At 67.3% G+C, this 57,361-nt stretch carries 47 protein-coding genes and 2 tRNA genes (1 of these 49 cut by a window edge); 25 read left to right on the top strand and 24 right to left on the bottom strand.

Annotated elements, in window-relative coordinates; genetic code table 11:
- A partial coding sequence (locus tag PIGHUM_RS20395; RefSeq protein ID WP_124081567.1) for an ATP-binding protein occupies window positions 1-2,227 on the bottom strand: 2,227 nt, incomplete at its 3' end.
- A gap of 188 nt (window positions 2,228-2,415) precedes the next feature.
- Between PIGHUM_RS20395 and PIGHUM_RS20400 the strand changes: the two genes are divergently transcribed.
- Window positions 2,416-3,204: a class II glutamine amidotransferase gene (locus tag PIGHUM_RS20400; RefSeq protein WP_124081568.1), complete on the top strand. Its 789-nt coding sequence runs from the start codon at window positions 2,416-2,418 to the stop codon at window positions 3,202-3,204.
- A 9-nt stretch (window positions 3,205-3,213) separates the two neighbouring features.
- On the opposite strand, the gene PIGHUM_RS20405 is transcribed toward PIGHUM_RS20400, so the two are convergent.
- The 6 genes from PIGHUM_RS20405 to PIGHUM_RS20430 form a co-directional block, all read right to left on the bottom strand.
- Window positions 3,214-5,127 (bottom strand): ABC-F family ATP-binding cassette domain-containing protein, encoded by a 1,914-nt coding sequence (locus PIGHUM_RS20405; protein ID WP_124081569.1) that lies wholly within the window; start codon window positions 5,125-5,127, stop codon window positions 3,214-3,216.
- A complete protein-coding gene (prmB, locus tag PIGHUM_RS20410) occupies window positions 5,124-6,023 on the bottom strand; it encodes a 50S ribosomal protein L3 N(5)-glutamine methyltransferase (RefSeq protein ID WP_124081570.1) in 900 nt (299 codons plus the stop codon). Before prmB ends, PIGHUM_RS20405 begins: the two co-directional genes overlap by 4 nt.
- 75 nt (window positions 6,024-6,098) lie before the next feature.
- Window positions 6,099-7,244, bottom strand: coding sequence for a succinyl-diaminopimelate desuccinylase (gene dapE, locus PIGHUM_RS20415; RefSeq protein WP_124081571.1), 1,146 nt, complete (start codon window positions 7,242-7,244; stop codon window positions 6,099-6,101).
- Window positions 7,245-7,266: 22 nt separating this feature from the next.
- Entirely contained in the window at window positions 7,267-8,097 is an 831-nt protein-coding gene (dapD, locus tag PIGHUM_RS20420; RefSeq protein WP_124081572.1) for a 2,3,4,5-tetrahydropyridine-2,6-dicarboxylate N-succinyltransferase, read from the bottom strand.
- 116 nt (window positions 8,098-8,213) lie between these two features.
- Window positions 8,214-9,422, bottom strand: coding sequence for a succinyldiaminopimelate transaminase (gene dapC, locus PIGHUM_RS20425; protein WP_124081573.1), 1,209 nt, complete (start codon window positions 9,420-9,422; stop codon window positions 8,214-8,216).
- Window positions 9,423-9,500: 78 nt separating this feature from the next.
- Complete coding sequence (locus PIGHUM_RS20430; RefSeq protein WP_124081574.1) at window positions 9,501-10,184, bottom strand: helix-turn-helix domain-containing protein; 684 nt, start codon at window positions 10,182-10,184, stop codon at window positions 9,501-9,503.
- A gap of 304 nt (window positions 10,185-10,488) precedes the next feature.
- Between PIGHUM_RS20430 and PIGHUM_RS20435 the strand changes: the two genes are divergently transcribed.
- The 9 genes from PIGHUM_RS20435 (at window position 10,489) to PIGHUM_RS20475 (ending at window position 21,145) form a co-directional block, all read left to right on the top strand.
- Window positions 10,489-10,575, top strand: a tRNA-Leu gene (locus PIGHUM_RS20435).
- Between the two features lie 192 nt (window positions 10,576-10,767).
- Window positions 10,768-12,078 carry a trigger factor gene (tig, locus tag PIGHUM_RS20440; RefSeq protein WP_124081575.1) on the top strand — a complete coding sequence of 437 codons (1,311 nt, stop codon included), beginning with the start codon at window positions 10,768-10,770 and terminating at the stop codon, window positions 12,076-12,078.
- Window positions 12,078-12,734: an ATP-dependent Clp endopeptidase proteolytic subunit ClpP gene (clpP, locus tag PIGHUM_RS20445; RefSeq protein ID WP_124081576.1), complete on the top strand. Its 657-nt coding sequence runs from the start codon at window positions 12,078-12,080 to the stop codon at window positions 12,732-12,734. Before tig ends, clpP begins: the two co-directional genes overlap by 1 nt.
- Before the next feature lie 2 nt (window positions 12,735-12,736).
- Window positions 12,737-14,002, top strand: a complete 1,266-nt coding sequence (clpX, locus tag PIGHUM_RS20450) for an ATP-dependent Clp protease ATP-binding subunit ClpX (protein WP_124081577.1) — start codon at window positions 12,737-12,739, stop codon at window positions 14,000-14,002.
- Window positions 14,003-14,445: 443 nt separating this feature from the next.
- The gene (gene lon / locus PIGHUM_RS20455; protein WP_124081578.1) at window positions 14,446-16,875 is read left to right on the top strand and encodes an endopeptidase La; all 2,430 of its coding nucleotides are present in this window, start codon (window positions 14,446-14,448) and stop codon (window positions 16,873-16,875) included.
- A 371-nt stretch (window positions 16,876-17,246) separates the two neighbouring features.
- Complete coding sequence (locus tag PIGHUM_RS20460) at window positions 17,247-17,519, top strand: HU family DNA-binding protein (protein WP_124081579.1); 273 nt, start codon at window positions 17,247-17,249, stop codon at window positions 17,517-17,519.
- 107 nt (window positions 17,520-17,626) lie between these two features.
- Window positions 17,627-17,702 (top strand) — tRNA-Val (locus PIGHUM_RS20465).
- 206 nt (window positions 17,703-17,908) lie between these two features.
- Window positions 17,909-19,048 carry a quinolinate synthase NadA gene (gene nadA / locus PIGHUM_RS20470; protein ID WP_124081580.1) on the top strand — a complete coding sequence of 380 codons (1,140 nt, stop codon included), beginning with the start codon at window positions 17,909-17,911 and terminating at the stop codon, window positions 19,046-19,048.
- A 186-nt stretch (window positions 19,049-19,234) separates the two neighbouring features.
- Entirely contained in the window at window positions 19,235-21,145 is a 1,911-nt protein-coding gene (locus PIGHUM_RS20475; RefSeq protein ID WP_124081581.1) for a SurA N-terminal domain-containing protein, read from the top strand.
- Between the two features lie 24 nt (window positions 21,146-21,169).
- Here PIGHUM_RS20475 and PIGHUM_RS20480 read toward each other — a convergent pair whose 3' ends face one another.
- A complete protein-coding gene (locus tag PIGHUM_RS20480) occupies window positions 21,170-21,889 on the bottom strand; it encodes an arylesterase (RefSeq protein ID WP_124081582.1) in 720 nt (239 codons plus the stop codon).
- 28 nt (window positions 21,890-21,917) lie between these two features.
- Between PIGHUM_RS20480 and PIGHUM_RS20485 the strand changes: the two genes are divergently transcribed.
- On the top strand, window positions 21,918-22,655 hold the full coding sequence (locus PIGHUM_RS20485) for an ABC transporter ATP-binding protein (RefSeq protein ID WP_124081583.1): 738 nt from the start codon (window positions 21,918-21,920) through the stop codon (window positions 22,653-22,655).
- Window positions 22,656-22,699: 44 nt separating this feature from the next.
- Here PIGHUM_RS20485 and PIGHUM_RS20490 read toward each other — a convergent pair whose 3' ends face one another.
- Both PIGHUM_RS20490 and PIGHUM_RS20495 read right to left on the bottom strand, forming a co-directional pair.
- Complete coding sequence (locus PIGHUM_RS20490) at window positions 22,700-24,250, bottom strand: NAD(P)H-hydrate dehydratase (protein ID WP_246013378.1); 1,551 nt, start codon at window positions 24,248-24,250, stop codon at window positions 22,700-22,702.
- A gap of 57 nt (window positions 24,251-24,307) precedes the next feature.
- Window positions 24,308-25,585: an FAD-dependent oxidoreductase gene (locus PIGHUM_RS20495; RefSeq protein ID WP_124081584.1), complete on the bottom strand. Its 1,278-nt coding sequence runs from the start codon at window positions 25,583-25,585 to the stop codon at window positions 24,308-24,310.
- A gap of 348 nt (window positions 25,586-25,933) precedes the next feature.
- Here PIGHUM_RS20495 and purL point away from each other — a divergent pair, with 348 nt between their 5' ends.
- On the top strand, window positions 25,934-29,959 hold the full coding sequence (purL, locus tag PIGHUM_RS20500; protein ID WP_124081585.1) for a phosphoribosylformylglycinamidine synthase: 4,026 nt from the start codon (window positions 25,934-25,936) through the stop codon (window positions 29,957-29,959).
- 124 nt (window positions 29,960-30,083) lie between these two features.
- On the top strand, window positions 30,084-31,052 hold the full coding sequence (locus tag PIGHUM_RS20505) for an Rpn family recombination-promoting nuclease/putative transposase (protein WP_124081586.1): 969 nt from the start codon (window positions 30,084-30,086) through the stop codon (window positions 31,050-31,052).
- Window positions 31,053-31,199: 147 nt separating this feature from the next.
- On the opposite strand, the gene PIGHUM_RS20510 is transcribed toward PIGHUM_RS20505, so the two are convergent.
- The 7 genes from PIGHUM_RS20510 to PIGHUM_RS20540 form a co-directional block, all read right to left on the bottom strand.
- Entirely contained in the window at window positions 31,200-32,261 is a 1,062-nt protein-coding gene (locus tag PIGHUM_RS20510; RefSeq protein ID WP_124081587.1) for a porin, read from the bottom strand.
- 348 nt (window positions 32,262-32,609) lie between these two features.
- Window positions 32,610-33,701 (bottom strand): porin, encoded by a 1,092-nt coding sequence (locus PIGHUM_RS20515; protein ID WP_124081588.1) that lies wholly within the window; start codon window positions 33,699-33,701, stop codon window positions 32,610-32,612.
- A 421-nt stretch (window positions 33,702-34,122) separates the two neighbouring features.
- Window positions 34,123-34,890, bottom strand: coding sequence for a peptidylprolyl isomerase (locus tag PIGHUM_RS20520; protein WP_124081589.1), 768 nt, complete (start codon window positions 34,888-34,890; stop codon window positions 34,123-34,125).
- 55 nt (window positions 34,891-34,945) lie between these two features.
- The gene (locus PIGHUM_RS20525; protein ID WP_124081590.1) at window positions 34,946-35,230 is read right to left on the bottom strand and encodes a BolA family protein; all 285 of its coding nucleotides are present in this window, start codon (window positions 35,228-35,230) and stop codon (window positions 34,946-34,948) included.
- Complete coding sequence (locus PIGHUM_RS20530; protein WP_124081591.1) at window positions 35,227-35,817, bottom strand: septation protein A; 591 nt, start codon at window positions 35,815-35,817, stop codon at window positions 35,227-35,229. Before PIGHUM_RS20530 ends, PIGHUM_RS20525 begins: the two co-directional genes overlap by 4 nt.
- A 51-nt stretch (window positions 35,818-35,868) precedes the next feature.
- On the bottom strand, window positions 35,869-36,270 hold the full coding sequence (gene msrB, locus PIGHUM_RS20535) for a peptide-methionine (R)-S-oxide reductase MsrB (RefSeq protein ID WP_124081592.1): 402 nt from the start codon (window positions 36,268-36,270) through the stop codon (window positions 35,869-35,871).
- 11 nt (window positions 36,271-36,281) lie between these two features.
- Window positions 36,282-37,829, bottom strand: coding sequence for a protein adenylyltransferase SelO (locus PIGHUM_RS20540; protein WP_124081593.1), 1,548 nt, complete (start codon window positions 37,827-37,829; stop codon window positions 36,282-36,284).
- A 275-nt stretch (window positions 37,830-38,104) separates the two neighbouring features.
- Between PIGHUM_RS20540 and PIGHUM_RS20545 the strand changes: the two genes are divergently transcribed.
- The 4 genes from PIGHUM_RS20545 to PIGHUM_RS20560 are packed head-to-tail and all read left to right on the top strand — an operon-like array spanning window position 38,105 to window position 41,774.
- Complete coding sequence (locus PIGHUM_RS20545) at window positions 38,105-39,070, top strand: branched-chain amino acid ABC transporter permease (RefSeq protein WP_124081594.1); 966 nt, start codon at window positions 38,105-38,107, stop codon at window positions 39,068-39,070.
- Window positions 39,067-40,326 (top strand): branched-chain amino acid ABC transporter permease, encoded by a 1,260-nt coding sequence (locus PIGHUM_RS20550; RefSeq protein WP_160142379.1) that lies wholly within the window; start codon window positions 39,067-39,069, stop codon window positions 40,324-40,326. Before PIGHUM_RS20545 ends, PIGHUM_RS20550 begins: the two co-directional genes overlap by 4 nt.
- The gene (locus PIGHUM_RS20555; RefSeq protein ID WP_124081596.1) at window positions 40,313-41,077 is read left to right on the top strand and encodes an ABC transporter ATP-binding protein; all 765 of its coding nucleotides are present in this window, start codon (window positions 40,313-40,315) and stop codon (window positions 41,075-41,077) included. Before PIGHUM_RS20550 ends, PIGHUM_RS20555 begins: the two co-directional genes overlap by 14 nt.
- A complete protein-coding gene (locus PIGHUM_RS20560; RefSeq protein WP_246013380.1) occupies window positions 41,070-41,774 on the top strand; it encodes an ABC transporter ATP-binding protein in 705 nt (234 codons plus the stop codon). The genes PIGHUM_RS20555 and PIGHUM_RS20560 overlap by 8 nt, the downstream gene beginning before the upstream one ends.
- Before the next feature lie 31 nt (window positions 41,775-41,805).
- On the opposite strand, the gene PIGHUM_RS20565 is transcribed toward PIGHUM_RS20560, so the two are convergent.
- The 4 genes from PIGHUM_RS20565 to PIGHUM_RS20580 form a co-directional block, all read right to left on the bottom strand.
- Window positions 41,806-43,215 (bottom strand): CoA transferase, encoded by a 1,410-nt coding sequence (locus PIGHUM_RS20565; RefSeq protein WP_124081597.1) that lies wholly within the window; start codon window positions 43,213-43,215, stop codon window positions 41,806-41,808.
- 31 nt (window positions 43,216-43,246) lie between these two features.
- Complete coding sequence (locus PIGHUM_RS20570; RefSeq protein WP_124081598.1) at window positions 43,247-44,989, bottom strand: PhoH family protein; 1,743 nt, start codon at window positions 44,987-44,989, stop codon at window positions 43,247-43,249.
- Between the two features lie 91 nt (window positions 44,990-45,080).
- Window positions 45,081-45,545, bottom strand: coding sequence for a peroxiredoxin (locus tag PIGHUM_RS20575; protein ID WP_124081599.1), 465 nt, complete (start codon window positions 45,543-45,545; stop codon window positions 45,081-45,083).
- A gap of 50 nt (window positions 45,546-45,595) precedes the next feature.
- A complete protein-coding gene (locus PIGHUM_RS20580) occupies window positions 45,596-45,979 on the bottom strand; it encodes an Mth938-like domain-containing protein (protein ID WP_124081600.1) in 384 nt (127 codons plus the stop codon).
- Between the two features lie 192 nt (window positions 45,980-46,171).
- On the opposite strand from PIGHUM_RS20580, the gene alaC reads away from it, so the two are divergent.
- The 6 genes from alaC (at window position 46,172) to moaE (ending at window position 52,247) form a co-directional block, all read left to right on the top strand.
- Entirely contained in the window at window positions 46,172-47,371 is a 1,200-nt protein-coding gene (alaC, locus tag PIGHUM_RS20585) for an alanine transaminase (RefSeq protein WP_124081601.1), read from the top strand.
- Window positions 47,372-47,523: 152 nt separating this feature from the next.
- Window positions 47,524-48,831 (top strand): homoserine dehydrogenase, encoded by a 1,308-nt coding sequence (locus tag PIGHUM_RS20590; protein WP_124081602.1) that lies wholly within the window; start codon window positions 47,524-47,526, stop codon window positions 48,829-48,831.
- A gap of 3 nt (window positions 48,832-48,834) precedes the next feature.
- On the top strand, window positions 48,835-50,250 hold the full coding sequence (thrC, locus tag PIGHUM_RS20595) for a threonine synthase (protein WP_124081603.1): 1,416 nt from the start codon (window positions 48,835-48,837) through the stop codon (window positions 50,248-50,250).
- A gap of 17 nt (window positions 50,251-50,267) precedes the next feature.
- Window positions 50,268-51,497 (top strand): molybdopterin molybdotransferase MoeA, encoded by a 1,230-nt coding sequence (locus PIGHUM_RS20600; RefSeq protein WP_124081604.1) that lies wholly within the window; start codon window positions 50,268-50,270, stop codon window positions 51,495-51,497.
- A 10-nt stretch (window positions 51,498-51,507) separates the two neighbouring features.
- Window positions 51,508-51,765, top strand: a complete 258-nt coding sequence (moaD, locus tag PIGHUM_RS20605) for a molybdopterin converting factor subunit 1 (RefSeq protein ID WP_124081605.1) — start codon at window positions 51,508-51,510, stop codon at window positions 51,763-51,765.
- Between the two features lie 14 nt (window positions 51,766-51,779).
- Window positions 51,780-52,247 carry a molybdopterin synthase catalytic subunit MoaE gene (gene moaE / locus PIGHUM_RS20610; RefSeq protein ID WP_124081606.1) on the top strand — a complete coding sequence of 156 codons (468 nt, stop codon included), beginning with the start codon at window positions 51,780-51,782 and terminating at the stop codon, window positions 52,245-52,247.
- A gap of 18 nt (window positions 52,248-52,265) precedes the next feature.
- Here the strand turns inward: moaE and hpnE are convergent, their stop codons facing one another.
- Genes hpnE through hpnC form a run of 3 tightly spaced genes read right to left on the bottom strand, consistent with a single transcriptional unit; the run spans window position 52,266 to window position 55,356 of the window.
- The gene (hpnE, locus tag PIGHUM_RS20615) at window positions 52,266-53,630 is read right to left on the bottom strand and encodes a hydroxysqualene dehydroxylase HpnE (RefSeq protein ID WP_246013382.1); all 1,365 of its coding nucleotides are present in this window, start codon (window positions 53,628-53,630) and stop codon (window positions 52,266-52,268) included.
- Window positions 53,609-54,472, bottom strand: coding sequence for a presqualene diphosphate synthase HpnD (gene hpnD, locus PIGHUM_RS20620; RefSeq protein WP_124081607.1), 864 nt, complete (start codon window positions 54,470-54,472; stop codon window positions 53,609-53,611). The genes hpnE and hpnD overlap by 22 nt, the downstream gene beginning before the upstream one ends.
- On the bottom strand, window positions 54,469-55,356 hold the full coding sequence (hpnC, locus tag PIGHUM_RS20625; RefSeq protein ID WP_124081641.1) for a squalene synthase HpnC: 888 nt from the start codon (window positions 55,354-55,356) through the stop codon (window positions 54,469-54,471). The genes hpnD and hpnC overlap by 4 nt, the downstream gene beginning before the upstream one ends.
- Window positions 55,357-55,560: 204 nt before the next feature.
- Here hpnC and alr point away from each other — a divergent pair, with 204 nt between their 5' ends.
- Both alr and radA read left to right on the top strand, forming a co-directional pair.
- Entirely contained in the window at window positions 55,561-56,664 is a 1,104-nt protein-coding gene (gene alr / locus PIGHUM_RS20630) for an alanine racemase (RefSeq protein WP_124081608.1), read from the top strand.
- Between the two features lie 2 nt (window positions 56,665-56,666).
- Window positions 56,667-57,361, top strand: the 5' portion of a protein-coding gene (radA, locus tag PIGHUM_RS20635; RefSeq protein WP_124081609.1) for a DNA repair protein RadA. It continues 673 nt past the right edge of the window; the window shows 695 of its 1,368 coding nt (coding positions 1-695); the start codon lies at window positions 56,667-56,669; the stop codon falls past the right edge of the window.

Here is a 57,361-nt window from a genome sequence, read left to right on the forward strand (position 1 = left end):
CTGGCGCGGCAGAGGGGGGCGGTGGGCCGGGCAGATATAGATAGAACGCGGCGCCCTGGCCGGGCGCGCCTTCGGCCCAGACTCGGCCGCCATGGCGCTCGACGATACGGCGCACGTTGGCCAGTCCGATGCCGGTGCCTTCGAATTCTTCCATGCGATGCAGGCGCTGGAACACGCCGAACAGCTTGCCGACATATTTCATGTCGAAACCTACGCCGTTGTCGCGTACATGCACCACATGCCCGCCGTCGCGCGGTTCGGCGCCGATCTCGATGATGGCGGGATCGCGCCCACGCGTGTATTTCACGGCGTTGGACAGCAGGTTGCGCATGGCCAGGTGGATGTAGGCGGCATCGGCGAAGACCGCGGGCAGATCGGGCGATATCACCCATTGGATCTTGCGTTCCTGCAGGTCGGGCGCCAGTTCGTGGCGAACCTGCGCGACCGCGTCTCCCAGGTCGATCCGGGAAGGCCGCAGCGCCGAGCGTCCCATTTGCGAGAACGTCAGCAGCGCATCGACCAGGTTGCCGGCAAAGCGCGCCGAGTCGCTGATGTTCCCGAGGTAGCGCGAGCCCCGTTCGGATAATTGAGCACCTTCGTATTCCCGCAGCAAGTCGGCGTAGCCGGCAATGTGGCGCAGCGGCGCGCGCAAATCGTGTGAGACGCTGTACGAGAAGGCTTCGAGCTCCTGGTTGGTGCGGCCCAGTTCGGCGGCGAGTTCAGCCAGCTCCTCGGCCTTGCGCAGGACCACGCTGCCGATGGCGGTGCGCAGTTCCCCGGCGCTGTCCAGTTCCCAATGCTCCCACGGCGTGGATTGCCCGCGGACGACTTCCTGCCAGACCGCGAAGTTGCGATGCGCGCCGCTGAGCGGCCCGGCCGAGGTTGAAGAGGGCGGGCCGCCCGCCCATTGGATGTTGCGTACCTGTTCGGGCCGGAACCACATGATGTAGTTGGGATGGAGCTCGGAAATCGGCACCGCGAGCAGGCCGCTGGCGCTGTTGCGGACAGCGTCGAATTCCGGCCAATGCTGGGCGAGGCTGCGGGTGTGGAAGACGCCCGGGTCGGCCTCGCCGGCCAGGCGCGCCCGCAGTGCCAGCACGGCGCCCGTAGGCGGCGCCTGGCCGATGGTGACGCAGTCGTCCCCCTGGACGACCGCCACCCCGCTGGCCCGTACGAAATCCAGCAGCGGCCCGGGAACGCTGGCCAGGCCATTGGCCAGACTGTCGTGCTCGACCATGGCAGCCAGCAGCGCACCGAGCAATTGCTGCAGCTTTTGCCGGCGCTCGGCCTCGCCCTGCGCCAGCCGGGCTTCGATCTGCAACGAGACGATCTGCGCCAGCAGATTGCATTGCATCCTGGCGGCAAACGGCACGGGCCGGGGCTGCAGGTGATGGCAGGCGATCATGCCCCATAGGCGGTTGCCCGCGACCAGCGACAGCGACATCGATGCCTGCATGCCCATGTCCCGCATGTAGCGCACGTGCATGGGCGACACGCTGCGCAGCCCCGCAAAGCTGAGATCGGTGGGCTCGCCCGTCAGCGGATTGTCGAGCGGCAGCAGCGGCGACGGCTCGTAGCCGGTATCGGGAATGCAGCGCAGGCGGTTGGATACATACAAGCGGCGAGCCTGGGCGGGAACGTCGCCGGCCGGGAAATGTAGGTTCAGGAAAGAGGGATAGGCCGCCTCGCGCCATTCACCATTGACCCTGCCATGGCCATCCGTATCGAATTCATAGGAAACCACGCGGCCGTAGCCCGTCAGGCGATGGATCTCGCCCACCGCGAGCTCGCACAGCGCGTCTATCGACGCGCATTGCTGGGTACGGCCGACGAAATCCCCCAGGTCGGCAAGCTGCGCGGCCGGCGTGGCCGGTTCGAATTCCGCCAGCACCGTGTCGGCCACGCGGTGGACGACGATATCGAAGGCGCCGGGGTGGCCGGCAAAAGCGGCCGGCCCGATATGGTAGGGGGCGCGCTCCGCATGCGTACACGCTTGCAGCCGGGCGTCGAAACCGGGATCGTCCAGCAGGTCGGCCAGGCGCCGGCCCAGCAGCGCATCGGGGGCCATGCCCAGGTGCCGCTGCGCCGATGCGCTGGATTGGACGACCCGGCCCGAGCGCCGGTCGAGCGCGAACAGGAACCCGTGGGGCTGGATGCTGCCCGGAATGTGGATGGGTTCGCTGGCGCAGACGTCTGCGGGATTGAGGCCGGAGGGGGCGTTGCTCAAAGGAAGCTATATCTTGGTTGGGGGCGAATGTGCTTCGATAGTAGGCGATCTTCCCGCTCTTTGCCCAAGGTCTTGCAACTATGTAGCGATAGTTACAGCGCGTCTTGGATGGCACGGACGCGCTGGACCGGCCGGAGCGGGGCACGGCGTTTGTTAAACTCGCTTCCCGCGCTGCGAAGGTCTCCGCCATGTGCCAATTGCTCGGCATGAACTGCAACACGCCTACGGACATCGTCTTCAGTTTCACCGGCTTCGCCACGCGCGCCGGGCGCACCGGCGAGCATGTGGACGGCTGGGGCATCGCTTTCTTCGAGGGAGCGGGCGTGCGCCATTTCGTCGATCACGAGCCGGCGCTGGTGTCGCCGGTGGCCGATCTGATCCGGCGCTATCCGATCAAGTCCAAGAACGTGATCGCGCATATCCGCAAGGCTACCGTGGGATCGGTCGCGCTGGAGAACTGCCACCCCTTCATACGCGAACTCTGGGGGCAGTATTGGGTGTTCGCCCACAACGGCGACCTGCGCGACTACCATCCGCGACTGGGCGGACGCTACCGGCCCGTGGGCGGCACCGACAGTGAGCGCGCTTTCTGCTGGATCCTCGATCACCTCGCGCAGCGCTACGACACCCATCCGGGCGCGCACGCCATCGCCGACGTGCTGGCGGAACTGGCGCCTGCGATCGCCGCACACGGCACCTTCAATTTCATGCTGTCCGACGGCGTTGCGCTGTATGCGCATTGCTCCACCCGCCTGCACTACCTGGTGCGCCAGCATCCGTTTGCGACCGCGAGCCTGTCCGACGACGAAGTCAGCGTCGATTTCTCGCAGGTCACCACCCAGGACGACCGGGTCGCGGTCATCGTGACCGAGCCTTTGACCGCCAACGAGACATGGAACGGCTTCAAGCCGGGCGAGTTGATGATGTTCGTCGACGGCGCGCCTGCCCTGGTGCGGCAAGTCGGCGGCCGGGCCTGAGCTGCGCGCTCAGGCCTGGATCGCCTCCAGTTCTTCCTGCACGCCGAGCCAGATTTCCTCGGTATCGCCCAGCCGTTTCTGCACCTCGCCATGTTCGGCCAGGACGCGGCGGCATTCCTCGCGGCGCGCGTCCTCGTACAGGCCTGGATCGCCGATCAGCGCATCCAGCTCCCGTTTGCGCGTCTCCAGCTTCTGCATCTCGGCCTCGAGTTTCCTGAGCCTGGCTTCGAGCGGCTTGCGCAGCGCGGAGACGCGTTGCCGGGCCTCGGCTTCGAGCCGCTTCTGGGCCTTGCGATCGACGGCGGCCTCGGCGTTCGATGCGCCTGCCGCCGATGCCGCAGCCGATTCGGCGCTGCGGCGTTCATTGAGCCAGTCGCGGTAGTCTTCGAGATCGCCGTCGAATTCGCGCACGCCGCCGCCTGCGACGATCCAGAAGCTGTCCACGGTGGTGCGCAGCAGGTGGCGGTCGTGCGAGACCAGCAGCATGGTGCCTTCGAACTCGGCCAGCGCCTCGGTCAGGGCTTCGCGGGTATCGACGTCCAGGTGGTTGCTCGGTTCGTCGAGCAGCAGCAGGTTGGGCTTCTTCCAAACCACCAGGGCCAGTGCCAGCCTGGCTTTCTCGCCGCCCGACATGGGCCCCACCTTGGCCAGCGCGAAGTCGCCGGAGAAACCGAAGCCGCCCAGGTAATTGCGCAGCTCCTGTTCGCGCGCCTCGGGGGCCAGCCGCGCCAGGTGTTGCAGCGGCGTTGCCTCGGCGTCGAGGATGTCGAGCTGGTGCTGGGCGAAATAGCCGACTTCCAGGCCCCGCGCGGCCTTGCGCTCGCCCGCCAGCGGCTGCAGCTCGCTCGCCAGGGTCTTGACCAGCGTACTCTTGCCGGCGCCGTTGGCGCCCAGGATGCCGATGCGGGCGCCGGCCCGCACCGACAGCTTGACGCCGTTCAGGATGGGCGCCTGCGCATAGCCGGCCTGCACGCCTTCCAGCGACAGTAGCGGATCGGGCATGTGGTCGGGCGACGGAATGCGGATGTCTATGCCGGCAGCGGCGCGCACCGGCGCGAGCGCCTGCATGCGCGACAAGGCTTTGACCCGGCTCTGCGCCTGCTTGGCCTTGCTGGCCTTGGCCTTGAAGCGGTCGATGAAGCTTTGCAGGTGGGCCGCCTCGCGCTGCTGCTTGTCGTAGGCGATCTGGCTCTGGCGCAGTCGCTCGGCGCGCTGCGTCAGGAAATCTTCGTAGCCGCCCTTATAGCGCACCAGCTTGCCCTGGTCGAAGTGCAGGATGGTGCGGGCCACCGCATCGAGGAATTCGGTGTCGTGCGAAATGACCAGCACGGTGCCGGGGTAGGACGCCAGCCAGCGCTCCAGCCACAGCATGGCGTCGAGATCCAGGTGGTTGGTGGGTTCGTCCAGCAGCAACAGGTCGGACGGCGCCATCAGCGCGCGCGCCAGGTTCAGGCGCATGCGCCAGCCGCCGGAAAAGCTCGCTACGGGTTGGCGGAACTCGTTCTCGGCAAAGCCCAGGCCCACCAGCAATTGCTCGGCGCGCGCCTGGGCCGTGAAGGCATCGGCGTCGGCCAGCTCGGCTTCCAGTTCCGCCAGCCGCAGGCCTTCGCGATCGGCGTCGACCGCCGAGCGTTCGGCCTGCAGGCGCCGCAACCGGGTGTCGCCGTCGATGACGAACTCCAGGGCTTCGCGGTCGGTATCGTGGATTTCCTGCGCGATCGAGGCAATGCGCCAGCTGGCGGGCAGGTCCACCGTGCCGGCATCCGGATCCAGCTGGCCGTTGAGCAGCGCGAACAGCGTGGACTTGCCGGCGCCGTTGGGGCCGACGATGCCCACGCGCTCGCCCGGATGGACCACGAAGTCCGCGCCGTCCAGCAGTACCTTGATGCCGCGTCTGAGGGTAAGGCCGCTTGCTCTGATCACGAGGCCGCCAACTGGTCCTGGCGCAACAGCAAGACCTTGTCGTCGCCGCCCGATGTGCTCAGCCAGACCGGCTCGAGATGGGGGAAGGCCTGCTCGAAATAGGCCTGTTCGTGGCCCAGTTCCAACACCAGGATACCCCCGGGCTGCAGGAACTCGCCGGCCTGCGCCAGCAGCGGCCGGATCAGGTCCATGCCGTCGTCGCCGCCGGCCAGCGCGAGCCGGGGCTCGTGCCGATATTCGGGCGGCAGCGCGTCCATGGATGCCGAGTTGACGTAGGGCGGGTTGCACAGGATCAGGTCGTAGCGAGCCGGCGGCAGGCTTGCGAACAGATTGGACTGGTGCAGCGCCACGCGCTCCTGCAAGCCGTAGTCGTCGACGTTGATGCGCGCGACCGCCAGCGCGTCGGCGGACAGGTCCACGGCATCGACCTGGGCATGCGGGAATGTCTCGGCGGCGAGGATGGCCAGGCAGCCGGAGCCGGTGCACATGTCCAGCGCCCACTCGACGGCGTAAGGGTCGGCGATCCACGGCTCGAGGCCTTCGTCGAGCAGCTCCGCGATGTAGGAGCGGGGCACGATCACGCGTTCGTCCACGGTGAAGCGCCGGCCGCGCAGCCAGGCTTCGCCGGTCAGGTAGGGCGCGGGCAGCCGTTCGGCGATGCGCCGCTCGACAATGGCCAATACCGCCTGGCGCTCATGATCGAGCACGGCGGCATCGATGAAGGGCTCGAGCCGGTCGATGGGCAGGTGCAGCGTATGCAGGACGAGATAGACCGCCTCGTCGTAAACATCGAGCGTGCCGTGGCCCAGCGCGATGCCGGCGGCGTTGAAGCGGCTCACGGCATAGCGGATCAGGTCGCGCAGAGTGCGCAAGGCAGAGAAATCGGCAGCGAACATATCAATATCCAAATTCCAGGAAACCGCGGATCCGGCCTCGCCGGTCCGCCAGTTTCGCCCCCTGGGGCGCGCGTGTCAGGGCGCAGGGGGGAGGCTCAACAATGCGTGCAGGGTGCGGCGGTAGATGTTTTTGAGCGGCACCAGGCTGTCCACCGCGATGTGTTCGTTGACCTGGTGGATGGTCGCGTTCACCGGCCCGAATTCGACCACCTGCGGGCAGATCCGGGCGATGAAGCGGCCGTCGGAGGTGCCGCCGGTGGTGGATAGTTCGGCCTCGATGCCCATCTCGGCCGCGATGGCCTCGCCGAGCGCGCTGCACAGCGTGCCGCGCGGCGTCAGGAAGGGCAGGCCGGAGAGCGACCAGCTCAGCGCGTACTCCAGGCCGTGGCGGTCGAGGATCTCCTGCACGCGGCTTTTGAGCGTGTCTACCGTGCTGGCGGTGGAGAAACGGAAGTTGAAATCGACCACCGCTTCTCCGGGCACCACGTTGCTGGCGCCGGTGCCGCTGTGGAAGTTGGAGATCTGGAAGGTGGTGGGCGGGAAATATTCGTTGCCCCGGTCCCATTCGGCTGCTGCCATTTCGGCCAGCACCGGCGCGGCCTGGTGGATGGGATTGCGCGCTTTCTCGGGATAGGCGACGTGGCCCTGGATGCCCTTGACGACCAGGCGGCCGGACAGCGAGCCGCGCCGGCCGTTCTTGATGGTGTCGCCCAATTGCGCGGTCGAGGTCGGCTCGCCGACGATGCAATAGTCGAGCTTTTCGCCGCGCGCGACGAGTTGCTCGCAGACCTTGACCGTGCCATGGACCGCGGGACCTTCTTCATCGGAAGTGATCAGCAGGCCGATCGAACCGCGGTGGTCGGGGTTGTGGGCGATGAACTCCTCGGCCGCCACCACGAAAGCGGCGATCGAGCTTTTCATGTCGGCCGCGCCCCGGCCATACAGCCTGCCATCGACGATGGTGGGCACGAACGGGTCGGTGTTCCAGTGCTCGCGCGGGCCGGTGGGGACCACGTCGGTATGGCCGGCGAAGACCACCAGCGGGCCGTCGTTGCCGCGGCGCGCCCAGAGATTGACCACGCCGCCCTCGGCGAGGGTCTCGCACGTGAAACCCAGCGCGCCCAGGCGCTCGATCAGCAGCGCCTGGCACCCCTCGTCCTCGGGGGTGACCGACGGGCGGCGGATCAGTTCTTCGGCCAGGGAGAGGACGGTATCGGTCATGGCTATGGGCAAGGTGGAAGGGTCAGGCGCGCAGCAGGTCGTTGATGCTGGTTTTGGCGCGGGTCTGCGCATCGACGCGCTTGACGATCACGGCGCAGTACAGGCTGCATTTGCCGTCGGCCGAGGGCAGGCTGCCGGGCACCACCACCGAGCCCGAGGGCACGCGGCCGTAAAGGACCTCGCCGGTTTCGCGGTTGTAGATCTTGGTGCTCTGGCCGATGAAGACGCCCATGGACAGCACCGAGTTCTCTTCGACGATCACACCCTCCACGACTTCCGAACGCGCGCCGATGAAGCAGTTGTCTTCGATGATGGTGGGGTTGGCCTGCAGCGGTTCGAGCACGCCGCCGATGCCTACGCCGCCCGACAGGTGGACGTTCTTGCCGATCTGCGCGCACGAACCGACGGTGGCCCAGGTGTCGACCATGGTGCCTTCATCGACATAGGCGCCGATATTGACGTAGGAGGGCATCAGCACGGCATTCTTGCCGATGAACGAGCCGCGGCGGGCGACGGCGGGCGGCACCACGCGAAAGCCGCCGGCCTTGAAGTCTTCGGCGGAATAGCCGGTGAACTTGCTGGGCACCTTGTCGTAGAACTGCAGCGCGCTGTCGGGGCCGGTGCCCATGACGACGTTGTCTTCCAGTCGGAAGGACAGCAGCACCGCCTTCTTGATCCACTGGTGCACGGTCCAGTCGCCGTTCTGTTTTTCGGCCACGCGCAGCTCGCCCTTGTCGAGGGCGGAGAGCACGTGGTCGACGGCTTCGCGCACGGCGGCGGGGGCGGCAGCGGGCGACAGCGAGGCGCGGTCTTCCCAGGCTTGTTCGATGACGGTCTTGAGTGCTTGGCTCATGGTCGGGTTCCTAGAGGTTGGGCCCCCCCTACGCGCTGACGCGCGCCCCCCGAGGGGGCGGCACTGGCGGACCGGCTAAGCCGGATCCGCTGTACCCTGGGTGGGGCAGAGGATGCTCATGCTTTGTGAGTAGTTGGCAGCGTGCGGGCGTAACGGGCGACGCGGTGGGCGGCTTCCACGCATTCGTCCAGCGGGGCCACCAGCGCCAGGCGCAGCCGGTTGGCGCCCGGGTTGCCCGCGGGCGTCTCGCGCGCGAGGTAGCTGCCGGGCAGCGTGGAGACATTCTGCTGCGCCAGCAGGCCGCGCGCGAAGTCGGTGTCGGCGATCGGGGTGCGCGGCCACAGGTAGAACGAGGCCTGCGGGCGTTCGACTTCCAGGACTTCCCGCAGGATGGGCAGTACCGCATCGAATTTCTCGCGGTACATGCGGCGGTTTTCGCGCACGTGCTCTTCATCGTTCCAGGCGGCGATGCTGGCTGCCGCGACCACGCCGCTCATGGCGCCGCCATGATAGGTGCGATAGAGCAGGAATTCCGCCAGCAGCCTGGCGTCGCCGGCCACGAAGCCCGAGCGCATGCCGGGCACGTTGGAGCGCTTGGACAGGCTGGAGAACACCACGATGTTGCGGAAATCCGAGCGGCCCAGTCGGTGCGCGGCCTGCAGCGCGCCCAGCGGCGGCTCGGCTTCGTCCATGTAGATTTCGGAGTAGCACTCGTCCGAGGCGATCACGAAACCGTATTTGTCGGCTTGGGCGAACAGGTATTTCCATTCGTCGAGGTCCATGACGTTGCCGGCTGGGTTGCCCGGCGAACAGACGTAGACCAGCCGGGTCTCGTTCCACTGTTCCGGCGCGATCGATGTCCAGTCGCAGCCGAAGTTGCGCGCCGGATCGGCATTGACGAAAGTGGGCCGGGCGCCGGCAAGCAGCGCGGCCCCTTCATAGATCTGGTAGAACGGATTGGGGCACAGTACGCGGGGGTTGTCCGCGCTGTCGAGCACGGTCTGCGCGAACGCGAACAGCGCCTCGCGCGAGCCCAGCACTGGCAGCACCTGGGTGTCCGGGTCGATGGCGGGCAGGCCGTAGCGCCGCTCCAGCCATCCGGCGATCGCGCCGCGCAGGGCCGCCGACCCTTTGGTGGCGGGATAGCCGGACAGGCCGCCCAGGTTGTTCCGTATGGCCTCCTCGATGAAGGCGGGCGTGGCGTGCTTGGGCTCGCCGATCGACAGGCTGACGGGACGAAGGCCGGCAGGCGCGGCAACAGAAGCGTACAGCGCGCGCAACTTGGTGAAGGGATAGGGCTGCAGGAGCCCGAGGCGAGGATTCATGGGCGCGATTGTACCCTTGGGGCCGGCATTTTTTCGCTGTGGGGCCGGAGCCCTGCGCTCCGGTGTCTCGCGCAGGCCTCAATCGTGCCCGGAGCCCGTCTGCCGGCAAGGCTGGGTGAAGACGTAGCCGGTGCTGCGTATCGCTTCCAGGGGCAGGGTGATCCGGTACTGCTGCGCCTTGCGGCGCAGCCGGCTCACGAGTACCGCGACATTGTGCAGGCTGCCGACGGCGCCGCCGCGCGAGCCGGCCTGCCACTGCGCGTAGCCCAGGGTCTGGCCGGGTGCGGCGAACAGGTGGCTCAGGAATTGCCACTCGGTCAGCGCCAGCGGCATTTGCGCGCCATCGGGACTGGTCAGCACGCGCGGCGGCGTGGATAGCCGCCAGGACGTGACTTGCGGGATAGGAGGAGGGGGCGGGCGATGCGTGGCGGACAGATGGCGCCGCATGGTGTCCAGGATCGTATGGAGCTGTTCGGTGCCGTCGGAGCCCGCCACGCGTACCTGGACATCGCCCGGACTGCCGTGGGTCGGAGGGCGGGCATACACCAGGCGCGTCAGCGCCGTGTGCTGGAACGCGGCGGATTGCGGTTCCTCGGACAACAGGATGGGAGTCTTCCCGGCGCGGAGCAAGGCATGGACTTCCTGGGCGCTGCTACAAACATAGACTACGCATCCGCTACGCATCAGATCGTTGGCGATTTCATAGTCGCGGCCGGTTTCGCCGAGGAGGATCGCGATTTCGGGGGAGCGGGAGGCATTCATCGTGGCGTGACCCCGCAGAGCGGGCCCTGCGGCCCGGGAGAGCGGCAGCGCGGGCAGAGGCCCGGCCGTGGGCCGGGCGAAGACGCCGGGGTGCGGGGCCGGTGCAAACGTCGATGCGGGAGTCGGGTTCTGGATCACGGCTGCAATCTATCCCAACCTTTCTGCAAGGAAGATCAATAAAGGTAAACGGGCAAACGGTGCAGGCCGCGCCCGGGGCGCCCGCTGCGGCAAAGCGTGTAGGCAGGATTCGACGCCCCCGGACCAGCCCTTTGCGCGAGTCGGGTTACAATCCGATTTCTGAAGTGCGACCGTGGCGAAATTGGTAGACGCAACAGGTTTAGGTCCTGTCGGGAGAAATCCTGTGGAGGTTCGATTCCTCTCGGTCGCACCACCAGTTTGAACAACCCTGGCAGTGCCAGGCCTCGGCCCGGGCAGGCCGGCCCAGCGGGCCGGCTGCCGCTCGGCGTCGTCCGGGGGTATGGCACAATTCGCGAATGCCCGAATCGATCCCTGGTTGCGGTGCCTCTCGCGGCGCGGGTAACTCCGATTCTGTCGATTACACATACTCAATATAGGTTTTTGCATGCAGCCTGTGGTTGAAACCCTGTCGGGTCTTGAGCGGCGCGTTGATCTCTCCGTGCCGGTGGCCGACATCGAAAAAGAAGTCGAAACGCGCTTGAAGCGCCTGGCCCGCACCGCCAAGATGCCGGGATTCCGCCCCGGCAAGGTTCCGCTGCCCATGTTGGCGCGCACCTACGGCCCCGAGGTCCGCATGGAAGTGCTGAACGCCAAGATCGGCGACGTGCTCGAGAAGGTCGTGGCCGATTCCAAGCTGCGTCTGGCCGGCACCCCGTCGGTCGAGCCCAAGACCGAAGGCGTGACCGATGACGTCGTCGCCTTCACCGCCACCTTCGAGGTCTATCCCGAGGTGGCCGTCCCCGACCTGTCGGCGCTGGAAATCTCCAAGGCCAACAGCGAAGTCGGCGATGCCGAGGTCGACCGCACGATCGACATCCTGCGCAAGCAGCGCGTCGCCTTCGAAGAACGCGAAGGCCGCACGGCCGCTGACGACGACCGCGTGACGCTGGACTTCGCCGGCACCATCGACGGCGTGGCGTTCGAGGGCGGCACCGCCCAGGACTTCCCGTTCGTGCTGGGCCAGGGCCGCATGCTGCCCGAGTTCGAGGAAGCCGCCCGCGGCCTGAAGGCCGGCGAGACCAAGGTGTTCCCGCTGAGCTTCCCGGCCGACTACGGTTCGGCCGACGTCGCCGGCAAGACCGCCGAATTCACGATCACCGTCAAGAAGGTCGAAGAGGGCGTGATGCCCGCGGTCGATGCCGAGTTCGCCAAACAGCTCGGCCAGGCCGAGGGCGACGTCGAGAAACTGCGCGCCGACATCCGCGCCAATCTCGAGCGCGAAGTCAAGAACCGCACGCTGGCCCGCACCAAGGCCAGCGTCATGGACGCCCTGGCCAAGGCCGCGACCTTCGACATTCCCAAGGCGCTGGTCGAGGACGACACGCAGCAGCGCATTGCCGCCGCGCGCGAAGACCTCAAGCAGCGCGGCGTGCCCAATGCCGATCAGTTGCCGATCCCGGCCGAAGCCTTCGCCTCCGAGTCCGAGCGCCGTGTGCGCCTGGGCCTGCTGGTGTCCGAACTGGTCAAGGCCGAAAGCCTGAAGGCCAAGCCCGATCAGATCCGCGCCCGCATCGAAGACTTCGCGCAAAGCTACGAAAAGCCCGAGGAAGTGGTGCGCTACTACCTGACGGACAAGGCGCGCCTGGCCGAGATCGAAGCCATCGTGCTGGAAGACAATGTCGTGCAACACGTGCTGTCCAAGGCCCAGGTCAAGGACGAGCAAGTCTCCTTCGACGAATTGATGGGAACCGCCTGATGCAACGATTTGTAGATTTCTACGCATCGATGTACGGGGCCGAGTCGCTCGGTCCCAAATCCCTCGGCTATGTGCCGATGGTGATCGAACAGTCCGGCCGGGGTGAGCGTGCGTACGACATCTACTCGCGTTTGCTGAGGGAGCGGATCATCTTCCTCGTCGGGCCGGTGGCGGAAGCCTCGGCCAACCTGATCGTGGCGCAGCTCCTGTTCCTGGAGTCGGAGAACCCCGAGAAGGACATCTCGCTGTACATCAACTCGCCGGGCGGATCGGTGTACGCGGGCATGGCCATCTACGACACGATGCAGTTCGTCCGGCCCGATGTCGCCACGTTGTGCACCGGACTGGCCGCCAGCATGGGCGCGTTCCTGCTGGCCGCGGGCAAGAAGGGCAAGCGCGTGTCGCTGCCCAATTCGCGCATCATGATCCACCAGCCGTCGGGCGGCGCCCAGGGCCAGGCCACGGACATCGAGATCCATGCGCGCGAGATCCTCTACCTGCGCGAGCGCCTGAACGGCATCCTGGCCGAGAACACCGGCCAGCCGGTCGAGCGCATCGCCGTGGACACCGAGCGCGACAATTTCATGTCGGCAGCCGATGCGCTATCGTATGGCTTGATCGACAAAGTTTTGAGCAGTCGCACTGAACAGGGTTGAGCATGTCGGAAAAGAAAGGGTCGAACGAAAAGCTGCTCTATTGCTCGTTTTGCGGCAAGAGTCAGCATGAGGTTCGCAAGCTGATCGCCGGGCCGTCGGTGTTCATCTGCGATGAATGCATCGACCTGTGCAACGACATCATCCGCGACGAAGTGGCCACCGACGTGAAAACGGGCGCCAAGTCCGAGTTGCCCACGCCGGCCGAGATCAAGGAGATCCTCGACCAGTACGTGATCGGCCAGGTGCGCGCCAAGCGTATCCTCTCGGTGGCGGTGTACAACCACTACAAGCGGATCCGCCATGCCGGCGGCAAGGCCGACGACGTCGAGCTTTCCAAGAGCAACATCCTGCTGATCGGGCCCACCGGCTCGGGCAAGACACTGCTGGCGCAGACGCTGGCGCGGCTCTTGAATGTGCCCTTCGTGATCGCCGACGCCACCACGCTGACCGAAGCCGGCTACGTGGGCGAGGATGTCGAGAACATCATCCAGAAGCTGCTGCAGAACTGCAACTACGACGTTGAAAAGGCACAGCGCGGCATCGTCTACATCGACGAGATCGACAAGATTTCGCGCAAGGCCGACAACCCCTCCATCACCCGCGACGTCTCGGGCGAGGGGGTGCAGCAGGCCTTGCTGAAGCTGATCGAAGGCACGGTCGCCTCGGTGCCTCCGCAAGGCGGCCGCAAGCATCCGAACCAGGACTTCGTGCAGATCGACACGACCAACATCCTGTTCGTCTGCGGCGGCGCCTTCGACGGCCTGGAGAAGGTCATCCGCGGCCGCACCGAGAAATCGGGCATCGGCTTCGGCGCTTCGGTCAAGGCCGATTCCGAGCGCTCGGTCAGCGAGCTGTTCGGCGAGGTCGAGCCGGAGGACCTGATCAAGTTCGGCCTCATCCCCGAGCTGGTCGGCCGCCTCCCGGTGGTGGCCACGCTGGACGAGCTGAACGAAGATGCCCTGATCCAGATCCTGATCGAGCCCAAGAACGCGCTGATCAAGCAGTTCCAAAAGCTGCTGGCCATGGAGGGCGCGGAACTGGACGTGCGTCCCCAGGCGCTCTCGGCCATCGCTCAGAAGGCCATCAAGCGCAAGACCGGCGCCCGAGGCCTGCGCTCCATCATCGAGGCGGCGCTGCTCGACACCATGTACGAACTGCCCACCCAGGGCAACGTGACCAAGGTCGTGCTGGACGAAAACGCCGTCAATGGCGAAGGCGTCCCGCTGCTGATCTACGGCGACAAGCCGAAAGTCGCCAGTAGTAGTTAGGCCCCCCTACGCCCTTACGGGCGCCCCCCAGGGGGCGGCACTGGCGGACCGGCGGAGCCGGATCCGCTGTGCCCTGGGTCAAAACATCCGCTTGCCTGAAGCAAGGCAAAAGAACGGATCACTGCATACCAAGATTCCCTCCCTCGATCCAGGATGCGGTGGATCCGGCTTTGCCGGTCCACGCGTGTCGCCCCCCTTGAGGGGGCGCCCGGAGGGCTTAGGGGGACTTTTCTCATGCTAAAGTGTCTGATCAAGGCGTGTAATCATGGCCGTTTACGGGCGAATGATGAGTCTGCGCCTATTGAGGGGTCATGGGTTTTTTTCGGCTGAGCAGCCGGAAAAAATGCATGAGCCCGGTCGTTGCAGAGTAATCGTTGCCCGCCGACGCTTGAATTTCACGTTTACGCCCTCATCCTGATCTTATTCAAATTCGAGGACGAATCATGTCTGCGAGCCAGATACTCCCTCCTGAACCGATCGAGTTGCCGCTGCTGCCGCTGCGCGACGTGGTCGTTTTCCCGCACATGGTCATCCCGCTGTTCGTGGGCCGGCCCAAGTCCATCAAGGCGCTGGAAGCCGCGATGGAGGCTGGCAAGAACATCATGCTGGTGGCCCAGAAGTCGGCCGCCAAGGACGAGCCGTCCGCCGACGACATCTACGAGATCGGCTGCCTGGCCAGCATCCTGCAGATGCTCAAGCTGCCCGACGGCACCGTTAAGGTGCTGGTCGAGGGGGCGCAGCGCGCGCGCATTACGCGTATCGACGACGTGGGCGCGCATTTCTCGTGCGAGCTGGTGCCCATCGACCCCGACCGCGGCCAGGGCTCCGAAACCGAGGCCCTGCGGCGCGCGATCGTGTCGCAGTTCGACCAGTACGTCAAACTCAACAAGAAGATCCCGCCGGAGATCCTGACCTCGCTGTCGGGCATCGACGAGCCCGGCCGCCTGGCCGACACCATCGCCGCGCACCTGCCGCTCAAGCTCGAGCAAAAGCAGAAGATGCTCGAGGTGTTCTCCACCGCCGAGCGCCTGGAGGCGCTGCTGGCTCAGCTCGAGACCGAGATCGACATTCTCCAGGTGGAGAAGCGCATCCGCGGCCGCGTCAAGAAGCAGATGGAGAAGAGCCAGCGCGAGTACTACCTGAACGAGCAGGTCAAGGCCATCCAGAAAGAGTTGGGCGAGGGCGAGGACGGCGCCGATTTCGAAGAGCTCGAAAAGAAGATCATCGCCGCCCACATGCCCAAGGAGGCCAAGAAGAAGGCCGATGCCGAGTTCAAGAAGCTCAAGCTGATGTCGCCCATGTCGGCCGAGGCCACCGTGGTGCGCAACTATATCGACACGCTGGTGGGCCTGCCCTGGAAGAAGAAGAGCAAGGTCAACAACTCGCTGCCGCATGCCGAGGAAGTGCTCAACGACGACCACTACGGGCTCGAAAAGGTCAAGGAACGCATCCTCGAGTACCTGGCTGTGCAGCAGCGCGTCGACAAGGTCAAGGCGCCCATCCTGTGCCTGGTCGGACCTCCGGGGGTGGGCAAGACTTCGCTCGGCCAGTCCATCGCCAAGGCGACCAACCGCAAGTTCGTGCGGATGGCGCTGGGCGGCGTGCGCGACGAATCCGAGATCCGCGGCCACCGCCGTACCTACATCGGTTCGATGCCGGGCAAGATCCTGCAGAACCTGTCCAAGGTCGGTGCACGCAATCCGCTCTTCCTGCTCGACGAAGTCGACAAGATGGGCATGGATTTCCGTGGCGATCCCGCCTCGGCTCTGCTGGAGGTGCTGGATCCCGAACAGAACCACACCTTCCAGGACCACTACGTCGAGGTCGATTTCGACCTGTCGGACGTGATGTTCGTGGCTACCAGCAATACGCTCAATATTCCGCCGGCGCTGCTTGACCGGATGGAAGTGATCCGCCTGTCCGGCTATACCGAGGACGAAAAGGTTCACATCGGGATGCAGCACCTGCTGCCCAAGCAGATGAAGAACAACGGCCTGAAGCCCGACGAGCTCAAGATCGAAGAGTCCGCCCTGCAAGATATCGTGCGCTACTACACTCGCGAGGCCGGGGTGCGCGCGCTCGAACGCGAAGTCAGCAAGATCTGCCGCAAGGTCGTCAAGGGCTTGCTGCTCAAGGGCAGCAAGGAACAGGTCGTCGTTACGGCCGAGAACCTGAACGATTACCTGGGTGTGCGCCGCTATACCTTCGGCGTGGCCGAGAAGGAAAACCAGATCGGCCAGGTGACGGGTCTGGCGTGGACCGAGGTCGGCGGCGATCTGTTGACCATCGAGGTGGCGGTCATGCCGGGCAAAGGCGCGATCCAGCGCACCGGATCGCTGGGCGACGTCATGAAGGAGTCGGTCGAAGCGGCACGCTCGGTGGTGCGTTCGCGTGCGCGCCGCCTGGGCATCGACCACACCGTGCTCGAGAAGAAGGATATGCACGTGCACGTGCCGGAAGGCGCCACGCCGAAGGACGGTCCATCCGCCGGTGCGGCGATCACGACGGCCATCGTGTCGGCGCTGAGCGGTATTCCGGTGCGCGCCGACGTGGCGATGACCGGAGAGATCACGCTGCGCGGCGAGGTGCTGCCGATCGGCGGCCTGAAGGAAAAGCTGCTGGCCGCGCATCGCGGCGGTATCAAGACGGTGCTGATCCCGGAAGAAAACGCCAAGGACTTGGCGGAGATTCCTGACACTGTCAAGAACCATCTCGAGATCGTACCGGTGCGCTGGATCGACCGTGTGCTGGAACTGGCGCTCGAGCGCCTGCCGGAGCCGTTGCCGGAAGAAGAGGCCGCCAAGCCGGAAGGCAAGGTCGAGGCTCGCGTGGCGGCCGAAGGCACGGCAGCCGACCCGGTCATGAAGCACTAAGCACGGAAGGTTCCATCCCCCTCCGCGAGCGGCCGCCGGTCGCTCGCCCAAGGGCGGCACGCCGGCCAGCCGCATCGTATCTACGGTCGGGCTGCATGGCGTCGCCGCCTTTTCTTTTGCCTCCGGACCGGTGCGCGCCGCATCGCGGAGCGGCGCCCGCCGCGCATTGAGATCATTGTAAGCATCAGGTTTGGCGCGGCTTTCCCGAGTGTTTTCCCTTGACACGGGTTTCCGCACGAGGCTTAAATAGCCCTCTGCGTCGCGTGGGCCCAGCCTGTTCCGGGGTCGCGCCGCTTTCCGGGGGTGCCCTTGCAGCAACCACGCATCGGGACCAAATACTTTTTCCACAGATAGACCTTGTGAGGGGCCTAATGAACAAGACCGAGCTCATCGACCACATCGCCAAGCAAGCCGATATTTCCAAGGCGGCGGCAGGCCGTTCGCTGGACGCGCTGGTGGGTGCTGTGAAAACGACGCTCAAGAAAGGCGGCACCGTGACGTTGGTCGGTTTCGGCACTTTCGCGGTGACGGCTCGCGCTGCGCGTACGGGTCGCAACCCGCGCACCGGCGAAGCGATCAAGATCAAGAAGGCCAAGGTGCCGAAGTTCCGTCCCGGCAAGGCGCTCAAAGACGCCGTCAACTGATCGCCGGATCGCATTGCCGGCCTGCCACGAGAAGCACGGGGCGGCCGCCTGCAGGCAGCGCAGCAATCCGCTACAATACGCGCCGTACACAAGGCTTGCATGCCAGAGGGTGCTTAGCTCAGTTGGTAGAGCGGCGCCCTTACAAGGCGTAGGTCACAGGTTCGACCCCTGTAGCACCCACCACTCTGCTGCGGCAGGCATGTGTCAGGAATCAAGGGCTTGGAGCAATCCAGGCCCTTTTCTTTTTACCGACGGGCATTGGCGTCATGGGTGTTGACTTCATTTATGCTCATGTCTAGCATAAGCACCTGTGCCAAGAAACCGGATCGTCCGGTTCTTTTTTATCCAAATAATGCTCACTGTGAGCATAAACATCCGAGGATGACGCCATGAATGCCGCCATGTTTCGTTCCCTGGAGTTCGATGCTCCTGCTTTCATCGGGCAAGCGTGCGCCGTCGGGCGGGCCTGGGCGCGAGTTCCGCAAGCGCTGGACGCGGAGCGCAAGCGTGCGTTGATCGCGCATATCGAGTCGCTGCTCGTGCGCGAGAATGCCGTGCTGGTCGCGCACTACTACGTCGACGCCGAACTGCAGGAACTGGCCGAAGCCACCGGTGGCTGCGTGGCCGATTCGCTGGAGATGGCGCGGTTCGGGCGGGACCACGCGGCGCAGACTCTGGTGGTGGCGGGCGTACGCTTCATGGGCGAGACCGCGAAGATACTGAGCCCGAGCAAGCGTGTGCTGATGCCGGATCTGGATGCGACGTGTTCGCTGGATCTGGGGTGCCCGGCAGATGCGTTCTCGGCATTCTGCGACCAGCACCCGGACCGCACCGTGGTCGTCTATGCCAATACCAGCGCCGCAGTGAAGGCGCGCGCGGATTGGACGGTAACTTCCGCAATCGGCCTGGATATCGTTGCGCATCTGCATGCGCGCGGGCAGAAAATCCTGTGGGCGCCGGACCGCCACCTGGGTGCCTACATCCAGCGCGAGACCGGCGCCGACATGCTGATGTGGCAGGGGTCGTGCCTGGTGCACGACGAATTCAAGGGAGTGGAGCTCGAGCTGCTGCGACAGGAACATCCCGATGCCAAGGTGCTGGTGCATCCCGAGTCGCCGCCGTCCGTGGTCGCCCAGGCCGATGTGGTCGGCTCGACCTCGCAGCTGCTCAAGGCGGCGCAGGAGCTGGATGCCTCATGCTTTATCGTCGCTACCGACATGGGGCTGTTGTACAAGCTGCGCCAGGCCGCGCCCGCCAAGACCTTCCTGGCCGCGCCGACAGCGGGCGATAGCGCGAGCTGCAAGAGCTGTGCGCACTGTCCCTGGATGGCGATGAACGGGCTGGAAGGGCTGGCCGTCGCGCTCGAGCATGGCAGCGGCGAGATCGTGCTGGACGAGGCGCTGGCGGCGCGGGCGCGCGTGCCCATCGCCCGCATGCTGGACTTCGCCGCGAGCAACAAGCGGAGAGTTCAGGCCAGCGGCGATCTGGCGCGCGACGAAGTCTTGTTCGCCTCGGTCGGACCGGCCTGAGGTCGACGCCGTTTTCCGGGGCCGGCATGCGCCGTGCGCCCAGGGCCGCATGCTAGAATCGCCGATGCCTTTCGGGGCGCCATGCCGCTGCGCCCTCCAGGTCCTTGATGCCCATCGGGCCTGCGTCCGTGGGCATTTTGCTTGTATGGCCGTCTTGCCGCTGGCATCCGACCGGAGTATTCGTGCATGTTTGACCTCATCCGTAATCATCGCCGCTGGTTGCAGTTCATCCTGCTGCTGTTGATCCTGCCGTCCTTCGTTTTCGTCGGCATCCAGGGCTATTCCAGCTTCATGGAGGGCGACAAGGCCCTGGCGACCGTCGCGGGGGAACCCGTCTCGCAGCAGGAGTTCGATGCCGCTGTGCGCAGCCGCCTGGACCAGTTGCGCGCCATGATGGGCTCGCAGTTCGATTCGCAGGCTTTCGATACGCCTGCCATGCGCCAAGCGGTACTGGACGAACTGATCAATACGCGTCTGATCGCCGCCGAGGCTTCCCAGAAGCATTTTTCCGCGTCGGATGAGCAATTGCGCGCCACGATCCAGGCTATTCCTGCCGTTCAGGAAAACGGCCGTTTCAGCAACGCGCGCTATCGCGATGCGCTGGCTGCGCAGGGCATGACGCCGGTCATGTTCGAGGCCCAGCTGCGGCGCGACCTGGCACTGCAGCAGGTGCTGGGACCGGTCGCCGCGTCCGCCGCCGTGCCCGAGGCCGTGATGTCCCGGCTGGTGGCTGCCGCCACCGAGCGGCGCCAGCTCCAGACGCTGCGTATCGCGGCGGCGGATTACCGGGCCAAGGTCAGCGTGTCCGACGACGACGTGAAAGCCTATTACGAGGCCAACCGCACCCGCTTTGCCGTGCCCGAGCAGGTCGATGCGCAGTACGTGGTGCTGGACCAGGGCGCCGCCACGTCCGGCATCGCCGTGTCGGACGAAGACGTCAAGAGCTATTACGAACAGAACCAGGCGCGTTATCGCCAGGACGAGCAGCGCCGCGCCAGCCACATCCTCATCACGGCCGACAAGGACGCCAGCGACGCCGCGCGCGAGGAGGCGCGCGCCAAGGCGCAGGCGCTTGCGGAGCAGGCCAAGGCGCCCGGCGCGGATTTCGCCAAGCTGGCGCGGGACAACTCGCAGGATCCGGGGTCGGCGGCCAGCGGCGGCGATCTCGACTGGTTCGGCCGCGGCATGATGGCCAAGCCTTTCGAAGATGCCGTCTTCTCGCTCCAGCAGGGCGAGGTGTCTGCGGTGGTGCCCACCGACTACGGCTTCCACGTCATCAAGCTGACAGGCGTGCGTCCGGCCGTGGTCAAGCCGCTGGCCGAGGTGCGCAGCCAGATCGTCGAGGAAATCCGGCAGCAGCAGGCCGCGCGCCGCTTTGCCGAAGCCGCCGAGCAGTTCACCAATCTGGTGTACGAGCAGAGCGACACGCTGGATCCGGCCGCTCAGAAATTCAATCTCAAGGTGCAGGACGCCAGCGGCATTACCCGCAGCGGGCTGGCCGGCAATGAAGTCTTCGGCAATCCGAAGGTGGTGCAGGCGCTGTTCTCGGAAGACGTGCTGCGCGAGAAGCGCAACTCCGGCGCGATCGAGCTGGAGCCGAACCGCCTGGTCGCGGTGAGGGCAGCCAAGGTGACGCCGGCTTCCGTGCAGCCGCTCGCCGACGTTGCCGACGGGGTGCGCAAGCAGTTGGTGGAAGACAAGGCGCTGGCCCTGGCGCGTGCGGACGGAGAGGCCAGGCTCAAGGCGCTGCAGGCGCAGGACTCGACGCAAGGGTTCGGCGCGCCGGTCACGGTGGCGCGCAACGCGCCGCAGGGCCTGGCGCCTGCCGTGCTCGAGGCCGTCATGAAGGCCTCGGCCGACAAGCTGCCGGCCTTCGTCGGCGCCCAGGCCGGTGATGCCTACGTCATCGCCCGCATCGAAAAGGCCGAGGCCGGCCAGGCGCCGGATGCCGCGCTTCTTGCCAACGAGAAATCCATGATGGAGCGCCGCTGGGCGCAGGCCGAGCAATTGGCCGTGCTGCAGGCCCTGCGCGGCAAGTACAAAGCCAGCGTCTCCGACAATGGCAAACAACAGGTGAGTCCCGCCCCGGCGCGCTGAAGGGCGGCCCACCTTCTACCCGCATCAGCGGGCGGAGGGTGAACTTTCCTCCAGCAGCGGCTCCAGATGGGGCCAGACATTTTCCAGCAGGCGCGGCTGCGCCTGGATGGTCGGGTGCAGTCGATCGGCCTGGAACATCTCGACATGCTGCGCGACGCCTTCCAGCAGGAAGGGCGCGAGTGCGGCTTTCTGCCGACGGGCCACTTCGGCGTAGAGCTGCTTGAAGCGTTCGGTGTAGGCGCGTCCGTAGTTGGGCGGTATCTGCATGCCCACCAGCAGGACTCGGGCGCCTGCCTGGCGTGCCGCCGCAGCCATCTTGTCCAGGTTCGCCTCGGTCATCTGCAGCGACAGGCCGCGCAGCGCGTCGTTGGCACCCAGCTCGATCACGACGATGCCGGGCTGGTATTGCGCCAGCAGGGCCGGCAGGCGGCTGGCGCCGCCGCTGGTGGTGTCGCCGCTGATGCTGGCGTTGGCCACCCGGTAGGCGTGACCGCGTTCCCGCAGCCGTTTCTCCAGGAGCGTCACCCAGCCGGTTTCGCGCGGAAGGCCGTAGCCTGCCGACAGGCTGTCGCCAAGCACTAGCAGCACGGGCGCGGAACTCCGTGGCGTTGTGACGGTCTGTGCCACGGCTGCAGGCAAGGCGCCGGCCAGCGCCAGGCAGCATGCCGCCACGAACGCGCGCCGCCGGTTGCCGGCGAACTGGCCGGCAGGAACGGACGGCGGCTTCGAGCAAGGCTTTATCATGTCTTTCCTTATTTCAAGCGATCCCATCATGACGGCAACGACCCGATCCCAGCCCGGCAGCGTCCGGACCGAGCCTACGGCCCGCACGGCGATCGCCGTGCGCTCCCTGACCAAGCGGGTAGCGGATTCGAGCGGCGAACTGGCGATACTCGATGCCGTGGATTTTACGGTCGACTTTGGAGAGACCGTAGCCATTACCGGGAGTTCTGGGTCCGGCAAGTCGACCCTGCTGGGTTTGCTGGCAGGGCTGGACGTGCCCACTTCGGGCTCCGTGCAACTGGCCGGCGAGGATCTGTACGCGCTCGACGAGGACCAGCGCGCCCAGCTGCGGGCGCGCCACGTGGGATTCGTATTCCAGTCTTTCCAGCTGCTGCCGCATCTGACGGCGCTGGAGAACGTCATGCTGCCGCTCGAACTGGCCGGGCGCGATGCGCGCGCGGCCGCAACGGCCATGCTCGAACGGGTCGGCCTGGGCGAGCGCTTGCGGCACTATCCCAAGACGTTGTCGGGCGGCGAGCAGCAGCGCGTATCGCTGGCCCGGGCCTTTGTCGTGGAGCCTGCGCTGCTGTTCGCCGACGAGCCCACCGGCAGCCTGGATTCGGCGACCGGCGATGCCATCATCGACCTGATGTTCGAATTGCACCGCGAGCGTGGCACCACGCTGCTGCTGGTCACGCACGACGCCAAGCTCGCGCAGCGCTGCGCGCGGCAACTGGTCGTGGCGGGCGGCAGGCTGGTGCGCGATTCGGCGGCAGAGGTGTCGTGACCAGGTTCGTGGGGGCAGGGAAGTGGTCGTGACGCGGCCGCCGCTCATGCCGACGCGCCAGGGCCGCGGCGCGCGTCGCTCTGGCCCCGGTTGCGCAGCAGGCGTGCGGCAGGGGCGATTTCGCCAGCGGTGAGGCCGATCGGCCCCGTGCCTTGCGCCACGAGTTCGTCGGCCGCGGCGCCGTGCAGCCAGACGCCTGCGCGCGCAGCATCGTCCACCGCCAGTCCTTGCGCGAGCAGCGCCCCCAGCATTCCGGCCAGCACGTCGCCCGTGCCGGCGGTGGCCAGGCCGGCATTGCCGCTGCCATTGATGGACCATTGCCCCGTGGGGGAGCTGACCACCGTGCCCGCACCCTTCAGGATCACCCATGCGCGATAGCGCGCCGCCAGCGCTTGCGCTGCGGCGATGCGGTCGGCCTGGATGGCGTCGGTGCCGGTGCCGAGCAGGCGGGCGGCTTCGCGAGGATGCGGGGTCAGGATGGCTGGGGTATGCCGGCTGACCAGCATGGTGGCCAATGCGGGATCTCCGGCGAGCAGCGTGAGAGCGTCGGCGTCCAGCACGAGCGGCTGCTCGCCGGGGAGCCGCGTGAGCAATTGCGCCAGCCAGGTGTGCGAGGCGGTTCCCGTGCCCATGCCGCAGCCGGCGACCCAGCATGTCACCCCGAGGCTGCCGGCCTGGGCGAGCAGGTCTCCCGCCGGCCGCAGCATGAGCTCCGGATGCAGGGGGTCGCAAGCCAGCGAGCAGGAGTCTGGCTCCGCCAATCCGACCAGTATCTTGCCGGCGCCCGCGTAGAGCGCGGCACGCGCCGCCAGCAGCGCGGCGCCGGCCATGCCGGGCGCACCGGCGATCAGGCCCAGCGTGCCGTAGCTGCCCTTGTGGGTATCGTTGCCGCGCGGCGTGAAAAGAGCCGGGCAATCGCTGGCCTGGATCAGCCTGCCCGCTCCGTGCGCGTGGTGCGCCAGCCGCTCGGACAGGCCGAGGTCGGCAACGCCGACCGTACCGGCATGATCACCGCCGCCGCGCGTGTGCAGGCCGGGTTTGTCGCCGATATAGGTGAGGGTATGGGTAGCCACGATGCTGGCGGCTTGCGCGACGCCCGTATCGGCGTCCAGGCCGCTCGGCACATCGAGCGCCAGCACCGGGGCTTGCGTGAGGCGGGCCCAGCCGGCCCAGCGCGCCGCCTGGTCCGGCAGCGGACGCGACAGGCCGATGCCGAACAGCGCATCGACGATCAGGGCGGGAGGCTTGCCTTCGGGATGAAGCTGGCTGGGATCGCCCGGTTGCAGCAGGCCCTCGGGCAGCTCGCGCCAGGCCTGCGCGGCGTCGGGCGGCGGCGCGGCATGGGGCAGCGCCCAGACGCGCACGCACCGTCCGGCCTGATGCAGCAGCGCTGCCAGCATCGCCCCGTCACCGCCATTGTTGCCGGGCCCGCACAGGATGACGATCGCGCCTTCGGGCCAGCGCTGCGCCACCAGGTCCGCGGCCGCCCAGGCGGCGCGGCGCATCAGTGTGTGGGCGGGCAGAGAGGCGAGCGCTTCGCGCTCGACGAGGCGGATCGACGGCGTCCGGAACAGGAAGTGGGCGGGAGCGTGCACGGTGAGGGTCGGCTGCAGGGAAGCAAGACTCGAAAGGCCGCCGGCGAAGGCGGAGCGTCAGCCCCGATTCTTGCGCGCGTAGCGGGCAATGTCCAATCCGTCGAGGGGCTCTCCGGGCTCGCGGCCCGCCACGGCATCCGCCACAATGCGTCCCGCGCCGGGCGCCATGCCCCAGCCGTGGGCGCCGTGGCCGATGTTCAGGTAGAGGCCGGGCAGGCGGGTCCTGCCCAGGATGGGCGGGCCGTCCGGCGTGGTGGCGCAGGCGCCCGACCACCAGGTCGCGCGCGAGAAGTCCAGGACGCCGGGCAGCCAGTCGCGCGCCGCGCGCGCCAGGGTACGCCGGGCCTTGTCGTGGGTGCCGGGGCGGCGTCCCCCGAGGTCGGTCGTGCTGGCGATGCGCAGCCTGTGGCCGAGCGGCGTGAAGCTGACGCCGTAGGCCTGGTCGATGAAGGCGCGGCGCGGACCGATCGCATCGTCGCGCAGGGGCACCGTGGCCGCGTGGCCGGTAATGGACAGCAGCGGCGCGCGCACGCCCAGCTTGACCAGCATCGCCGTCGCGTCCGAACCATTGGCCATGACGACGGCCTGGGCCGCCAGCGCCTGGCCGTCGTGCAGTTGCACGCCCGCGACCGCGCCGCGAATGTCCTGGGTCGGGCGCGCCATGGCATTGAACCTGAAGACCACGCCGTTGCGCTCGCATTCGGCGGCCAGCAGGCGGGCGTACAGCGGACAGTTGCCGGAGTCGTCCCCGGGATAGTAGATGGCGCCTGCCAGCGGCGTGCCCACCCGGCTCGCATCGCGCAGATGCGGATCCAGCGCGATGGCCTGTTCGGGCGTGAGCAACTGGTGCGGGATGCCATGCTCCTGCATCAGTTGGCGTGCGGGCTTGCTGCGTTCCACATCGCGCTGCGATCGCAGCAACTGGACGGTGCCGTTGCGGCGTTCGTACTCGAAGCCATGGCGTTCCTGCAGTTCGGCGAAGCACGTGCGGCTGTAGCGGGCCAGGCGTTGCATGGCGCCCAGGTTGCCGGCATAGCGCTCGGCCTGGCATTGCCTGAGCCAGGCGCGCAGCCAGCCCCAGTGCCGGGGATCCATGGCCGGGCGCAGCATCGCCGGTTGCTCGGCCTTGAACATATAGGAAGCCAGGTGGCGCGGCATGCCGGGACAGGCCCACGGCGCGGCGTGATCCGCGGCGGCCAGGCCGGCGCTGCCGAAGCTCGCCTCTTGCGCGATGCCGCTGCGGCGGTCCAGGACCGTGACCTGCATGCCGTGCCGGTTCAGCCAATACGCGGTGCATACCCCGACGATGCCGGCACCGATCACAATCACATGCATAGAAAAAAACCTGCCCCGCCTTGCTGTTGTCCATGCGCCGTGGCCGGCGCACCTTGCCCGCTGCGGCGGGCACGCGATTTTACGCGGCAGCCGGCGTGGCCGTGGGAAAAAATCCCGGCCGGTGTGGTTTTACGGGCAATGAACTCCCTCTATGCGCTGACGCGCGCCCTCCGGCCGGATCCGCGGTGCCCTGGATTGGACAGTGCCGTTTCAGGTGACAGGGGGGCGGCGGCCGGTGAACGCGTGGACTGGTTTTCCCCTATCCGGCAGTACGAAGTAAAATCATGGATTGGCACGCGGCTCCCCGCTGCGTTTTCCCCGTGATTTCCTCCGCTTCCGCTTCCTATCGTGGCCTCCATCCTGCGCCTGCCCGGCCCTCTTGCCCTTTCCTCGTTCCGCCGCGACCGCCTGTTGCGCCGGCTGCAATCCCTGAACGCCTCGGTGACGGACGTCGCGGCCCGCTACGTGCACTTCGTGTCCGTGGAAGGCGAACTGTCCGCGGATGAGCGGCAGCGCCTGGAGAACCTGCTGCGCTATGGCGATCCCGCGCCTGCGGTCCAGCAGGGCCTGGAACTGCTGGTGGTGCCGCGCCTTGGCACGGTATCGCCATGGGCCAGCAAGGCCACCGACATCGCGCACAACTGCGGCTTGGCCCAGGTGCGGCGCGTGGAGCGCGGCGCGGTCTATACGCTGACGCAGAAGCGCGGCTTGCTGGGGGGAGCGAAGCCGCTGGCCGAGCAGGAACTGGCGGCGCTGGCGGGCGCCTTGCACGACCGCATGACCGAGACCGTGGTCGATGGGGGGTTCGACGGTGCACCGCTGTTCGCCACGCTGGCCGGCAAGCCCATGCAGACCGTGCCGCTCCTGGCCGACGGCGCGCCCGCCCTGGTGGCGGCCAACCGCACCATGGGACTGGCCCTGTCGGACGACGAAATCGAGTATCTGGTCGAGGCCTTCAACGGCCTGGGCCGCGATCCCACCGACGTCGAGCTGATGATGTTCGCGCAGGCCAACAGCGAACACTGCCGGCACAAGATCTTCAATGCGCAGTGGGTCATCGACGGCCAGGCCCAGGACAACACGCTGTTCGGCATGATCCGCGCCACCCACAAGGCCCAGCCCGAAGGCACGGTAGTGGCCTATTCGGACAACGCCGCGGTCATGGCCGGCGGCAAGGCCGAACGCTTCCACGTGCAGCCGGGCGCCGAAGGGCTGGAGTACGGCAAGCGCGAAGCCATCGTGCACACCTTGATGAAGGTCGAGACCCACAACCACCCGACCGCCATCTCGCCGTTCCCCGGCGCCTCTACCGGCGCGGGCGGCGAGATCCGCGACGAGGGCGCAACAGGCCGCGGCTCCAAGCCCAAGGCGGGCCTGACCGGCTTCACCGTGTCGCATCTGCGCTTCGACGATGCACTCGAGCCCTGGGAACACGAGGGCCACGGCGCGCCCGACCGCATCGCCTCGCCGCTGTCCATCATGATCGAGGGCCCGATAGGCGGCGCCGCGTTCAACAACGAATTCGGCCGTCCCAACCTGCTGGGCTATTTCCGCACCTTCGAACAGACCGCGGGCGGCGTGCGCTGGGGCTACCACAAGCCCATCATGATCGCCGGCGGCCTGGGCACCATCGAAGACGGCTATACGCACAAGCTGGACCTGCCTCCCGGCGCGCTGCTGATCCAGCTGGGCGGACCCGGCATGCGCATCGGCATGGGCGGCGGCGCCGCGTCCAGCATGGGTGTGGGCAGCAATACGGCCGACCTGGACTTCGATTCGGTCCAGCGCGGCAACCCCGAGATCGAGCGCCGCGCGCAGGAGGTCATCGACCGCTGCTGGCAGCTCGGCGCGGACAACCCCATCCTGTCCATCCACGACGTCGGCGCGGGCGGGCTATCGAATGCTTTCCCCGAACTGGTCGACGGCGCCGGCCGCGGCGCGGTGTTCGACCTGCAGCGCGTGCCGCTGGAAGAGTCGGGACTGTCGCCGGCCGAGATCTGGAGCAACGAATCGCAGGAGCGCTACGTGCTGGCCATCCTGCCCCGGGACCTTGAGCGTTTCGACGCCATGGCCGGGCGTGAGCGCTGCCCCTATGCGGTGGTCGGCGTGGCCACCGAGGAGCGCCAGTTGCGCGTGGTCAACGGCGAAGGCTTCGGCGCCGGAGACGTGGCCGCGGCCGATTGGGCCAAGACCGCGCGTCCGGTGGACGTGCCGATCGACGTGATCCTGGGCAAGCCGCCGCGCATGGAGCGCGACGTCGCGCGTCAGTCCGGCGCGGGCGAGCCGCTGGACGTCGTGGGCCTGGAACTGGACGACGTGGCCTTGCGCGTGCTGCGCAATCCCACGGTCGCCAACAAGACTTTCCTGATCACCATCGGCGACCGCACCGTGGGCGGCCTGTCCGCGCGCGACCAGATGGTCGGACCGTGGCAAGTGCCGGTGGCCGATTGCGCGGTCACGCTGGCCGACTACAGCGGCATGCGCGGCGAGGCCATGGCCATGGGCGAACGCACCCCGCTGGCGGTGATCGACGCGCCGGCCTCGGGCCGCATGGCGGTGGCCGAGGCCATCACCAACCTTGCCGCCGCGCCGGTGCCGCGCATGGAAGACGTCAAGCTGTCGGCCAACTGGATGGCTGCTTGCGGCGAACCCGGACAGGATGCGGCGCTGTACGACACCGTCAGCGCGGTCAGCACGCTGTGCCAGCAGGTCGGCCTGGCGATCCCGGTGGGCAAGGATTCGCTGTCCATGCGCACGGGCTGGAACGAGCAGGGCGAAGACCGCCGCGTGGTCTCGCCCGTGTCCCTGGTCGTGACCGCCTTCGCGCCGGTCGACGATGTGCGCAAGACGCTCACGCCGCAGCTGCGCACCGATCAGGGCGACACCACGCTGATCCTGATCGACCTGGGGCGCGGCAAGCATCGCCTGGGCGGCTCCGTGCTGGCGCAGGTCGTCGGCCAGGTCGGCCAGGCCGTGCCGGATATCGACGCGCCGGACGATCTGCGCGCTTTCTTCGCCGTCATCCGCACCCTGGCGGACAGCGGCGTGATCCTGGCTTACCACGACCGCTCCGATGGCGGCCTGTTCGCCACGGTGTGCGAAATGGCCTTCGCCGGCCATACCGGCGTCTCGATCAACCTCGACATGTTGACGCTCGATCCCCACGCCGCCGACTGGGGCGATTTCAAGATCCGCCCCGAGCAAGTCTCGGTGCAGCGCGACGAGCTGACGATCAAGGCCTTGTTCGCCGAAGAAGCCGGCGCGGTCATCCAAGTGCCGGCCGCCAGCCGCAACGCGGTCATGGAAGTGCTGCGCGGCGCCGGCCTGTCGGCGCATTCGCACGTGATAGGCGAGCCCAACGGCCGTGACGAGATCGAGTTCTACCGCGATGCCAAGCGCATCTGGGGTAAGCCGCGCGCCGAGCTGGGCAAGGCCTGGAGCGAGGTCAGCCGCCGCATCATGGCCTTGCGCGACAACCCCGAATGCGCGCAATCCGAGTTCGACCAATGGGACGACGCGGGCCATCCCGGTCTGGCGCCCAAGGTCGGCTTCGATCCGCAGGAAGACGTCGCCGCGCCCATGATCGCTGCCGGCGCACGTCCGCGCGTGGCCATCCTGCGCGAGCAGGGCTGCAACAGCCAGGTTGAGATGGCCTACGCCTTCGACCGGGCCGGCTTTGCCTCCTGGGACGTCCACATGACCGACCTGCTGGGCGGCCGGGTGGACCTGGCCGACTTCAAGGGCCTGGTGGCGGTTGGCGGTTTCAGCTACGGCGACGTGCTGGGGGCCGGCGAAGGCTGGGCCAAGACCATCCAGTACAACCCGGTGCTGGCCGAGATGTTCGCCGCCTATTTCGGCCGTGGCGACACCTTCGCGCTGGGCATCTGCAACGGCTGCCAGATGCTGGCCGCGCTGGCGCCCATGATCCCGGGTGCGCAGGATTGGCCCCGCTTCACCCGCAATCGCTCGGAGAAATTCGAGGCGCGCTTCTCGCTGGTGGACATCCCCGAATCGCCGTCCATCTTCTTCGACGGCATGGCTGGCTCGCGCATGCCCATCGCGGTGTCGCACGGCGAGGGCTACGCGAACTTCTCGCAGCAGGGCAAGACCGGATCGGTGCTGGCCGCGATGCGCTTCGTCGACCACGCGGGCAAGCCCACCGAAGCCTATCCCCACAACCCCAACGGCAGCCCGGGCGGCCTGGCAGGCGTGACCACCGCCGACGGCCGCTTCACGGCGCTGATGCCGCACCCGGAACGGGTGTTCCGCAACGTGCAGATGTCGTGGAGCCCGGCCTCCTGGGGCGAGAAGGACAGCGGCGGCGAGTTCTCGCCGTGGATGCGCATGTTCCGCAACGCGCGGCGCTGGGTGTAGCCCTACTGGTAGGGGATGGGGAAAGTATGACGAAACTGTCCCATGGGACAGTTTCAGGCAGATTCGCGAGGGGCGGAAGCTCGCTAGAGTGGCGCTTCCCGTTCGTCTTTCCGCCGAGTCTTCCGTGTCCCGTCACGACAGCGCCTACCGTAGCCTCTTTTCCCATCCGGCCATGATGGCCGAACTGCTGCAAGGCGTGGTGCGCCAGGAATGGGTGGCCCAGGCCGACTTCTCCACCCTGGAGCGGCTCAACGCCGAACACGTGGCCCCGCGGGGCAGCCGCCGCCGGGCCAGCGACATGCTCTGGCGGGTGCGCAGCCGGCACGGGGACTGGGTGTACGTATACCTGCTGCTGGAATTCCAGTCGCGCAGCGATCCCTACATGGCGTTGCGTGCACTGACCTATGTCGGGCTGGAATACGAAGACATCCTGCGGCACAAGGGCGCGCAAGGCGACGGGCGGCTGCCGCCGATGCTGCCCATCGTGCTGTACAACGGCGTGCCGCGATGGAGGGCGTCCCAGCAGGTGTCCGAGTTGATTGCGCAGGCGCAGGGGCTCGAGCCGTACGTGCCGCAACTGCGTTATTTGCTGTTGGACGAAGGGGCATTGTTGGCGCACGGTAGTCTGCCTGCCGAGAACCTGGCCACGCTGCTGTTCCGGCTGGAGCATGCGGCCGACGAGGACCAGATGCGCCAGGCGCTGCGGGGACTCGTGCGGCGCCTGCGGGGGACGGCGCTGGAAGAACTGGAACGGGCGTTCACGGCGTGGCTGACCGAAGTGCTGCTGCCGGATCGGGCACCGGGTGTTAGGATGCCCAAAGTGGAAAATCTGCAGGAGTTCGATGCGATGATCACTGCCGAAAAGATCGATTGGAGCCTGCGCTGGAAGCAGGAAGGGCTTGAAGCTGGGCGGGAGGAAGGCCGAGAAGAGGGCCGCAAGGAAGGTCGAAGGGAAGGCCGAAGGGAAGGGCTGCAGGAGGGCAAGGCGCGGCTGCTGGAGCAGCAGTTGGTGCGCGCTTCGGTCCGTTGCCGGTTGCCGTGCGCGAACGCCTGGCCGGTGCTTCCGATGGCGAACTGGATGCCTGGGCTTTGAATGTGCTGGATGCGTCCAACCTGGACGAGGTGTTCCGCGGCTGAGGCCTGTTGCGTCCGCGGTGTGCCGGCAGATGGGAAAACGCAGGGCAGCCCAAGCTGAAAAAAGAAAACCGCCTTGCGGCGGTTTTCCAGGGGCTTCGATCGATTAGAAGCGGTGCTGCAGGCCCACGGCCAACTGGCGGTAGGTCATGTCGCGGTCTTCGGCGAAGTTGCGCACGTCGTTGTCCGCGAAGAACGCGTACAGGTTGGTGCGCTTAGACAGGTCGTAGGTATAGCCGACCGCCCAGCCGTCCACCTTGGACTTGGTAGCCTTTTGATAGGCGGCGTAGATCTTGCCGGGGCCGACAGGGGCACTCACACCCAGCGTATAGGCGTTGTCTTTGGTGAATGGAGTGGTCCCGGGAGCGACAACGACCCGGTTATAGTTGTTCAGATAACCCGTCGTGATGTTTTGCGCCCGCGCATAGCCGGCGTACACGGCGGCAACGCCGAAGTCGTAGCTAAGACCCGCGGTCAGGTTCCTGAAGGTATTGGAGCCGGAGACCGGCGATTCGACTTGCTGATAGGTCAGCACGCCTTTCAGGGGGCCGTTGTCATACTTCACACCGGCGTCGATCATGCGGTTGTTCCTGCCGCTCTCGGGAAGTTCCGAGTCGGTGCCGCCGATAGGCGCGAAAGCGTTGAAGCTATAACCGACGGCGGCCTGGAAGCCGGCGAACGAGGGCGAGTAGTAGTAGACCGAGTTATTGACGCGACCTCCGCCCATGACGTTATCGTTATAGGCAAAAGTACTGCCGATGCTGGCGCTGCTGAAGCTCAGGCCGAAGGGGTTGGCGATGCCGGCGGCCCACATGAAGGCCAAGTTGGTGGTGCGGCCCAGCGTCAGGCGGCCAGCCTGGGCGCTTTCCAGGCCGACGAAGGCATAGCGGCCGAACAGGCGGCCATGGGTTTCCGTGCCGGTGTCGGTAGTGAAGCCGTTCTCCAACGTGAAGATGGCCTTCAGACCATTGCCCAGGTCTTCCGAACCGCGCATCCCGAAGCGCGACTGACTCATCAGGCCGCTATCGATTCCCTTGCGAGTCCGACCGTCCTCTTTGCTCCAGTTGAAGCCCGCGTCCACCAAACCGTATAGGGTGACAGACGACTGGGCGTGTGCGGCGCCTGCGAAACCCGCCAGCAGGGCGGTTGCGAGTAGCGTTTTCTTCATTTATTGACCTCCGGCAAAAACTCAGCTTTCGATGAGCAGAAAAACAATCGATTCCAATCTCCCGGCTTGGCTGGCCAGCCAGGAAACCTGAGGGAAATTTCATCAGAAAGCCCGGGGGAGGCCAATCAATCAAAATTATTGCGATTTGCAAGCTAGTCGCGAGGACGAGACGGATTTCACGCGTTTCGCCATGAAGGCAACGGATGCGCTTGCGAGGTAGCTTTTGGACACTTTTTTTGCGTTTTGGGAGGCTGCCAATAAAAAACCCCGCACGAGGCGGGGTTTCAAGCTTGATCGCACCGGAGCCCGAGGGCTCCGTGCATGCCGGACTAGGCCGGCAGGCTGTGCTTAGAAGCGGTGTTGCAGACCGGCGGCGAACTGGCGGGCATCCAGGTCGCGGTTGGTGGTCCACTGGCGAACTTCGTTCTGGGCGAAGTAGGCGTACAGGTTGGTACGCTTCGACAGATCGTAGGTGGCGCCGAGAGCGAAGCCCTTGACCTTGGACTGAGTGGCCTTCTGGTAGGCGGCGTAAACCTTGGCCGCACCACCGATCGGGGCGCTCACGCCCAGGGTCCAGGCGTTGTCCTTGGTGAAGTTGGCGCTGGTGGCGCCGCTGGTGTAGCCGGTACCGGAGTAGGCAGCAGCACCGTTCCAGGCGCCCGGGTTGTTGATGTTCTTCGCGTTGGCGTAGCCAGCGTAGACAGCCACGACGCCAAAGTCGTAGTTGGCACCCAGGGTCAGGTTCTTGAACTTGCCGTTGTTGGCAACAGCGGTACCGCCGGCGGTCTGGCTGACCGGATCGACGATTTGATACGTCAGCACGGCCTTCAGGGGGCCGTTGGCGTATTGCACGCCCAGGTCCAGCAGACGACTATTGGCCTTGGTGTTCATCGTTTCTTGGCCGTTGATGTTGAAGCTGTAGCCAATGCCGGCCTGGAAGCCGGAGAAACGGGGCGAGAAGTAGTAGACGGCGTTGTCGGCACGGCCGGCGCCCAGATCGGCGTCGTTGTAGCCGAAGGTGCTGCCAACGGTCGACGTGCCGAAGCTCAGGCCGAACGGGTTGACGATGCCAGCAGCCCAGGCGAAGCCCAGGTTGGTGGTACGGCCGAAGATCACGCGGCCGGCGGAGGCGCTTTCCAGGCCCACCCAGGCGGCACGGCCGAACAGGCGGCTTTGCAGTTGGGTGCCTTCGTCAGCGTTGAAGCCGTTTTCCAGCGTGAAGATGGCTTTCAGGCCGTTGCCGATGTCTTCCGAACCACGGATACCCCAGCGCGATTGGCCCATCAGGCCGCTGTCGATACCAACGCGGCTCTTGTTGCCTTCGAGCTTGGCGTAGTTGAAACCGGCGTCAACGATACCGTACAGGGTAACGTTGCTTTGAGCTTGAGCGGCACCTGCGAAGCCAGCCAGCAGGGCGGCGGCAAGAAGGGTCTTCTTCATTTAAATAGGTCTCCAGCGGAGTGAGTAACTCAATAGATCGGGAGATGGTGGGGAAACAATGCTGCCGTTTCCGTTACCGAAGGCAACCCCCCGATCATGCTTGCGATTTCTACGCGGTTGCACATGCTGTGAAGAAATCTTGGTGAATTTCACCAGAAAGGCCCTGGGGTGCCAACAGCTAATTCCGCCGTACCTGTAGTGTTTTGCGGGGAGGTCTCACTTTCTGTCACCTAATTGCAACTTGTGGACCGGAAGGCTCGAATTTGCACGGATGAGCATCGTGTCGAAATTAAAGGAAAACCCCATGAAAACTGCCGGAAACGGCTGAATTCATGGGGTTTTTGGGATCAATCAAGGAAAACCCTGATTGTTCAAAATTTAATTAATGAGCACGCCTGCGTTGTTGGCGTAAACCAACAAATTATTGGATCTTGGCTTTTTCACGCAGGCTGCTCTGGAATTCGCGCAGCTTGTTCTGGCGCAGCGATTCTTCGATCTGCGGCCGCAACTGGTCCACCGGGGGGAACTCGACCGGACGCACGTCGTCCAGGCGGATCACGTGCCAGCCGAACTGGGTCTGCACGGGGGCCTCGGTCATCTGGCCTTTTTGCAGCGCGCCCAGGGCATCGGCGAAGGGCTTGACGTAGGTGGAGGACGGCGCCCAGTCCAGGCTGCCGCCGTTCGCGGCCGAGCCCGGATCCTTGGATTGCTTGGCCAGGTCTTCGAACTTCGCGCCTTTCTTCAATTGCGCGATGATGTCCTTGGCCTGGTCCTCGCTCTCGACCAGGATGTGGCGGGCGAGGTATTCCTGGCCGCCCTGGGCAGCCTTGACGCGATCGTATTCGGCCTGGACCTGCTGGTCTGTGATCGGGTTCTTGGCGATGAAGTCATTGAACAGGCCGCGGATCACCACGGTCTGGCGGGTCAGCTCGATCTCGGCCTGGATCTCGGGCTGCCGGGCGACGCCGCGCTTGTCCGCCTCTTGCAGGAAGATCTCGCGATTGATCAGTTCATCGCGGATCTGCTCGCGCAGCTGCGGCGAATCGGGTTGGCCCTGCTTGACCAGCAGCTTGACGAATTGGTCCACGCGCGAAGAGGGGATGGCCTTGCCGTTGACGACGGCGGCATTCTGCGCAAAAACCGGGGCGGCCACGGTCAGCGCGGCTGCCAGCATCAAAACACGCTTCATTGATGGAAGTCCTTGAGGATGAAAGGAAGAAGAGATACGAGGGTAGAGACCGGGCTCAATGGGGTGATGCAGAGTGTTCTTCTGGTGTCAGTGCCTGGATCGCCAGTGCATGAATATGCGTAGGCATCAAGTCTGCCAGTCGATCATACACCAGCCTATGTCGGGCCACCCGGTTCAGGCCCGCGAACCGGGACGAGACGACGAGCAGCCGGAAGTGGCCGGCCCCGCCTTGCGCGCCGGCGTGTCCGGCATGCAGGTGGGAGTCGTCCTGCACCTCTACCGAGCGCGGAGCGAGCGCCTGCAGGCGCTCGCGGATCCAGTCCATGCGCTCCTGGTTCATGAGCGTTCCGCTCCCGCGTCGGTCTCGCGCTTGGCGATTTCCTCGACCTTGCCTTCGCCGGGCTGCTTGATGTGGCGCCCCAGGTAGATCGATTGCAGGACGATGAATACCAGCAGCAGTCCGAAGATGCCGAACACCTTGAAGTTGACCCAGATCTCGGTGGGCCAGCGGTAGGCCACGTACAGGTTGAGCGCGCCGACCGCGGCAAAGAACGTCACCCATGCCATGTTGAGCCGGTTCCAGACGGTGTCGGCCAACTGGATCTGCGCGCCCAGCATGCTGCGCAGGAAGTTGCGCCTGAACAGCCACTGTCCGCCGGCGAGCACGGCGGCGAACAGCCAGTACAGCACGGTCGGCTTCCACTTGATGAAGGTTTCGTCGTGCAGGAACAGGGTCGCACCGCCGAACACCACGATGATGGTCAGGTTGATCCAATGCATGGGTTCGATCTTTCTGCGCCGCGCGAGCAGCCAGACGATCTGCAGCACGCTGGCCGCCATGGCGACGCCGGTGGCCACGTAGATGTCGGCGAATTTGTAGGCCGCGAAGAACAGCAGCAGGGGGAACAGATCGAACAGTAATTTCATCGGAATCGCGGACAGGGATGGCTGAAGTGGAGGAAAAGAACGGGCAGGGCCCTACAAGGGTTCGAACTTGAGCGATACCGAGTTGATGCAGTAGCGCAGGCCGGTGGGCGGCGGGCCGTCCTCGAATACGTGGCCCAGGTGGGCGTCGCAGACATTGCACAGGATTTCCGTGCGCACCATGCCGTGGGTGGTGTCGACTTCCTCGCGAACGTTGTCGGGGTTGATGGGAGCGAAGTAACTCGGCCAGCCGCAGGCGGATTCGAACTTGGTGTCCGAGGCGAACAGCGGGGTGCCGCAGGCCACGCAGCGGTAGATGCCCGCTTCATGGTGATTCCAGTATTGTCCGGTAAAGGCCCTTTCGGTCGCCTTTTCGCGCGCTACCGCGTATTGCATGGGGGTGAGCAGCGTGCGCCATTCGTCGTCGGATTTGTGGACTTTGGGTTTGTCGGTCATGGATCGAAGCCTCATGAAGAACAACTGACTTGCAGGGATCCCGCCCAGTCGGGCGGCAGGCGGGCGTAGCTTTCGCAGCCCGGCTGTTCCGTATAGGGGTCGCGCAGCAGGCGCACCAGCCTGTCGATCTCGCCGGCGTCGCGTGAGCGGGCTGCGCGTATGGCCAGTTCGGCCAGGTGATTGCGCAGGACATAGAGCGGGTTGACGCGGTTCATCGCGGCGGCGCGCGCGGCATCGGCTTGCCCGTCCTGGCGCAGGCGGGCGCGGTAGCCAGCCAGCCAGGCCTGCGCGGCCTCGCGGTCGATGAACAAATCTTCGAAGGTTTCGCCGCCGGGCGGCGGGGACGTTTCGGTGCTGGCGACCCGGGCCAGCCGGCGGAAACCCAGTGAGAAGTCGGCGCGGTCGTGATGCATGGCGGCCCACAGCCCGTCGAGCAGTTCCTCGTCGCCGTCCTGCCATTGGCGCAGCCCCAGCTTGGCCGCCATCTTGCGATGGAAGGCGCCGAGGAAGGCCTGCTCGTAGCCGGCCAGCGCCGCGCGCAGCGCGGCTTCGTCCTGGACCAGCGGCATCAGCGCGCCGGCCAGGCGGTAGAGATTCCAATGCCCGACCGCGGGCTGGGCATCCCAGGCATAGCGGCCGGCCGAGTCGGAATGGTTGCAGACGTGGTGGGCGTCGAAGCCGTCCATGAAGCCGTACGGGCCGTAGTCCAGGGTCAGCCCGAGGATGGACATGTTGTCGGTATTCATGACCCCGTGGCAGAAACCCACCGCCTGCCAGTCGGCCATCAGCTCGGCGGTCCGGCGCGTGACGGCCGCCAGCAGCCGCAGATAGGGGCCGGCGGCAGACTGGGCTTCTCCCGCGGGAGCGGGGCGGCACTCCGGATAGAAACGGTCGATGACGTAATCGGCCAGTGTGCGCAGCAGGTCGGGACGCTGGCGGCTGGCCCAGTGCTCGAACGAGCCGAAACGCACGAAGCTCGGCGCCATGCGGGTGACGACCGCGGCGGTTTCGACGGTTTCGCGGATGACCGGGTCGTCGGAGGCGACCAGAGCGAGCGCGCGGGTGGTGGGAATGCCCAGTCCGTGCATGGCTTCGGAGGCAAGATATTCGCGCACCGACGAGCGCAGCACCGCCTTGCCGTCTCCCATGCGGGAGTAGGGCGTCAGGCCCGAACCCTTGAGCTGGAGCTCCCAACTGCCCGCGGGGCCGCATGCCTCGCCCAGCAGCAGCGCGCGGCCGTCGCCCAACTGGCCGGCCCAGACGCCGAACTGGTGGCCGCTGTAGACGGCCGCCAGCGGGGCGCCGCCGGGCAGCGGCTGAGCGCCGGAGAACACTGCCAGGAACTGCGGGCCAGCCAAGGCTTCGGGCGCAAGTCCGATCAGCGCGGCGGCCTCGGGGTTGGCATGAACCAGCCAGGGATCGCCGAGCGGCTGGGGCGTGACCCGGGAGTAGAAGTCCTCGGGCAGCGCGGCAAAGGAATTGTCGGTTCGCAGCGAAGAAAGATCGGTCACGAGCTTCAAAACAGTTATCCACGGCGCCGTGCGCCTTCCACATTGCATGTACGGGCCCTTACCCAGGGCGCCGCGGATCCGGCTCCGCCGGTCCGCCAGCGTCGCCCCTGGGCTCGGCGCCGGGCCGCCCCAAGGCGGGCCCAGCCCCCTTCGGGGGCTACCGCGCAGCGGCTGGGGGCTCACCATACTGGGCGCGCGTAAGCGCGTAGGGGGGACCTTTTCTCAGGTTAACCTATTTGCATGGATTCCATTTTTTTCTCCCGCTCCCTACGCCGCCGCGGAACGGGGCGGGCAGGCGCGCGTGCCCGCCGGGAGCAGGGTGCGTGGAAGGCCTGATCGTATCGGTACTCAACGGGCTTTGCTACGGCCTGCTGCTGTTCATGCTGTCGGCCGGGCTGACCCTGGTGTTCAGCATGATGGGCATCATCAACTTCGCCCATGCGAGTTTCTACATGCTGGGAGCCTATCTTGCCTATGCCGTCGGCGGCGCGCTGGCACGGGCGTCGATGCCGGCGGGCGCTGCGTTCTGGACCGCCTTGTTTCTGGCTCCTGTGCTGGCGGGCCTGGGCGGGGCGGCGGTGGAGCGTTTCGCGCTGCGCCGCCTGCGGCCGCGCGGCCACGTGGCCGAATTGCTGTTCACCTTCGCGCTGGCCTACGTCATTGTCGAGCTGGTGCAGCTGGTATGGGGCCGTTCGGCGGTGCCGTATCGCATGCCGGCGGCGCTGGCCGAGCCGCTGCTCGTGCTGGGCGGCCAGGCTTTCGCGGCCTACCGGCTGGTGATCGCCGCCGTGGCCGGAACCATGCTGGCGGCGCTGTGGTGGGGGCTCAAGCGCACGCGCATCGGCCTGGTGGTGCAGGCGGCCATCGCCCATCCGGACATGGCGCAGGCGCTGGGGCACGACGTGCCGCGCGTGTTCATGCTGGTGTTCGCCGCGGGCTGCCTGCTGGCGGCGCTGGCCGGCGCCATCGGCGGCAGCGTATTCGTGACCGATCCCGGCATGGCGCAGGCGCTGGGGCCCATCGTCTTCGTCGTCACTGTCGTGGGCGGCCTGGGATCGCTGGCGGGCGCCTTCGTGGCCAGCCTGCTGATCGGCCTGGTGCAGACCCTGGCCGTCGGCGCGCATTTGTCGCTGGCCGGCGTGGCCGGATGGCTGGGCGCGCGACCCGAGGCGGTCGCCGCGCTGGCCGCCTGGCCGCTGTCGCGCATCGCGCCGGTGCTGCCGTATCTGCTGATGGTCGCGGTGCTGGTATGGCGGCCGCGCGGCTTGATGGGCGCGCGCGAGACATGAGGCCGTGGGCGCGCGTTTCTTCCGGGGTGGCGTGGAGCCTGGCGCTGGGACTGCTGGCCATGCTGGCGCCGCTGCTGCTGGGCAGCCGCTTCCAGCTCGGGCTGATGTCGCAGATGGCGGCCATGGCGGTGCTCGCGCTTTCCTACAACCTGCTGCTCGGCCAGACCGGCCTGCTGTCGTTCGGACATGCGGTCTATGCGGGGCTGGGTGGTTTCGCCGTCATCCATCTGCTGCGCGCCACGGCGCAGGGAGGATGGGCTTTGCCGGTGGCGGCGCTGCCGCTGGCCGGCGGCCTCGCGGGCGCTGCGTTCGCTCTGTTGATCGGCTACCCGACCACGCGCCGGGGCGGTACGCCCTTTGCGATGATCTCGCTGGCCATCGGCGAACTGGTCTATGCGGCGGCAGGCACGTGGCCCGAGCTGTTCGGCGGAGAGTCCGGCCTGGCGGGAGACCGTACCGCCGGCCCGGCACTCGGGATGGAGGGCTGGTTCGATCCAGACCTGGGCGCCGATCTCGCCATGTATTACCTGACGGCGGGCTGGGCGTTGCTGTGCGGCGCGGCCATCTACGGCTTGGGGCGCATGCCGCTGCTGCGGTTGGCGAACGCGGTGCGCGAGAATCCCCAGCGGGTCGGCTTCATGGGCTACGACCCGCATGCGGTGCGTTTCCTGATGCTGGTGCTGGCGGCATTCTTCGCCGGTCTCGCCGGCGGCCTGGTGGCGCTGAATCTGGAGATCGCCAGCGTGGAAAGCCTGGGCACGGCACGCTCGGCCATGGTGCTGCTGGCGGTAGTGGTCGGCGGCAGCGGTTTTTTCCTGGGCCCGGTGCTCGGCGCGCTGGTCGTGACGGCATGTTCGGTCGCGTTGTCGCGCTATACCGGCGCGTGGCAGCTTTATCTGGGATTGTTGTTCGCGCTGGTCGTGCTGGCGATGCCGGGCGGCCTGGCCGGCGCGGCGTGCTCGCTGGCGGGGCAGTGGCGGCGGCAGGGCGCCTGGCCGTGGCTGCGCGCGCATGCGTGGCAAGCGGCCGCGGCCGTGTTGCTGCTGGCGGGGTTGACGTTGGCCGTGGAGCTCGCCTACGGCCTGGCGCACGGTCAGGCGGGCAATCCGGCCGCAGGCTGGTTCGGCCTGGAGTTCGATGCCCGGGCGCCGCTGCCGTGGGCGGCTGCCTGCATATTGCTGGGTATGGGGATGGCCTGCCGCAGGACGGGAAAACGGCATATGGCTTTACAGGAGCACGGCGATGTGCGGCAATGAGCGCATCGCCTTGGCGTTGGAAGGCGTGGCGATGCGCTACGGCCAGGCCCGCATCCTGCACGGCGTAGAGCTGCGGGTGGAGCGGGGCGAGTTCCATGCGCTGATCGGTCCGAACGGCGCGGGCAAGTCCACCTTGTTCAACGTGGTGTCGGGCGTGGCAGCGCCGACGGCGGGACGGATCCGGCTGCACGGCCGCGACATCACGGGTCTGCCCGCGCACAAGGTGGTGCGGCGCGGCCTGTCGCGCAGTTTCCAGGTCGCCAATGTCCTTGCCGGCATGTCGGTGGCGGACAACCTGCGCTGTGCGGCGATGCGGGCCTGCGGCGTGGGCTATCTGCGGCGCCGGGGTTTGCATGCGGCCCATGCCCGCGCGGACCGGCTGCTGGCCGGCCTGGGGCTCGACACGTGGGCGCTACGGCTGGCGGGCGAACTCGGCTATGCCGGCCAGCGCACGCTGGAACTGGGCATGGTGCTGGCGACGGACGCGAGCGTGCTGCTGCTGGACGAGCCGACCGCCGGCATGAGCCGCACCGAGGCTGCGCGGATGTCGGCCTTGCTGCGCGAGGCTTGCCGCGGCCGCACCGTCTTGATCGTGGAGCACGACATGCAGGTGGTCTTCGAGCTGGCGGACCGGATTTCCGTCATGGTGCGGGGCGAGATGATCGCCACCGGCACGCCGGACCGCATCCGCGCAGACCCGGCCGTGCGCCGCGCCTATCTGGGCCAGGCCGGGGAGCACGCCCATGGGTGATATGGCCCTCAGGATAGCGGATGCGCGCGCTTGGTATGGCAAGGCGCAAGTCCTGCATGGCGCGCGCCTGGAAGTCGGGCGCGGCGAGATCGTGGCGCTGCTGGGGCGCAACGGGGCGGGCCGCTCGACCCTGGCGCGGACTGTCATGGGGCTGGTCGCGCGCAGCGGCAGCTTTGTCTGGAACGGCCGCGAAACGCGCACGCTGCGGCCTTTCGACATCGCCCGCCTGGGGATAGGCTACGTGCCGGAAAGCCGGGACATCTTTCCGGGCATGACGGTGGCGCAGAACCTGCTGCTCGGCCAAAAGCAGGCTCGGCCGGGGCGGTGGCGCCCGCAGGACGCCTACGATCTATTTCCCGCGCTGGGCCGCCGGGCCGACACCGATGCCCAAGTGCTGTCCGGCGGCGAGCAGCAGATGCTCGCGCTGGCGCGAACGCTCATGGGCGATCCGGCCTTGATGCTGGTGGATGAGCCGACCGAAGGGCTGGCGCCCCAGGTGGTGGCGCAGTTGCGCGGGTTTTTCCAGGTCTTGCGCGAGCAGGGCATGGCCATGCTGCTGATCGAGCAGAAGCTCGACCTCGCCTTGGACATCGCCGACCGTGTCTACGTGCTGGGGCACGGCGCCGTGGTGTTTGAAGGAACACCCGCAGCATTGCTGGCGCAGCCCGGCGTGCGCAAGGAGTGGCTGGAGCTCTGACGGGGAGGGGGGCTGGCGGGGAAAGGCGGCGCTAGGAGAGCGTCCAGGCCGCGGGCGACGTGCCGAGGCGGCCGGCGGGCAAGTCCCAGTACATGGGCGTGCCTGCAAGGTCCAGCGCCGGCTTGAGGCGCCGTGCACGGCCCCAGGCCGTCAGTTCCGACGGCGCGGTGCAGTCGCCGCGGGTCTCCGGCGCAAGAGGTTTTGCGCCGGCCGGTGCCACCTCTTGCACGAGCAATGCAGCGGTGCGCGCCAGCGAGGTCCGCGTTTCGGTGCCCGCGCCGCTGCGCAAGCGCTCGCACAGTCCGCGTATCGCCGCGGCCGCCATGATGTAGCCGGTGGCGTGGTCCAGCGCCTGCACCGGCAGCGGCGTCGGCCGGGGTCGGCCCGACTGCCGCATGCCGGCGTCGGCGATGCCGCAACTCATCTGGACCAGGCTGTCGAAGCCGCGCCGCGTCTTCCATGGGCCCGACCAGCCGTAGGCATCGAGCGAAACGTCGACCAGCGCGGGATTGATGCGCCGCCGCTGCTGCGCATCGAAACCCAGGGCGGCCAGCGCGTCGGAGCGGTAGCCGTGCACCAGCACGTCGGCATCGCGCAGCAGCTGGCGGAAAATGCGCCGGCCTTCGGCCTGGCGCAGGTCCAGCCGGGCGCAGCGCTTGCCCACGGTCAGTTCGGGTTCGGCGGCAGGTTCTTCCCAGCCCGGCGGGTCCAGCCGCAGGACTTGCGCGCCATAGCCGGCCAGCAGCCGCGTGGCGACCGGGCCGGCGATGATGCGGGTCAGGTCGAGCACGCGTATGCCTTGCAGCGGCCGCGCGGCCGGCACGGCCCAGGCAGGAGGTTCCGCGCCTGGCGTGCGCGCATGCCAGGCCAGCGGCTCGGCAGCGATCGCCATGCCTTGCGGGTGGGCCGCCCATTCCTGAAGACTGCGCATTTGTGCCGCGCAGCCGCGTTGTTCGACCACCGCGCTTTCCAGTTCCTGCGCCTGCCAGCCTGCGACGGCGCGCGCCACGCTGTCGCGATCGGCGGCGCAGCCCAGAACGCGCAGCGCGGCCTCGCGATGATGCGGCGCATTCGTATGCAGGCGTATCCAGCCATCGGCGGTTTCGTAGTCGCCGGCAACGGCGTCCCACGTCGGCGGCCGTTTCCAGCCCACCGGCCGCAAAGAGGAGTCGAACCAGAACGAGGCCAGGCGCCGGTCTACCCGCACGGCCGGCGCCTGGCCGCCGCGCAGCGCCAGCAATTCCGCCAGCGCCAGCCCTGCGGCGCCGATGGAGGCTGCCGCCAGTTCGGTCACCGCAAAGACGGAGGGCAGGCTGCCCGTGCCGGTGAACGCCGCCTGGCCCGCCAGCCCCGGGGGGCCGTCCAGGGCGTGCCAGATGGCGTGCAGGAAACCGGCGGCGGCCCCGCCGGCATTTCCTTCGGTTGCTGGGGTGGCGTTCATGGCGATGGTCCGTTGCGCCTGGAGGGACTCCCTAGAGTACCTCGGCCGCGTAGTCGGCCAGCCGTGATCGCTCGCCGCGTTGCAGCGTGACATGGCCCGAATGGGGCCAGCCCTTGAAGCGGTCCACGACGTAGGTCAGGCCGGAGCTGCCTTCGGTCAGGTAGGGCGTATCGATCTGCGCGATGTTGCCCAGGCATACCACCTTGGTGCCCGGACCGGCGCGGGTGATCAGCGTCTTCATCTGCTTGGGCGTCAGGTTCTGCGCCTCGTCGATGATCAGGAACTTGTTCAGGAAAGTGCGGCCGCGCATGAAGTTCAGCGATTTGACCTTGACCCGCGAGCGGATCAGGTCCATGGTCGCGGCCCGGCCCCAGTCGCCGCCATGGCCGGCCTCGCCTTCGCCCATGTTGAGCACGTCGAGGTTGTCTTCGAGCGCGCCCATCCAGGGCAGCATCTTTTCTTCTTCGGTGCCGGGCAGAAAGCCGATGTCCTCGCCCACCGGGACGGTGACGCGGGTCATGATGATTTCGGTGTAGCGCTTGGTCTCCAGCACTTGCGTCAGGCCCGCGGCCAGCGCCAGCAGCGTCTTGCCGGTGCCGGCCTGGCCCAGCAGCGAGATGAAATCGCACTCGGGGTTCATCAGCAGGTTGAGCGCGAAGTTCTGCTCGCGATTGCGCGCGGTGATGCCCCAGACGTTGTTCTTGCTGTGGGTGTATTCGCGCAGCGTCTGCAATACCGCGGTCTTGCCCATGACTTCCTTGACCTGGGCGTACAGCGGCATGCTGCCTTCGAAGTAGACGAACTGGTTGACCGCGAACTGGGAGCACAGCGGACCGGTGATGCGGTAGTAGGTGCTGCCGCCCTGTTGCCAGGACTCCATGTTCTTGCTGTGCTTGTCCCAGAAGTCGTCGGGCAGCTGCAGGATGCCGGTGTAGAGCAGGTCGGAGTCTTCCAGCACCTGGTCGTTGAAATAGTCTTCGGCCGGCAGGCCCAGCGCGCGCGCCTTCACGCGCATGTTGATGTCCTTGGACACCAGCACGACTTCGCGGTCGGTGGAGCGTTCCTGCAGCGCGCGCACCACGCCCAGGATCTGGTTGTCGGCCTTGCCCACCGGCAGGCCCGAGGGCAGCGAGGAGGACAGCAGCGTGGTCTGGAGGTACAGGCGCCCCACGGCGTCGCGGTTGCCCAGCTTGTCGAGCGGGATGCCCGCTTCCATGTCGCCGACGTCGCTCACCAGTTCGTCGAGCGTGCGGCTGACCTGGCGCGCGTTGCGCGCGACTTCGGACATGCCCTTCTTGTTGTTGTCTAGTTCTTCCAGCGTCATCATGGGCAGGAAGATGTCGTGTTCCTCGAAGCGGAACAGCGCGCTCGGGTCGTGCATCAGCACGTTGGTGTCGAGCACGAACAGCTTGGCGGTTTCCGATTCGCTGGCCTTGGCGCGGCGCTTGGCCGTGCGGACGGCGGCGGGCTTGCCGGCCTGCGCGGCGGCAAGCGCCTGGGCGGGCGCGGGCTGGGGCGCGCGCGCCGCGGGCACCGGAGCCAGCGCCGGCGCGGCGGAGTTGGCCGGCGTCCTGGCCTTGGCCGTTTTGCGCGCAGTCTTGGCCGGCGCCGCCTGGATGCCTTCCAGCTCGGGCTGGACGGCGGGCGGGGCTTCGCCGGCCAGCGCGGCGGGCTCGGCCTGCGCCCGTTTGCCGCGCGCGGCGGGACGTGCCGCCTCGCCCGTGGGGAAGGACAGGATGGCTGCGGGCCGGGTGGGCATCTTCGGAAGCGGCATGGACGGATATCTCCTGGGGCTGGGAGGGTCTTCTACGCGCCCGGCGGGGGCGCGTGGAAGGTCATCATGGGGTGCGGTGGCCGGGGCAAGTTCAGCCGAGCTGCCGGACGGCTTCGAGCACGGCATCGACGTGGCCGGGCACTTTCACGCCGCGCCATTCCTGGCGCAGCTTGCCTTGCGCGTCGATCAGGAAAGTGCTGCGTTCGATGCCGTGCACCTGCTTGCCATACATGTTCTTCATCTTCATGACCCCGTACTGTTCGCACAGGGTCTCGTCGGGATCGGCGATGAGCGGAAAGGGAAAGCCCTGTTTTTCCTTGAATTTCTGGTGCGAGGCCAGGGTATCGCGCGAGACGCCGAGCACCTGGGCGCCGGCGGCCTGGAAGTCGGCGTAGCGGTCGCGGAAGTTCTGGCCCTGCGTGGTGCAGCCGGGCGTATTGTCGCGCGGGTAGAAGTACATGACCACGACCCGGCCCTGGAGGTCCTTGAGCGCGATGTCGCCGTCGGTGCTGGGGGCGGTGAAGGCGGGCGCGGCTTGCCCGATGGCGGTACTCATGCGTGATGCTCCAGGAAACAGCGAGGTTGAAAGAAGGGCGCGCGCATCGTTCAGGCCGGGACCAGCGCGGCGATTACGCGCCGTCCTTCGGCCATCAGGATGTTGTAGGTGCGCGAGGCGGCCAGCGTGTCCATCATTTCCACGCCTATCCCCGCCTTGAGCAGTGGCTTGACCACGGCGGGCGGCAGGAAGCGCTGGCGCGCGCCGGTGCCGATCAGCACGACCTCGGGCGGCTGGGCCGCGGCGCGCGGCACGACGCTTTCGAGCGCGGCGGCATCGATGTCTTCGAAGGTGGAAACAGGCCAGGCGACGACGTCGCCTTCGGGAGCGAACACGAGGGCGTGCTCGTAGCGGACGCGGTTGACCTCGAGGTAGCCATCGCCGTACGCGGTAATGGTGTTCAGCGCCGAGGCCGGGTCGGAATGCAACTTCAAATGGGCAACTCCGGATCTACGGGACGAATGGTCCAACTATACCGCCCTCCGGCGGCCGGGGCGGATGCGCCGGCGAGACAAATGCCCGGACGCACGGCATTATTATAAATCGTACGCCTCGCCAGGCGCTCCGGCCGGAACGCATGCAGGCGTTTTTCACTTTGCAGCCACCTCATCGAGCAAGGATCCGCCATGTCCACCTCCTCCCGGGAGTTTTCGCGCATCAAGCGCCTGCCACCTTACGTTTTCAACATTACGGCCGAGTTGAAAATGGCGGCGCGGCATCGCGGCGAGGACATCATCGACATGTCGATGGGCAATCCGGACGGCGATACTCCCCCGCACATCGTCGACAAGCTGGTCGAAGCCACCCGGCGCGGCAATACGCACGGCTACTCGGTCTCCAAGGGCATTCCGCGCCTGCGCAAGGCCATCGCCGACTGGTACGGCCGGCGCTACGGGGTCGACATCGACCCGGATACCGAAGCCATCGTCACCATCGGCTCGAAAGAGGGGCTGGCCCACCTGATGCTGGCGACGCTGGATCGCGGCGACACGGTGCTGGTGCCCAATCCCAGCTATCCCATCCACATCTACGGGGCGGTCATCGCCGGCGCGGACATCCGCTCGGTGCGCATGACCCCAGGGGTGGATTTTTTCGCCGAGCTGGAGCGGGCGATCAAGGAGAGCATTCCCAAGCCGCGCATGATGATCCTGGGTTTCCCCAGCAACCCCACTGCGCAGTGCGTGGATTTGTCGTTCTTCGAGCGCGTGGTAGCGCTGGCGCGCGAGAACGACATTCTGGTGGTGCACGACCTGGCCTATGCGGACATCACCTTCGACGGCTACGTGGCGCCGTCCATCATGCAGGTGCCGGGCGCGCGCGACGTGGCGGTGGAGTTCTTCACCATGAGCAAGAGCTACAACATGGCGGGGTGGCGCGTCGGCTACATGGTGGGGAACAAGGAACTGGTGTCGGCGCTGGCGCGTATCAAGAGCTATCACGACTACGGGACCTTCACGCCCATCCAGGTGGCCTCCATCGCCGCGCTGGACGGGCCGCAGGAATGCGTGCAGGAGATCGTCGCGCAGTACCGCAGCCGGCGGGACGTGCTGGTGAAGGGGCTGCACGAGGCGGGATGGATGGTCGAGGTGCCCAAGGCGTCGATGTACATCTGGGCCAGGATTCCCGAGCCCTACCTGGCGATGGGCTCGCTGGAGTTCGCCAAGCGGCTGCTGGAGCACGCGCATGTGGCGGTGTCGCCCGGCATCGGGTTCGGCGAGTATGGCGACGACCACGTCCGTTTCGCGCTGATCGAGAACGAGCAGCGGACGCGGCAGGCGGTGCGGGGCATCAAGGAAATGTTCCGCAAGGACGGGCTGCTGCGGTAAGGGGGCCGGCCTGCGGGCAGAGCGGGCGCGGGGCGCTGGCCGGCGGTTTCCTGCCGGCGGCGCAAGTCCGCTAAAATAATGGGTTTGCCAGCGGGACGGCACCTGGCAGGCCTGCCCCCGCGTTTCGAAGAACCGTATTGCCCGGAAATACAATGGAACCCATCCGAGTAGGCCTCCTGGGCCTGGGCGTCGTAGGCGGCGGCACCTTCAAGGTCCTCGCCCGCAATGCCGAAGAAATCGCCCGCCGCGCCGGCCGCCACATCGTCGCGACCAAAGTGTCGGCCCGCGACCTGGTCAAGGCCAAGGCGCGCGTCGGCGAGACCGCCGAGGTCGTCGCCGATCCGTTCGCGATCGTCCGCGATCCGGAGATCGACATCGTCGTCGAACTGATCGGCGGCGATACGCTGGCGCGCGAACTCGTCCTGGAGGCCATTGCCCACGGCAAACACGTGGTCACCGCCAACAAGGCGCTGCTGGCCAAGCATGGCAACGAAATCTTCGCACGCGCCAGCGACAAAGGCGTCATGGTCGCCTTCGAGGCCGCAGTGGCCGGCGGCATCCCCATCATCAAGGCGATCCGCGAGGGCCTGTCGGCCAACCAGATCGAATGGGTGGCCGGCATCATCAACGGCACCACCAATTTCATCCTGACCGAAATGCGCGCGCGCGGCCTGCCGTTCGCCGACGTGCTGGCCGAGGCCCAGCGCCTGGGCTACGCCGAAGCCGACCCGACCTTCGACATCGAAGGCGTGGACGCCGCGCACAAGCTCACGCTGCTGTCGTCGATCGCGTTCGGCGTGCCGGTGCGGTTCGACAAGGCGCACATCGAGGGCATCTCGAAGCTGGCGCAGGAAGACATTCGCTACGCCGAGGAGCTCGGCTACCGCATCAAGCTGCTGGGCATCACCAAGGCGCGTCCCGACGGCATCGAGCTGCGCGTGCATCCCACGCTGATCGACGCGCGCCGCGTGATGGCCAACGTCGAGGGCGCGATGAACGCGGTCATGGTCAAGGGCGACGCCGTCGGCGCCACGCTGTACTATGGACAGGGCGCGGGTGAGGAGCCCACCGCCTCGGCCGTGGTGGCGGACCTGGTGGACGTGACCCGACTGCATACGGCCGATCCCGAGCACCGCGTGCCGCACCTGGCGTTCCAGCCGGATGCCATCACCGACCGCCCCATGCTGTCGATCGAAGACATCCGCACCTCGTATTACCTGCGGCTGGCGGTCAGCGACCAGCCCGGCGTGCTGGCCGACATCACGCGCATCCTGGCCGACGCGTCCATCTCCATCGTGTCGATGATCCAGAAGCCGCGCGAGGATGCGAGCCAGGCCGACATCATTTTCCTGACCCATGAAGCGGTGGAGCGCAACGTCAATGCCGCCATCGCCCGCATCGAGGCGCTGCCCGCCGTACTCTCCGCAGTGACGCGCCTGCGCATAGAAACCCTGGCATAAAACATGAGATACCTCTCCACCCGCGGCGGCATGGCCCCGCAACCATTCACCGACGTGCTGCTCGAAGGCCTGGCGCCGGACGGCGGCCTGGCCGTGCCCGAGGCCATCCCGCAGGTCTCGCCGGAGCAATTGCAGGCCTGGCGCGCGCTGCCGTATGCCGACCTGGCCTATGAAGTGCTCAAGCTCTTCATCACCGACATCCCGGAAGACGACCTGCGCGCGCTGACCCGCGCGACCTATCGTCCCGAGGTGTTCGGCGGCGAGGCGATCGTGCCGCTCAAGCCGCTCAATCCGGGCCTGTTCCTGCTGGGGCTGTCGGAAGGGCCGACGCTGGCCTTCAAGGACATGGCCATGCAGTTCCTGGGCAATCTGTTCGAATACGTGCTGGCCCGCCGCGGCTCCACGCTGAACATTCTGGGCGCCACCTCGGGCGATACCGGTTCGGCGGCCGAATACGCCATGCGAGGCAAGAAGGGCGTGGCGGTGTTCATGCTGTCGCCGGCCGGCCGCATGAGCGCCTTCCAGCGCGCGCAGATGTATTCGCTGCAGGACGACAACATCCACAACATCGCCGTCCATGGCGTGTTCGACGACTGCCAGGACATCGTCAAGGCGGTCAGCGGCGATCTCACTTTCAAGACCACGCATCGCATCGGCGCGGTCAACTCGATCAACTGGGCGCGCATCGCCGCCCAGGTGGTCTATTACTTCCACGGCTGGCGCCTGGCCACGGCCGGCGCCGCCGATCCGATGGCACAGGTGTCGTTCGCCGTGCCGTCCGGCAACTTCGGCAACATCCTGGCCGGCCACGTGGCGCGCAGCATGGGCCTGCCCATCCGCCGCCTGGTGTTGGCCACCAACGAGAACAACGTGCTGGAAGAATTCTTCCGCACCGGCATCTACCGCCCGCGCGCTTCGAGCGAAACCTACGAGACGTCCAGCCCGTCCATGGACATCTCGAAGGCGTCGAACTTCGAGCGCTTCGTCTACGACCTGATGGGCCGCGACCCGGTTCGCCTGAAGACGCTGTGGGACCAATTGGCCGAGCAGGGCGCCTTCGACCTGTCGGCCCGCCAGCCCAGCCTCGAAGCGCAGTACGGCTTCGTCTCCGGCACCAGCACGCACGCCGACCGGCTGGCGACCATTCGCCAGGTGCGAGCCGAAACCGGCGTGGTCATCGACCCGCACACGGCCGATGGCGTCAAGGTGGCGCGGCCCTACGTCGAGCCCGGCATTCCCATGCTGGTGCTGGAGACGGCGCTGCCGGTGAAGTTCTCGGCTACCATCGAAGAGGCCCTGGGCGAGCCCGCGCCGCGGCCTGCCGGGTTCGATGGCATCGAGCAGTTGCCGCAGCGCGTGCAGACGATCGAGCCCGACGTGCAGGTGGTCAAGGACCTGATCGCCGCTTCCGCCGCCTGACGGCCGCGTAGGAATTCATGGTGAAAGCACCCCAGAATCTGCTGACGCTGGACCAAGCGCTCCAGGTCTTGCTGGCGGTCGGGCCGGTGGCCCGTCCCGCCGAGCGTGTCGAACTGGCCGGCGCCCCCGGCCGCATCCTGGCCGAGGACGTGACCGCCTCGATCGACGTGCCGTCGGCCGATAATTCCGCCATGGACGGCTATGCCGTCCGTACTGCCGACGCGGCGCTGTTCGCCGCCGGCATTCCCGTCTCGCAACGCATCCCGGCCGGGTCTGTTCCGCAGCCGCTGGCGGCCGGCACGGCCGCGCGCATCTTCACCGGCGCGCCCATCCCGGCCGGCGCCGACGCGGTGGTCATGCAGGAAGAAGCGACGGTGCACGACGACTGCGTGGCGTTCGCCAAGCCTGTCGAGGCCGGCGCCTGGGTGCGGCCGCGCGGCTGCGATATCGAGTCCGGCAGCACCATCCTGAAGGCCGGCGCGCGCCTGCGCCCGCAGGATGTCGGCCTGGCCGCCTCGGTGGGCGTGCCGGCGCTGCCGCTGCGGCCGCTGCTGCGGGTGGCGACGCTGTTCACCGGCGACGAGCTGGCCGCGCCTGGCGAGCCGCTGGCACCGGGCAAGATCTACAACTCCAACCGCTACCTGCTGCAGGGTATGCTGGCGGCGCTGCCCGTGGCCCATGCGGACCTGGGTTCGGTGCACGACAGTTTCGAAGCCACCCGCGACGCGCTGCGCGAGGCCGCCCGCCACAACGACCTGGTCATCACCACCGGCGGCGTGTCGGTCGGCGAGGAAGACCACGTCAAGCCTGCGGTCGAAGCGCTGGGCTCGCTCGATATGTGGAGCATTGCGCTCAAGCCCGGCAAGCCGCTTGCGTTCGGACGGATCCGGCGCGAGGATGGGTCCGAGGCCATTTTCATCGGCCTGCCCGGCAACCCGGTGTCGAGCTTCGTGACCTTCGGGCTGCTGCTCAAGCCGATGCTGCTCAAGCTGGCCGGCGCGACGGTCGCGCCGCTGCTGCGTACTGCCATGCGCGCCGATTTCGATTGGCCCAAGGCCGACCGCCGGCGTGAATTCATGCGGGTGCGGCGCAATGCGCAAGGCGGGCTCGACCTGTTCCCCAATCAGTTGTCCGCGGTGCTGACCTCGACCGTATGGGGCGACGGCGTCATCGACAATCCGGGCGGGCAGGCCATTCGCCGCGGCGATATGGTCCAGTTCATCAGCTACGCTGATTTGCTGGGCTGAGGCGGAAACCATGAAAGTCGACATCCTGTTCTTCGCTTCGCTGCGCGAAGCTATTGGGCTGCAGGGCGAAACCGCCGAGCTGCCGGAAGCGGTGCGCACCGTCGGGGATTTGCGTGCCTGGTTGGCCGGCCGCGGCGGCGTCTGGGCGCAGGCGCTCGCGCCAGAGCGCGCGGTGCGCATGGCGCGCAATCACACGATGGTCCCGGCCGCAGAAATACTGCAGGCCGGTGACGAGATCGCTTTTTTCCCGCCCGTGACGGGCGGCTGACCAGCGAGGCTGCCATGTCCGCGCCATTTGTTTCCGTACGCGTGCAAACCGGCGATTTCGACGCCGGCGCCGAAATCGCCGCGCTGAGGCGCGATCCTTCGGTCGGCGCGGTCGTGAGCTTCGTCGGTACGGTGCGCGACGTCAACGAAGGCGATAGCGTGGCGTCGCTGACGCTCGAGCACTATCCGGGCATGACCGAGAAGGCTCTGGCCGGCATCGTCGCGCAGGCGCAGGCGCGCTGGACGCTCAGCGCGATAGGCGTGATCCATCGCGTCGGCACGCTGCAGGCGCTCGACCAGATCGTCTTCGTCGGCGTGGCCGGCAGGCATCGCGGCGAATGTTTCGCCGCTTGCGAGTTCATCATGGACTACCTGAAGACGCAGGCCCCCTTCTGGAAGAAGGAAGCGACGTCTCGTGGAACGCGCTGGGTCGAGGCCCGCGGCTCCGACGACACGGCGGCCAGGCGCTGGGAGACGCGCTGAGCCTGCCGCCGGGCGCGCCTAGGTACGATCCATAGGGTTCAGGCTGCCCGCAAGCAGCCGTCCCGCCTGCCGCCCGCTGCGCACCGCGCCCTCCAGCGTCGCGGGGTAGCCGGTATCGGTCCAGTCCCCGCATAGCGCCAGCCGCGGCCATGCCGTCGCGTTGCCGGGCCGGTGCAGCCCAGGCCGCGCTGCGAACGTCGCACGCTTGTCCACCAGCAGTTCCCAGCCGCGTACCGCGGGCAGGCCGCCCGGCGCGTGGCCGGCGAGCTGTTCCTGCAACTGTTCGATCAGCGCCCCGGCGGCCCGCCCGCGGTCGCGCGATGCGAGAGCCGTCGCGGCGCTGGCCACGACCGCCAGTTCGCCGTGGTCCGGATTCTGGCGCAGCAGCCATCCCCGGTCGAACACCCATTGCCCGTCGTGGCCGCGCGCCGGATCCTCATCCAGCATGAGCATGGGGAAACGCAGCCGCAGCGGCGCGGCGAACCGTACGGTCAGTGTGGCAATGGGCAGGTAGCGGAAGGCCTGCATCGCTTGCACGGCCGGCTGCATGGCCGGGTCGTCGGGCAGCAGCCTTGCGCAGACAGCGGGCGGGGCCGCCAGGACGCCCGCGGCGAACGGCTCGCCGTCTATGCACACGCCCTGGCCGTTGGCCGCGACGCTGCGGACGACGTGCCCGTAGCGCATGTCGTGGCGAGCGGCCGCCGCCCGCGGCCATAGCGAAGACAGGTCGCGGCGCGGCAGCAGCAGGTCGCTGTGGGCGAGAGGCGCATCGAGACCGTCGCGCAGCACGGCCGCGAAAAGCCGCGCGCAGGCCTGATCGGGCGGGGTATTCAGGGCGGCCAGGCAAAGCGGGCGCCACAGCCGGGCGACCAGCGGCGCCGGCTGCGTGCGGGCCTGCAGCAGTTGAGCAACGCTCCAGCCGGGCGGCGTGTGCCAATGCCGCAGGCGCAGCCAGGCCATCAAGCGGAACGCGGCCCGGCGCGCGGCGAAAGACAGGCCGCGCACGCCCAGCAGCGCGCCGGCCGCGTGCAGCGGCGCCGGCAGCCTGGGCACGCGCAGCATATAGCTGCCGTCCGCGGTTTCCAGGCGCAAGGGCGTGCGCAGCAGCACGGCGTCCATATCGATGCCGAGTTCGCGCATCAAGGCCAGCGTGTCGGTATAGGCGCCCAGCATCAAATGCTGGCCGTTGTCCAGGGGATGGGAAGCGTTTTCGAAGGACTTGCCGGCCACGGCGCGGGCGCGTCCGCCTGCCTCATGGGAGGCTTCGAACACCGTGACGGCAAAGCCGCGCCCGGCCAGTTCATGCGCCGCCGCCAGGCCGGCCCAGCCGGCACCGACCACCGCGACGCGCTGCGCGGCGCTCAGGACTGGATCTGCCGCCACAGCGCACGGCCGCCGCTGATATAGGTTTTCCAGGCCAGCCACAGCTTGCGCAGCGGGGTAAGCGAAATGCGCTGGTGCAGCACCTGGTAGCCGGAGGCCTCGATCTCCCCGAGCAGGGCGTAGTAGATCGCGGCCATCATCAACCCGGGCCGCTGCGCGCGCCGGTCCCCGGCGGGCAGCAGATCGAGCGCCTCGCGATAGACTTGGCGCGCCCGTTCGCACTGGAATTGCATCAGAGCCGTGAAGCCTTCCGAATAGCGGCCGTTCAGGATGTCGGCAGCCTTGACGTCGAATTGCTGCAGTTCGTTGACCGGCAGGTAGATGCGGCCCTTGCGCGCATCGTCGCCCACGTCGCGGATGATGTTGGTCAACTGGAAAGCCAGCCCCAGCCGGTCGGCGTATTGCAGGGTCTGGGCGTCCTGGTAGCCGAACACGCCGGCCGACAGCTCGCCCACCACGCCCGCGGCCAGCCGGCAGTAGCGCTGCAGACCGGGATAGTCCAGGTAGCGGGTCTGGTCCAGGTCCATTTCCATGCCGTCCACGACGGCGAGCAGGCGGTCCTGCGTGATGCCGCAGCTTTGCAGGTGGGGCGCCAGCGCCTGGGTGACGGGATGGTCGGGCCTGCCCTGGAACAGCTTGTCGATCTCGGTACGCCACCAAGCCAGCTTGATGCGCGCCACCGACGCCTCGCCGGCCTCGTCCACCGTGTCGTCCAGTTGGCGGCACAGCGCGTACAAGGCGGTGATGGCGCGGCGGCGCTCCGGGGGCAGGAACAGGAAGCTGTAATAAAAGCTCGACCCGCTCTGGGCGGCCTTTTCCTGGCAGTACTGGTCAGGCGTCATGAGTCGTGAGAATGAGGGAGGGCAGACTGGGCGCGGCGCATGCGCAAGGCGCGCCATGCCATGCGCGCCCAATCGGCCCGGCCCAGGACCGGCCGGGCGCGGAACACGTCGTAGCCGCAGGCCTCGATGCGCTCCAGTATGCGCAGGCCGCCCTGGACGATCAGCCGGAGTTCCCAGCCCAGCCGTCCGGGCAAGGCCGGCGCCAGCGGTGCCCCGCAGTGTAGCAGCGCACGGGCGCGGCCGACCTCGGCAGCCATCAGCGCGCGCCAGCCGTCGGTGCATCGCCCCGCGGCGATGTCGTCCTCGGTCACGCCGTGCCGGGCCAGGTCTTCCTGCGGAAGATAGACCCGGCCCTTGTTCCAGTCCACGGCCACGTCCTGCCAGAAATTGACCAGTTGCAGTCCGGTGCAGATGGCCGACGACCAGGCGAGCGCGCGCGGCGTGGCCGCGCCGTACAAGTGCAGCATCAATTCGCCCACCGGATCGGCGGAGCGGCTGCAATAGTCGCGCAGCGAGGTGTAGTCCGCATAGCGCTTGACCGTGACGTCCTGAGAGAAGGCCGACAGCAGGGCCCGGAAGGGTGCGAGAGGAAGAGCGTGGCGGGCGATGGTCGCGCCCAGCGGCGTGAAGATTCTGGCCAGGTCTTCGCTGCACGGGGGCGGCGCAGCCTGGTCCGGGCACCCGGATCTGTTTGCTTCCAAGCGGTCGAGGCAGGCCGAGAAGCGGGCGAGGGCGGACAGCCGTTCCACGTCGCTGGCGTCGCCTTCATCGGCGATGTCGTCGGCGGCGCGGGCGTAGCGGTAGATGTCCAGCACCGCGCGGCGCAAATGCGGCGGTAGAAGCAGGGAGGCGACGGGGAAGTTCTCGTAGTGACCGGCAGACATGGGCATGGCAGTATGTATCCGCGCCCGATGATACTGGAGCCCCTCCCTACGTGCTTACGCGCGCCGCCCCTCCGGGGGCGAAACCGGCGGACTGGCGGAGCCAGATCGGCGGCTTCCTGGGCTGAACCCAACGCACTTCGTGGGGAAGGCCTCGGCATTCACCCATCGCAAGGGCTACACTCTCGTTTTGCCTGCCGCTGTGCCATGCCCCGTCCCATTTCCGCCACGATCTCGCGCTCGGCGCTGTCCCATAATCTCGGCACCATCCGCGCGCGGCTCGACAGCGTGCGCGGGGCGGCCGATCCGGTGCGGGTGTGGGCCGTGATCAAGGCCAATGCGTACGGCCATGGCATCGAGCGGGCCGTACAAGGTTTCGCGCGGGCCGATGGGCTGGCCATGCTGGACCTGGCCGAGGCCGTGCGCTGCCGCGAGGCCGGCTGGAGCAGGCCCATCCTGCTGCTCGAAGGGGTCTTCGAACCGGTCGACCTGGAGGTCGCCGGCCGCTACGGCCTGACGCTGACTGTCCATCATGCCGACCAACTCGCGATGCTGGAGGCGGCGAGGCCGGCCAGGCCGTTCGACGTTTTCCTCAAGTTCAACACCGGCATGAACCGGCTCGGTTTCACGCCGGCGGACGGCGCGGGCGCCCACGCGCGGCTGCGGGCCCTACAGGAGGCGGGAGCGGTGGCGCAGCTCGGCACCATGACCCATTTTTCCACGGCGGATACCGATGAAGGCATTGCCGCGCAACTCGCCGTATTCCGCCGCGCCACGGCAGGCATGAGCGGGCCCGCCAGCCTGTGCAACTCGGCGGCCTGTCTGCGCTACCCGGAAGTCGCCGGGGACTGGGCGCGGCCGGGCATCGCCCTGTACGGCGCCAGCCCCTTCGGCGGGGAAAGCGCCGCCCAGTGGAGGCTGCGGCCCGCGATGGCGCTGCGCTCGCGCCTTATCGGGACGCAGGCCTTGCAGCCAGGCGATGCGGTCGGCTATGGCGGCGTCTACCGGGCCCAGCGGCATATGCGCGTGGGCGTGGTGGCATGCGGCTATGCAGACGGCTATCCGCGCCATGCCCCCACCGGTACGCCTGTCGTCGTGGCGGGCGTGCGCACCCGCTTGCTGGGCCGTGTTTCCATGGACATGCTGGCCGTGGATCTGGAGCCCGTTCCGCAGGCGCGGGATGGCGCGCCGGTCACCCTGTGGGGCGCGGACGGGCTGTCGGTGGACGACGTCGCCGCCGCGTCCGGCACCATAGGCTATGAGCTGCTGTGCGCGGTCGCGCCGCGCGTGCCCGTGTATTTCGAGGACTGATCATGGCCAAGGCCAAGACCGTTTACGTCTGCGCAGAATGCGGCGGCACCTCGCCAAAGTGGCAGGGCAAGTGCCCGCATTGCGGCGGCTGGAACACGCTGGAAGAAACCGCCGCCGCGCCCGCTGCCGGCACGGCGGGCGGTCATCGCTATGCGCCGCTGGCCGCCAGCGCGCCCGTGCGCAAGCTGGCCGAGATCGAGGCGCGCGAACTGCCGAGGTTCCCGACCGGCATCGACGAATTCGACCGTGTCCTGGGCGGCGGCATGGTCGCGGGCGCCGTGGTGCTGATCGGCGGCGATCCCGGCATCGGCAAGTCGACGTTGCTGCTGCAGGCGTTGGCCTCGCTAGCGGCCAGCCGCAAAGTACTATACGTGACCGGCGAAGAGTCCGGCGACCAGGTCGCCCTGCGCGCCCGGCGCCTGGGGCTGGACACGGGCAACGTCGATCTGCTGGCCGAAATCCGCCTGGAATCCATCCAGGCCGCGCTGGCGGAGAACAGCCCCGAGGTCGCCGTCATCGACTCGATCCAGACCCTGTACTCCGAACAGCTCACTTCGGCCCCGGGCTCGGTCGCCCAGGTGCGCGAATGCGCCGCCCAGCTCACCCGCACGGCCAAGCAGACCGGCGTCACCATCGTCATGATCGGCCACGTCACCAAAGAGGGAGCGCTGGCCGGCCCGCGCGTGCTCGAACACAT

This window comes from Pigmentiphaga humi (genome assembly GCF_900606115.1).
Lineage (GTDB): Bacteria > Pseudomonadota > Gammaproteobacteria > Burkholderiales > Burkholderiaceae_B > Pigmentiphaga > Pigmentiphaga humi.

Coding starts and splice junctions, on each gene's coding strand:
- PIGHUM_RS20400 (WP_124081568.1), top strand. CDS start 2,416: ATGTGCCAATTGCTCGGCATGAACTGCAACACGCCTACGGACATCGTC.
- prmB (WP_124081570.1), bottom strand. CDS start 6,023: ATGTTCGCTGCCGATTTCTCTGCCTTGCGCACTCTGCGCGACCTGATC.
- dapE (WP_124081571.1), bottom strand. CDS start 7,244: ATGACCGATACCGTCCTCTCCCTGGCCGAAGAACTGATCCGCCGCCCG.
- dapD (WP_124081572.1), bottom strand. CDS start 8,097: ATGAGCCAAGCACTCAAGACCGTCATCGAACAAGCCTGGGAAGACCGC.
- dapC (WP_124081573.1), bottom strand. CDS start 9,422: ATGAATCCTCGCCTCGGGCTCCTGCAGCCCTATCCCTTCACCAAGTTG.
- PIGHUM_RS20430 (WP_124081574.1), bottom strand. CDS start 10,184: ATGAATGCCTCCCGCTCCCCCGAAATCGCGATCCTCCTCGGCGAAACC.
- tig (WP_124081575.1), top strand. CDS start 10,768: ATGCAGCCTGTGGTTGAAACCCTGTCGGGTCTTGAGCGGCGCGTTGAT.
- clpP (WP_124081576.1), top strand. CDS start 12,078: ATGCAACGATTTGTAGATTTCTACGCATCGATGTACGGGGCCGAGTCG.
- clpX (WP_124081577.1), top strand. CDS start 12,737: ATGTCGGAAAAGAAAGGGTCGAACGAAAAGCTGCTCTATTGCTCGTTT.
- lon (WP_124081578.1), top strand. CDS start 14,446: ATGTCTGCGAGCCAGATACTCCCTCCTGAACCGATCGAGTTGCCGCTG.
- PIGHUM_RS20460 (WP_124081579.1), top strand. CDS start 17,247: ATGAACAAGACCGAGCTCATCGACCACATCGCCAAGCAAGCCGATATT.
- nadA (WP_124081580.1), top strand. CDS start 17,909: ATGAATGCCGCCATGTTTCGTTCCCTGGAGTTCGATGCTCCTGCTTTC.
- PIGHUM_RS20475 (WP_124081581.1), top strand. CDS start 19,235: ATGTTTGACCTCATCCGTAATCATCGCCGCTGGTTGCAGTTCATCCTG.
- PIGHUM_RS20480 (WP_124081582.1), bottom strand. CDS start 21,889: ATGATAAAGCCTTGCTCGAAGCCGCCGTCCGTTCCTGCCGGCCAGTTC.
- PIGHUM_RS20485 (WP_124081583.1), top strand. CDS start 21,918: ATGACGGCAACGACCCGATCCCAGCCCGGCAGCGTCCGGACCGAGCCT.
- PIGHUM_RS20495 (WP_124081584.1), bottom strand. CDS start 25,585: ATGCATGTGATTGTGATCGGTGCCGGCATCGTCGGGGTATGCACCGCG.
- PIGHUM_RS20510 (WP_124081587.1), bottom strand. CDS start 32,261: ATGAAGAAAACGCTACTCGCAACCGCCCTGCTGGCGGGTTTCGCAGGC.
- PIGHUM_RS20515 (WP_124081588.1), bottom strand. CDS start 33,701: ATGAAGAAGACCCTTCTTGCCGCCGCCCTGCTGGCTGGCTTCGCAGGT.
- PIGHUM_RS20520 (WP_124081589.1), bottom strand. CDS start 34,890: ATGAAGCGTGTTTTGATGCTGGCAGCCGCGCTGACCGTGGCCGCCCCG.
- PIGHUM_RS20525 (WP_124081590.1), bottom strand. CDS start 35,230: ATGAACCAGGAGCGCATGGACTGGATCCGCGAGCGCCTGCAGGCGCTC.
- PIGHUM_RS20530 (WP_124081591.1), bottom strand. CDS start 35,817: ATGAAATTACTGTTCGATCTGTTCCCCCTGCTGCTGTTCTTCGCGGCC.
- msrB (WP_124081592.1), bottom strand. CDS start 36,270: ATGACCGACAAACCCAAAGTCCACAAATCCGACGACGAATGGCGCACG.
- PIGHUM_RS20540 (WP_124081593.1), bottom strand. CDS start 37,829: ATGCAATGTGGAAGGCGCACGGCGCCGTGGATAACTGTTTTGAAGCTC.
- PIGHUM_RS20550 (WP_160142379.1), top strand. CDS start 39,067: ATGAGGCCGTGGGCGCGCGTTTCTTCCGGGGTGGCGTGGAGCCTGGCG.
- PIGHUM_RS20555 (WP_124081596.1), top strand. CDS start 40,313: ATGTGCGGCAATGAGCGCATCGCCTTGGCGTTGGAAGGCGTGGCGATG.
- PIGHUM_RS20560 (WP_246013380.1), top strand. CDS start 41,070: ATGGGTGATATGGCCCTCAGGATAGCGGATGCGCGCGCTTGGTATGGC.
- PIGHUM_RS20565 (WP_124081597.1), bottom strand. CDS start 43,215: ATGAACGCCACCCCAGCAACCGAAGGAAATGCCGGCGGGGCCGCCGCC.
- PIGHUM_RS20570 (WP_124081598.1), bottom strand. CDS start 44,989: ATGCCGCTTCCGAAGATGCCCACCCGGCCCGCAGCCATCCTGTCCTTC.
- PIGHUM_RS20575 (WP_124081599.1), bottom strand. CDS start 45,545: ATGAGTACCGCCATCGGGCAAGCCGCGCCCGCCTTCACCGCCCCCAGC.
- alaC (WP_124081601.1), top strand. CDS start 46,172: ATGTCCACCTCCTCCCGGGAGTTTTCGCGCATCAAGCGCCTGCCACCT.
- PIGHUM_RS20590 (WP_124081602.1), top strand. CDS start 47,524: ATGGAACCCATCCGAGTAGGCCTCCTGGGCCTGGGCGTCGTAGGCGGC.
- thrC (WP_124081603.1), top strand. CDS start 48,835: ATGAGATACCTCTCCACCCGCGGCGGCATGGCCCCGCAACCATTCACC.
- PIGHUM_RS20600 (WP_124081604.1), top strand. CDS start 50,268: ATGGTGAAAGCACCCCAGAATCTGCTGACGCTGGACCAAGCGCTCCAG.
- moaD (WP_124081605.1), top strand. CDS start 51,508: ATGAAAGTCGACATCCTGTTCTTCGCTTCGCTGCGCGAAGCTATTGGG.
- moaE (WP_124081606.1), top strand. CDS start 51,780: ATGTCCGCGCCATTTGTTTCCGTACGCGTGCAAACCGGCGATTTCGAC.
- hpnD (WP_124081607.1), bottom strand. CDS start 54,472: ATGACGCCTGACCAGTACTGCCAGGAAAAGGCCGCCCAGAGCGGGTCG.
- hpnC (WP_124081641.1), bottom strand. CDS start 55,356: ATGTCTGCCGGTCACTACGAGAACTTCCCCGTCGCCTCCCTGCTTCTA.
- alr (WP_124081608.1), top strand. CDS start 55,561: ATGCCCCGTCCCATTTCCGCCACGATCTCGCGCTCGGCGCTGTCCCAT.